The organism is Pseudomonas sp. 58 R 12 (assembly GCF_900005865.1).
GTDB lineage: Bacteria > Pseudomonadota > Gammaproteobacteria > Pseudomonadales > Pseudomonadaceae > Aquipseudomonas > Aquipseudomonas tritici.
Map to the genome: position 1 here is coordinate 565938 of NZ_CVTP01000016.1, position 57273 is coordinate 623210.

The following is a 57273-nucleotide window of genomic DNA, read 5'->3' on the forward strand; positions in this document are numbered from 1 at the left end:
ACTTCGTCGGTTTGCAGGTTCCAGTCCCACAGGCCAAGTTCACTGGCTTGCAGGGCCATGGCCAGGCGCGCTTCGCTTTTATTCAGGGCCAGGCTGGCGGCGTCCAGCTCCTGGCTACGTTGCGCCACGCGGTCCTGCAGGCCGATTTGCGCGTCACGCAGCTCCTGCTCGACCTGGCGGCGCTGTTCGACTTCGCGCACCAAGTCCTGATTGAGTTGTTCGCTGCGCTGCTGCGCCTGTTGCAGGTGCTCGATCAGCGCCTGGTTCTGAAAGCGTCGCAGCAGCCCGCGCTGGATCAGGCGATTGACCTGCCACGCCACCAGGCTCAAGGACGCCAGCAGGATCAGGCCCAGTACACCCCAACCGCGCTGCCGCGGGTCGCCGCTCCAGAACAGGTAGATGATCGCCGGCACCAGGCACGGCAAGGCGAATGACAAAAACGCCGGCAGGCTCACGGCATAGGCCACGCTGGCCGACAGCGTCGCGGCACCGATCAGGCCGAACACCCAGGCCTGCTGCATAAAGCTGTCCGCCGGCACCAGCGCGATGGCGGCGGTGGCCAGGGTCAGGCCGCTGACCGCCGAACCGAGCATGAACATGCGCCGCCATACCGGCTGGGCCTGGCGGCTGGGCATGGCTGAATCAAACGCCGCCACCTGGATCACGCGCATGGCCACCAGGGCCAGCAGCCAGACCAGCCAGATGCTGTCCAACAGGTATTGCTTGGGGTTCCAGAGCAGCCAGGCGCAGACCAGGCCATTGACCAACATCAACAGGGTCGGCAGCAGCGAGCCCTGATACAGCAGGCGTGTGCGCTCGACCGCCATCTCCGTGGCGTAGTGTTTGCGAAGAACCTGCGCAGGCGCCGCCGAGGGGCCAAACAGGTCGGTGCTGAGGGTCATAGGCAGTGTTCTTATAATGGTGAGCCCGAAACGTCGACGGAGCATACACAAGCAAACGCTTGGGCCAAACTGCTCTACGTCATAAAAACGGCACGGTCATGCGCCGCAAACTTCGGGGCCAGACGGCTTGAGCGAGGCGCTGCGCGGGCTGTGGCCATTGACCAACCGGTCATCACCCTGATTGTTTTCCGTCGACCACCCGGCATTGGTATTTGCCCCACTTCCCCGTGGGCCATAGAATGCGCCGATGCGCGATGATCTCTCTCTTTTGCTTAACTCCCTCAACGATGCCCAACGCCAGGCCGTAGCAGCCCCCGTTGGCCGTCAGTTGGTCCTGGCCGGTGCTGGCTCCGGTAAAACCCGAGTGCTGGTGCACCGTATCGCCTGGTTGATCCAGGTCGAGAACGCGTCCCCGCATTCCATCCTGTCGGTGACCTTCACCAACAAGGCCGCTGCCGAGATGCGCCACCGCATCGAGCAGTTGATGGGCATCAGCCCGGCCGGCATGTGGGTAGGCACCTTCCACGGCCTGGCGCACCGCCTGTTGCGCGCGCACTGGCAGGAAGCGGGCCTGGCCCAGACCTTCCAGATCCTCGACAGCGATGACCAGCAACGCTTGGTCAAACGGGTGATTCGCGAACTGGGCCTCGACGAACAGCGTTGGCCGGCGCGCCAGGCGCAATGGTTTATCAACGGCCAGAAAGACGAAGGCCTGCGCCCGCAACATATCCAGGCCAGCGGCGACTTGTTCCTGGCCACCATGCGCAGCATTTATGAAGCCTACGAGGCCGCCTGCGCGCGCGCCGGGGTCATCGACTTCTCCGAGCTGCTGCTGCGCGCCCTCGACCTGTGGCGCGACAACCCAGGCTTGCTGGCCCATTACCAGAAACGCTTCCGACACATTCTGGTGGACGAGTTCCAGGACACCAACGCCGTGCAGTACGCCTGGTTGCGCCTGCTGGCCAAAGGCGGCGACAGCCTGATGGTGGTGGGCGACGACGACCAGTCGATCTACGGCTGGCGTGGCGCGAAAATCGAAAACATCTACCAGTACTCCGAAGACTTCCCGGACGCGGTCACTATCCGCCTGGAGCAGAACTACCGCTCCACCGCCGGGATTCTCAAGGCCGCCAACGCCCTGATCGCCAACAATACCGGGCGGCTGGGCAAGGAGCTGTGGACCGACGGCGGCGAAGGCGAAGCGATCAACCTCTACGCCGCGTTCAACGAGCACGATGAAGCGCGCTATGTGGTGGAAACCATCGAAAGCGCGCTGAAAACTGGGCTGGCGCGCAGCGACATCGCGATTCTTTACCGTTCCAACGCCCAATCGCGGGTATTGGAAGAAGCCTTGCTGCGCGAGCGCATCCCGTACCGCATCTATGGCGGCCAGCGCTTCTTCGAGCGCGCCGAAATCAAGAACGCCATGGCCTACCTGCGTTTGCTGGAAGGCCGTGGCAACGATGCGGCGCTGGAGCGCGTCATCAATATCCCGGCGCGGGGCATCGGCGAGAAAACCGTCGAGGCGATTCGCGAGCACGCTCGCCATGCAGATGTGTCGATGTGGGAAGCCATGCGCTTGCTGATCGCCAATAAAGGCCTGACCGGCCGCGCGGCGGGCGCACTGGGCGTGTTCGTCGAGCTGATCGAGAACCTGTCGGCCAAATGCGCGGAAATGCCGCTGCACCTGATGACTCAGACCGTGATCGAACAGTCCGGCCTGATCGCCTACCACGAAGCGGAAAAAGGCGAGAAAGGCCAGGCCCGGGTAGAAAACCTTGAGGAACTGGTGAGCGCCGCGCGTGCGTTCGAAAACACCGAGGAAGACGAGGAGCTGACCCCGCTCGCCGCATTCCTCGGGCATGCGTCGCTGGAAGCCGGCGACACCCAGGCCGATGAGCATGAAGACAGCATCCAGCTGATGACCTTGCACAGCGCCAAGGGCCTGGAATTCCCGTATGTGTTCCTGGTCGGCATGGAAGAAGGCCTGTTCCCCCACAAGATGAGCCTGGAAGAGCCCGGCCGTCTTGAGGAAGAGCGTCGCCTGGCCTACGTCGGCATCACCCGCGCCATGCAGAACCTGGTGATGACCTACGCTGAAACCCGACGCCTGTATGGCAGCGAGACCTACAACAAGGTGTCACGCTTCGTACGTGAGGTGCCGAAGGGTCTGATTCAGGAAGTGCGCCTCTCCAACAGCGTCAGCCGCCCGTTCGGCGGAGGCCAGCAGCAAAGCGCCAGCAGCCTGTTCGCCGGCTCCGAAATTCCGGAAACCCAGTTCAGCCTTGGCCAGCAGGTCAGGCATTCGGTGTTCGGCGAAGGCGTGATCCTCAACTTCGAAGGCGCGGGTGCCCAGGCGCGGGTGCAGGTGAACTTCGCCGAAGGCAGCAAGTGGCTGATGATGGGTTACGCGAAGCTCGAAGCCATTTGAAACATTTGCCTACATGAAGGTGAGTGGCCCGCCCTTGTTTTTAACAAGCGCGGGCCAATATCTGTAATAAGTCCTACAGACTATTCTGAATCAGTCCTACGCAAAAGCCCGAAACATTATGTCGCTAGCCACTGTCACTACACCTGTGCAACATGGCGCGCGTGCAATCCACAAATGGGAATTCCCTTTATGAAACGTTTTCTTAGCATCGCCATGGCGTTGTGCATCGGCCTGACGATGAGCATCGACGCCAACGCCAAGCGCTTCGGTGGCGGCAAAAGTTCGGGGGCAGCACCGACTCACCAGACCAGCCAAATGGCTCCATCCGCCGGTGCCGGCGGTGCTGCGGCTACCGCAGGCGCAGCCGGTGCTGCGGGCGCTGCTGCCAAGGCTGGCGGTGCTTCGCGCTGGTTAGGCCCTCTGGCCGGTATCGCCGCCGGTGGCCTGCTCGCGTCCATGTTCATGGGCGGCGGCTTCGAGGGCATGCAGATTTTCGACATGTTGATCCTGGCGGTCATCGCCTTTGTGATCTTCCGCTTTATCGCCGCCCGTCGCCGCAAGCAGCAGGAGCACCTGGCTCCAGCCGGCGCGCCGATGCAGCGTGAAGTGTTCGAGCAAAAACCAGCCATGGGTTCGATCTTCGGTGGTTCGGCAGCACCTGCTGCAGCCCGCCCGGTGATCAACGCACCGGCCTGGTTCAACGAAGAACGTTTCGTCGAAGCGGCCCGCAGCCACTTCCAGTCCCTGCAGCAGCACTGGGACGCCAACGAAATGGACAAGATCGCCGAGTTCGTCACCCCGCAACTGCTGGAGTTCCTCAAGCGCGAACGTGCCGACCTGGGCGACGCTTTCCAGTCGACCTACATCGAAGACCTGCGCGTACAGCTGGACGGTGTGGATGATCGCGCCGACAAGACCATCGCCACCCTGACGTTCAGCGGTGTGTCGAAGACCTCGCGCTTCGACCAGGGTGAAGTGTTCAGCGAAAGCTGGAACATGGAACGCCCACAAGGCGACAACCAGCCATGGCTGGTCGCCGGTATCCGTCAGAACGGCTGATCCCTGCACGCTTGAGCACGCAGTCACAAAAAACCCCGGACCTGTCCGGGGTTTTCTATTTCACGGTTGCACTTATAGCGAGCTACTGTATAAAACGCCCCTATAAACCGCGCCATCTAGCAAGAGGATCCCGGCCGTGGAAGAAATCATCGAACAATTGCGTGAAGCCAACGAACCGGTCCCGGTTCCCCTTGAACTGCCTGATGAAGACCAATTGGTGGAAATCGAGGAACAACTGTTCATCGACATCCCGTTTGTCTTCCGTGAATTCCTGCTGACCGTCAGCGACGTGGTGTACGGCAGCCTGGAGCCGGTGACTGTCACCGACCCACAGTCCCACACCTACCTGCCGGACGTGGCGGCAAACGCCTGGGATGCCGGCGTTGATCGCAGCATGATCCCGATCTGCCAGGACGGTGACGACTATTACTGCGTCGAGGAAGACGGCACCGTGGTGCTGTGGTCCGGCGAAGAAGAGCTTGTTACCGAAGAAACCTGGGAATCGGTGTGGCACTGGGCGCGGGACGTCTGGCTGGAAAGCTGAGTCCACACCCAGGCCGGGTCAGTGCTCTGGCGTATCTTTGTGATTATCCAGCGTCTCCAGCAAAGCGACCTGCATCCGCGTATGCACGCGGATGAACCATCGCCAGAGCACGGCCGCCACCGCTGCCGTGACCACGGCGATCAGCACCAGCAACTTGTTGGTCGGCAGAATACTGGCCGACAAGGCTGCCAATAGCAGGAAAATCACCAGCAGCGAGAGGATTGGGATCAGCTCCGCAATCACCCGCCGCACGCGCTGGGTATGCCGCCCGGCCATTTCCGGCTTTACGCTCATCTCCGCCAGCAGCATCGACAGCGCCTTGAGCTTGCGGTACGCCGCGATCAGGAATGGCAGCGACAGCAACAATGCCCCGCCCCAGATCAACGCCTTCTGCCAGCTTGGATCACTGATCCAACCCTCCAGATACCCACCGATACGCGCCGCAAAAAAACTGCCGGTAAAGAAGATCGCCACCACCAGCGCGAGGTTCACCCCCACCTGCAGGATGATCTTGCGGATCATCGACGCCAGCATCGCGCCCTCGCCCTGTGGCTGAATGCTGCGCAGCCATTCGCCATACATGCCGAACACCCGGCTCATGCGCTTGGGCATGACCGCCGCGATCTTCAATGACAACGGGTCGGCACCGCGAATCAGGTACGGCGTGAGCAACGTGGTAATCGCCGAAACTGCCACCGCCACGGGATAGAGGAAGTCGCTGGTCACCTGCAACGTCATCCCCAGCGCCGCGATGATGAAGGAAAACTCGCCAATCTGTGACAGCCCCATCCCTACGCGCAGTGAGGTACGGCCGTCATTGCCGGCGATAAACGCCCCCAGGCCGCAAGACAACATCTTGCCCAGCACCACGGCGACGGTGATCACCGCAATCGGCCAGGCGTATTGCAGCAGGATCTGCGGGTCGATCATCAAGCCTATCGCCACAAAGAAGATGGCGCTGAACATGTCACGAACCGGCTCGATCAAGCGCTCGATCTTAACCAACTGACGGGATTCGGCCATGATCGCGCCGATCAGGAATGCGCCCAGCACCATGCTGTATTCCAGCTTGACCACCAGCAAGCAGAACCCGAAACACAGGCCCAGTACGGTGATCAACAGCATTTCATTGCTGTCGAACTTGGCCACGTAGGCCAGTAAACGCGGGACCAGCAAAATGCCGATAACCAACGCAACGATCATGAACAGCGAGAGCTTGCCGACGGTCGAAAACACCTCGCCGGAGCTGACCGTCCCGCTGACGGCGATGCTCGACAGCAAGGCGATGATGCCGATACCGAGGATGTCTTCCACGATCAGCACGCCAAAAATCAGCTGGGCGAAGCGCTGGTTTTTCATCTTCAGGTCATTGAGCGCCTTGACGATGATAGTGGTGGAGGAAATCGCCAGGATCGCGCCGAGGAACAGCGAATCCATGGTATTCCAGTCGAACCACTGGCCGATTTCGTAGCCGATCCAGATCATCAGGATGATCTCCAGGAAAGCCGCGATAAACGCCGTGGCGCCCACCTTGAACAGCTTGCGCAGGCTGAACTCCAGGCCCAGGCAGAACATCAGGAAGATCACCCCCAGCTCAGCGAGGGTCTTGATGGTGTCTTCGTCGTGGATCAGGCCGAACGGCGGGGTGTGGGGGCCGATAATGAAGCCGGCGACGATGTAGCCCAGCACCACCGGCTGTTTGAGGCGGTGAAACAGGATGGTGACAACCCCTGCCACCAGCATGATCACGGCCAAATCCTGAATAAAGCTGATGGCGTGCATGGCGAGGGGCTCCTTGAGGGTACTGGCGCTTTTCCCACTTCCGCACGCCGTTGAACGGTCGCAGAGAGCGGAAGGAAAAGTCGGCCTTAATCGTAAGAAATGCCCTGAGATGGACTTTTGAAGGTTAACACCGCGACTTCCGGCAGAAAGCCGGTGCAATATATGGAAACAGATCGGTAGAAGCGTGACGGCAAGCCGCCCACCGGCGTCCCGTTAGGGATGGCGCTGCAAAGATTCCAGCACCCGCAGAGGTGCCCCCCAACCAATGCCTACAACCCGTGAGTGTGCTATGGAACCCGGAAACGCCCAGCTGTCGATGACGGTATTGATGACCCCTGACATGGCCAACTTCTCAGGCAATGTCCACGGCGGTACCCTGCTCAAATACCTCGACGAAGTCGCCTACGCCTGTGCGAGCCGTTATGCCGGCCGCTATGTCGTCACGCTGTCGGTAGACCAGGTGATTTTCCGCGAGCCGATCCATGTCGGTGAACTGGTGACGTTCCTCGCGTCGGTCAACTACACCGGCAACACCTCGATGGAGGTGGGCATCAAGGTGGTAACCGAGAACATCCGCGAGCGCTCGGTGCGCCATACCAACAGCTGCTTCTTCACCATGGTGGCCGTGGACGACCAGCGCAAACCGGCCGCCGTACCGCCGCTGCAACCGCATAACAGCGAAGACAAGCGCCGGTTCGTGCAAGCCCAGCAGCGCCGCCAGATCCGCCAGGAGCTGGAAAAGCGCTACCAGGAAATCAAGGCAGACGCGCTGTAGGCATCAGTAGTGCCAGCACTTGTCGAAGTGCGCGCACACATCAAAGCGCTGATCCAACTGCCCCATGCGCGCCAGGTGATGGTTGAGCACTTCAATCATCACTGACTTGCGAGTGTTGGTGTAATAGGCCGTCATCACCTTGTCGTTCGCCGCCACAAGATCGCGCGTAGCGTTGTCCGTCGGGTTCAGCCATTGCTCCAACACGGCGTCCTCGGTGACGCTTAGTCGATAGCGAAAAACCTCTACATAGAGGCCCATCGTCCGCGCCTCTTGCGCCGCCGCCTCTTCATTCAGCAGTGTGAAATTCTGCCGATATTGAGTCCAGTAGGCTTCTGGCAACGTGAACGAGCCCATTGCCGCCTTACGCTTGGCAATCTGCGCTTCAAGCGACGTGGGTGTCGACGGCGGCTCGACGGGTGTGTCCGGGTTCATCATCTTGAACAACTGCACGTTGGTGTCGACGATGGTGTTGATCAGCGCAGCGCGCTTGGGCGTTTCCGGAATCTGCTTGGGGAACATCGGCGTGCTGCCGGCGCACGCTTGCAGCGGGGTTTCGATCATCGGCTGCGGAATGCGCTCGTCTTTACCGTTGAAGCGTTGCAGGCGTTGGAAGGTCGTGATGCAACTGCCCCCCGCCACGTCGAACGTCACTTCATATTCCTTGCCCGCTTCCGGTGTGAAGCTGATCGCCTTGGCACACACATAGCCGCCGCCATTGGTGTTGATGCGCATGAATAGCGGCTTGCCAGGCGCCAGCTTCACTTCCAGCAGGCCACGGGCTTTTTCCGGCGGCGGCACGATCATGCCAACCCGACGCTTGGTGTCGGTCATCAGGGAGTTGTTGAGCATGCCGGTGGTGCGGCCTGCGCAGTGCTGCGCGTCGAAGAAGTCGAGCGTGGAATTTTGGGTATTGGAGACGAATCGCAACTTGGCGGCATCGGGTTCGGTGGCGTCCGGGTAGCTACCGTTGATGCTGCAAGCGCTGAGCAGCGAAACCAGGCTTAGCGCGGAAAAAGCCCGTAGGAAATGCGACATGGTTCTTCCTTGAAAAGCACAGGGGACAAAGAGGCGCCTGATAGTACCGGACGCCCTTTGCCTGGCTCAATCAGGAATGTTCCTACAGGCCGATGGCGGTGGCTTCAAAACGCACCCGAGGATGGGCGATGCGATCCTGGGCGCGCACCAGCTCCAGCTCGTAACTGGCGCAAGCCTGGGTCTCCAGCAGCACTTCATGCACCGCTGCGGCGGTGAACTCAAAGGCGGCCAGCAGGCTATCGCCCAACAACACGCGCGCCAGGAACAGCCCCGAGGTCAAATCGCCAACGCCCACTGGCTGACGCGGAAACGCCAGCAGCGGTCGGCGCAGGTGCCAGCTGCCTTCGGCGGTCACCAGCAGCATCTCGAAACCATCCGGCAGCTTACCGGGGTAATCCAAATGCTTGACCAATACTGCCTTCGGCCCGCGCGCCAGCAACGCTTTGGCCATGGCCAGGCAATCGAACAACGATTGCGGCTTGCGCCCGGCAAAGCTGTCCAGCTCCAACTGGTTGGGGCACAGGAAGTCAGCCATGGCCGCGGCTTCGTCCAGCAGGAAATCGCTGACTTCCTGGGGCACGATGCAGCCTTTCTCCGGATGGCCCATCACCGGGTCGCACAAATACAGGGCTTTGGGGTTGAGGGCCTTGATGCGCGCCACGCCGGTGAGGATCGCCCGGCCCTGGTCCGCGCTGCCGAGGTAGCCGGACAGCACGGCGTCGCAGTTGCCCAGCTCGCCGATCGCGGCAATGCCTTCCACCAGCGCCGGAATCTGCTGCGGCGCCAACACTTCGCCCGCCCACTGGCCATACTGCGTATGGTTAGAGAACTGCACTGTGTTCAATGGCCAGACGTTCACCCCAACCCGCTGCATGGGGAACACGGCGGCGCTGTTTCCGGCGTGGCCAAAGACCACATGAGACTGGATCGCAAGCAGATGAGGTGTGCGTTTCATGCAGGGGATTCCGTCAAGCCGTTGAAATTCTGGGCGCGCAGTATGCGACTAAACACGGCCTATACGACAGACCGGCGACACAGTTAAGCTGCTCTCACTTTGTTGGAGTTCATCGCATGCTGACCCTGGGAAACATCTTCGTGTTGATGCTGCTGGCGACCGGCGCCGCCTGGGTGTGGCACAACCACGGCTTGCGCGAACGGGCGCTGGAGCGGGTCAAGCAGCATTGCGCCAAGCTCGACATCGAACTATTGGACGGCGCGGTGGCGCTCAAGCGCATCGGTTTTGTGAAGGATGCCAACGGTCGACGGCGCCTGGCACGTATCTACAATTTCGAATTCACCGTAACCGGGGAAACCCGCCATCCTGGGACGATTACCCAATTTGGTGCCCACAGTGCACAGATCGAACTGGCACCCTACCCGTTCGAGATCAAGACGCCGCTGCCCAGTGCCGAGGTGATCGAATTGAGCCAGTGGCGCCAAGACCACGGCACCAAGAACCGTCAGTGACGGCAGGCCGCCAATGCAGCCTGCAACGCGGCCAAGTCTTGTGGCTCGCTGAAAATCAACTCGATCCGCGAATCACGACGCCACTCACTGGGTTGCCAGGCGAGCGGGCTGTTATCCACAGCGTTGGCGGAAACCCAACCTTCTGTGCTGTGGATAACCAGCTTGGCGCGACGCCATTCAAGGTGTGTGAGCCATTGATACAGCCGCTGCGCATCGAATTGCTGGCTCGGGTGCCAGCGCCAGCCAACACTCCAGCCGCCCTCTTGGGCTTGGCTGAGGCAGATCGGTAACGTGGGATCGCTCCAGATGGCCGGGATTTGCGCGAGGCCTTTTTGCACTGCGAAGTTATCCACAGCGCGGCTCGCGTGTTCGTGCAGGCCTGGCAACTGCTCAAGAGGCAGCTGGGCCTGGCGCGTCCAGTAAAGCGGACATTCCGGTAACAATTGCTCAATCGCCTGGCGCTGTGCGGCGTCCAGCGCTTCATCCTTGTTCAATACCAGCAGTCCTGCATGGGCCAGCGCTTCCTGTTGCGCTGTCGGTAAGGGTTTGCCTGCCGCCAGGGCCTGCGCATCCAACACCATCACGCAAGGCTGAACGGCCAGCACCTCCTGCCACGGCGCTGCGCGCAGTTGCTTGAGCAATTGCGCCGGATGGCCCAGGCCCGACGGTTCGATAAACAGCCGATCAGGCTTGGCCTTGCGCAACAAGCGACCAAGTCCTACCTGAAACGGGGCTCCATTCACACAGCACAGACAGCCTCCGGCGACTTCGCCCAGGGCAATGCCGTCGTCATCCTGAGTGAGCAAGGCGGCGTCCAGGCCGATCTGCCCGAACTCATTGATCAGCACGGCCCAACGCTCGTGTGCCGGACGCTGGGCGAGCAGGTGCTTGATGAGGCTGGTCTTGCCGGCGCCCAGGGGCCCGGCAATCACGTGGGTAGGAATGTTCTGCAGCATGAGGGGCATCGTTCGGACCGTGTAGAGCGTTGATCCTACGCGGTTATGCGAGCCAATCCAGTGTCAGGATCAAGCGGCGTTCATCGGCTTTGAGGGCTGGCGAGCGGTGAATCAAACCGTGGCCTTCGTTGCCATGCCATTTGGTGCCCTTGAGCAGGGCGACTTCGCCGCAGTGGATCTGTTCGATACGCTCGCTGGGCTCCGCGTCCGGTTGGCTCAGCTGGCGACGCTCCATCACGCCTTCGCGCAACCACTGGCTGCCGATGCCGGCATAGGTGGTGATCAGCCGCACCGGCACATGATCGACGTGAAAACGCGGGCACATGGCCTTGTCCAACAGTCGCAGCCGCACACCAATGCGCTTGGCACCCAGTAAGCAGGCAAACGCGCTGACCAGCCACGATACATCGGCGACAAAGCCTTCATAGCCTTCAAGATCGCGGCAACTGGACGCCAAGCCCTGCAAGTTGGGCAGGGCGTCTTCGTTGTTGAGCTCGATGACCATGGAATCGGCCAGCGGCTCATTGAGCGCCACCAGCAAGGCGCCGAACTCAGCGATGTGCAGCGGCAATTGGCGCTGCCACAACGCTAGGTTCACGCCGTCTTCGAGAATGTCAGAGAGCGCCAGCGGCGTTTCACCAAAGACCTGGCGAATCACGGGCCGCAGGGGAGTCACCGGGGCCAGCATCAGGCGGCTGCCTCTTCATACCAAGGGCCAAAGGGATCGGCCAGCAGGCGCCAACCTTCGACGCCCAGGGCCATTTCTTCATCGTTGAGCAGGCAGGCGTCCAACTCGACGCGCATCAAGGCGAAATCAATGTTCTGCCCGATAAACACCAGTTCCTGGCGACAATCGCCGGTGCTCAGTTGCCAGTTACCCATGATCGCCGCGACGCTTTCTTCGTCCTGCGGCCACTGGCTTTTCGGCACAAAGCGCCACCAGCGGCCGGCAAAACCATGGCGCATCAAGCCGCCGGCCTGGGACCAACTGCCTGCATCCTGGTGCTTGCTGGCCAGCCAGAAAAAGCCCTTGGAGCGCAGCAGTTTGCCGTTAACCCAGGGTCGGTCGATAAAGTCGAAAAAACGCTGCGGATGAAAGGGGCGGCGGGCACGGTAGGCGGTGGACGCGATGCCGTACTCTTCGGTTTCCGGCACATGTTCACCGCGCAGTTCCTGCAACCAGCCGGGGGCTTGGGCGGCGCGTTCAAAGTCGAAACGCCCAGTGTTGAGGATCTTGTGCAAAGGCACTTCGCCCATGACCATCGGGATGATTTCCGCCTGGGCATTAAGACGCTCGAGGATCGCTATCAACTCTTCGCGTTCGCGGCTGCTGATCAGGTCGATCTTGCTGATGAGGATCACGTCGGCGAATTCGATCTGCTCGATCAGCAGGTCGGTGATGGAGCGTTCGTCTTCTTCACCGAGGGTTTCGCCGCGTGAGGCCAGGCTTTCGGCAGCCTGGTAGTCGAGCAGGAAGTTCATCCCGTCGACCACGGTAACCATGGTGTCCAGGCGCGCGATGTCGGTCAGGCTTTGTTCGTTTTCATCACGAAAAGTGAAGGTTTCGGCCACGGGCAACGGTTCGGAGATGCCGGTGGATTCGATTAGCAGGTAATCGAACCGACCTTCCTTGGCGAGTTTTCCGACTTCTTCCAGCAAATCTTCCCGCAAGGTGCAGCAGATGCAGCCGTTGCTCATTTCCACCAGCTTTTCTTCGGCGCGGTTGAGCGTGACGTCGCGCTGGACTTCGCTGCCGTCGATGTTGATTTCGCTCATGTCGTTGACGATCACCGCCACCCGCAGGTTCTCACGGTTGCGAAGGACGTAGTTGAGCAGCGTGCTTTTACCGGCGCCGAGAAAGCCGGACAACACAGTAACGGGGAGACGATTGGGCATCAGGACATTCTCATCAGGCCGCCCGGTCAAGCCAGGCTGTATTTTTATGTTATAGTATAACAATACAAATAAGCCAATCCTGTCTTGCTTGCCACGACGAAGGGCGCAATGCTTGAACACTTTCCCACCCGTGAGAAACCCGATGAAATACTTGGTGTGCGCCCGGTTATTGGTGGCGGCAGGAACTGCCTGCGCCCAAGCGCCGAGCCTGCTGGCCAACTGCACGCGCAGCGCCAACCTGCTGGCCTGCGTCGACCCATTGGGTAACGCCTACAGCGTAGCGACAGTCGGCAGCACCACGTACTTGCGCGGGTACGAGGTAATCGGCAAACGCTATTGGGCACAGACCAACAGCCGATACGGGCAACTGACGTTCTTTACCGGGTTGGCATCGGACGGTGAGGCATGGGTCGGCTACACGCGGCGCGTGGGCTGGACCACCCTCAACCGGTTTTCCAGTTCGGGCGGCGCCAGCGCCAAATTCACCTGCAGCCGCATGACCGGCTGTTAGACCTGACCGTTCTTCTGCTCCTGCACCCACGCCATGTAGCTGTTCATCGGTGGGTTCTTCTGGAAATACTTTTTCAGGCCTTCAAACAGACCATCCGCAACCGCCTGTTGATGGCGCGCGGTAACCAGGCGCGCGCTGTCCCTTGCATTGGAAATAAACCCGGTCTCTACCAGGATCGACGGCACGTCCGGTGACTTGAGCACCGCAAACCCAGCTTGTTCCACGCGCTTCTGATGCAGGCTGGTGATGCCTTCCAATCTGCCCAAAATCGAACTGCCCAGCTGCAAGCTGGAGGCGATGGTGGCGTTCATCGACATGTCCAGAATCACCCCGGCCAGCATCGGGTCCTTGTCCTTCAGATTGAGCAGACTGGTAGCCCCGAGCAAATCGGCGCCGTTCTCCCGTTGCGCCATGAATCGCGCCGTGGCTGAAGTGGCGCCGCCCTCGGACAAGGCATACACCGAAGCGCCCGATGCGGTGATGCGTGGCGCGGCATCCGCATGCACTGAGATGAACATATCGGCATTGTGCTTGTGGGCGATTTCCACGCGCTTGCGCAGCGGTACGAAGAAGTCGTCGTTGCGCACCAGCTTCACGTCAAAGCCCTTTTCGCGCTTCAAGCGTTTGGCCAACAACTGGGCAATGGACAGCACCACGTCTTTCTCGCGCTGGCCTTTGGAGCCGACGGCGCCTGGGTCCTTGCCACCGTGGCCGGGGTCGACCACCACGATGATGTCGCGCTTGGGGTGCGCCTTATCCACTAACGGCGCAGGTTCGGCGGCGATTTGTCGAGGCGCCTGGGTGGCGCTGGTCAGGTCCAGTACCAGGCGATGACCCTGGCCGTCCTGGGGCGGCAATAGAAAGCTGTTGAGCTGCATCGGCGCCGCCAGGTCCAGCACGATGCGCGTATCGCCTTTGCCGAAATGCCCGGAGCGGATTGAGGTGATCCCGCTGTTCTTCAACGCCAACTGAGTGAAATCACCACTGAGCCCGGCGCCGCTCAGGTCGATGATCAAACGCTCCGGTGCGCTCAGGGTAAACGTCTTGTATTGCACCGGGCCGCTGAGGTCGAACACCAGCCGCAGCTTGTCGTCCGAGCGCCACAAGCGGGCGTTGCGTATCTGCGTGGCGTGGGCCGCAAACGGCAGCGTGAAAAGAGGGCTGGCCAAGAGCAGGTTCAGGAGCTGACGTCTGTGCATACGGATACCGCAAATGAAGGAGCGTCCCTACTCGACATGACTGAAAAAAGGTTGGAGCAGAAAAATCATCGTCGACTCGATAGTTATAATATAACATGTCTTTTTATTTCCAACGATGGACCTGCTCATGAATGCGCTGACTCTGCCGGATATCGCCGCGCAGGCTTCACGCCAAGCCTTGCCACTCGATTGGGTGGGCATGTGCGGCATCGCGTTGCCGATCCTGATCAACGGCCAGAACCTGACGGCCACCGCCGACGCTGGCGTGAGCCTGGACGATGGCAACGCCCGTGGCATTCATATGTCACGCCTGTACCTGGCGCTGGAGATGCTCGACCAGCAGTCTCTTACGCCTGCACATCTGCGTAATGTACTGCAGCGTTTTCTCGACAGTCATGAAGGTTTATCTAAGAACGCCTACCTGCGTATCCACACCGATTTGCTGCTGAAACGCGCCGCCCTAGTCAGCCCCTTGGCTGGGTGGAAGCGCTACCCGATCAGCATCGAAGCGCGTCTCGAAAACCAGATGTTCCACGTGGAACTAAAAATTGACGTTACTTATTCCTCGACGTGCCCGTGCTCCGCTGCCCTCGCCAGGCAGTTGATTCAGCAGCAGTTTCTCGAAGATTTCGCCAACACTCCGTTGCGGCACGACGACGTGTTGACCTGGCTCGGCAGCGCCAACGGCATCGTCGCCACGCCCCACAGCCAGCGCAGCAATGCGCAATTGCATGTTCAGCTGCAAGGCGAGCAATTACCTATTACAGAGTTGATCGATAAGGTCGAAGCCGCCCTCGGCACCGCCGTACAAACCGCTGTAAAACGTGCGGACGAACAAGCCTTCGCCCTGGCCAATGGGCAGAACCTGATGTTCTGCGAAGACGCCGCCCGCCGCCTCAACCTCGCCTTGAAACGCTCGGATGCCGTCAAAGCCTTCCACCTGAAAGTGATCCACGCCGAAAGCCTGCACGCGCACGATGCCGTGGCTGAAAGCCGCTGGACGAGAAACCCTGCATGATCACCTGCACCGCTTTGCGCTGGGGCGCCCCCGGCCAACCACTGACACCCGCCATAAACCTCACCCTGGAAAAAGGCAGCCTGACCGGCATCATCGGAGCCAACGGCACCGGTAAAAGCAGCCTGCTCAAGGTTATCGCCGGCCTGCAAAAACCTCTGGCGGGCAAAGTCAGCGTGGACGTTCCACGCCGTGGCGGCCTGTCGTTCCTGCCCCAACAGCAACAGCTCGACCGCCAGTTCCCCATCAGCCTTCAAGAATTGGTCGCCGCCGGTTTCTGGGGCACTCAACTCTCCCCACAACAACGCAGCCAGCGCCTAGAGGCGGTATTGCAAGACTGGTGCCTCAGCGGCCTGGAGCACCGCCCGCTGATGGCCTTGTCCGGTGGCGAATTGCAGCGCGCCCTGCTCGCCCGTATGAGCCTGGCCGAAGCGCCCGTGTTGCTGCTCGACGAGCCTCACGCCGCCCTCGACGAAGAAGGCCAGGCACTGTGCTGGAAACACATCCACGCCTGGCACGCGCAAGGCCGCACGCTGATCGTCGTCTGCCATGACCTTGCATCCGTGCGCCAGCACACCCAGCAAGTGGTGCACATCAAAAGCACCGGCTGCGTGTTTGGTCCGAGCAAAGAGCTGATCCGCCCGAAGCCTCAGATGCAGGTGGCCTGATGCATTTCGCCGCCCACCTGTGGATGCCATTCGTTGATTTCGTGTTCATGCGTCGCGCCTTGATTGGCGGCCTGGTGCTCGCCTGCAGCACCGCACCGTTGGGCGTGTTTTTGATCCTGCGGCGCATGAGCCTGATCGGTGACGCCGTCGCCCACGGCATTCTGCCCGGCGCCGCGCTTGGGTTCTGGTTTGCCGGCCTCAGCCTGCCCGCCTTGACCATCGGTGGCCTCGGCGCGGGCCTTAGCATGGCTGGACTGTCCGCTTGGATCACCCGCCGCACCGGCCTGCGCGAAGACGCCAGCCTCGCCGCCCTCTACCCCATCTCGCTCGCCGCCGGCGTGCTGATCCTCGGCATCGCCGGCAAGCGCCTGGACCTGCTGCACCTGCTGTTCGGCTCCGCCTTGGCCGTGGACCAAACCACCCTCACTGGCATGCTCTGGGTCACAGGTTTCAGCGTGAGCGTCATGGCTGTGATCTACAAGCCGCTGCTGCTGGACACCCTCGACCCGCTGTTCCTGCAAACCGTCAGCCGCCTCGGCCCACTGGCCCACGGGCTGTTCCTGACCCTGGTGGTGCTGAACCTGGTGATCGGCTTCCAGGCCATCGGCGCCTTGATGGTGGTGGGCCTGATGATGTTGCCGGCCATCGCTTCACGTTTCTGGAGCCGGCGCTTGCCGGTGTTGATCGCAGTATCGGCAGTGCTGGGATGCGTGTCGGTGTGGCTGGGTTTGTTGCTGTCGTTCTACTACTCGTTGCCCAGCGGCCCGGCCATCGTGCTGGTGGCGGGTGCCGGGTATCTGCTGTCCGTGGTTTTCGGTCCGGTGCACGGCTTGCTGCGCCGCCCGCCTTTGCTGTCATCCCAATGAGGTGTTTCCCGATGCGCGCTCTATTCGTGCTGTTCAGTCTCGTCTTGTCGTTATCGACGGCTCAGGCCGCAGACAAGCTTCAGGTGGTTACCAGCTTCAGCATCCTCGATGACATCACTCACCAGATCGGTGGCGATCACATCCAGATCAGCAACATGGTCGGCCCCGACGCCGACGCCCATACCTATGAGCCAACGCCGGACGATGCTAAAGCGCTGCTCACGGCCAGAGTCATCATCAAGAACGGCCTCGGCTTCGAGCCTTGGCTGGACCGCCTGGTGACGAGCACCGAAACCAAAGCCACCGTAGTCACTGCCAGCAAAGGCGTGATCTCTCACACCATGGATGAAGACGGCGAAACCATTCCCGACCCACACGCCTGGCATAACCTGGCCAATGCCGAAATCTACGTGAACAACATCACCAAGGCGCTGATCGCTGCCGACCCCGCCAACAAGGCCGACTATCAGCGCAACAGCCAAACCTACCTAAAAGAAATCTACCGCCTGCTCGCCGAGGCCAAGACCAAGTTCGGCGCGCTGCCACCCGGTAACCGCCGCATCGTCACCTCACACGACGCCTTCGGTTACCTGGGCCAGGCTTACGGTATCGAGTTCCTCGCCCCCCAAGGCCTGTCCACCGAACGTGAGCCGTCCGCTGCCGAAGTGGCCGCGCTGATCACGCAGATCCGCAAAGACAACGTCAAAGCCGTGTTCATGGAAAACATCAAGGATTCGCGCCTGCTCAAGCAGATCGCTGATGAAAGCGGCGCGCAGATCGGCGGCACGTTGTACTCCGACGCCCTCGCCGCGGAAGGCCCGGCCAGCACCTTCACAGGACTGTTCGAATACAACCTCAACACCCTGTGCGCCGCGTTGGGCAAGCCATGATCCGCAAGAACCCGTCGGGCGATCTGCCCGTGATTGCCGAATCCGCCTATGTCGACAAGACCGCGATCATCTGCGGCAAAGTCATCATTGGCGAGAACGTCTTCGTCGGCCCCTACGCCGTGATCCGTGCCGACGAAGTCGACGCCAGCGGCGCCATGGACCCGATCACCATCGGTGCCAACTCCAACATCCAGGACGGCGTGGTCATCCATTCCAAGTCCGGCGCGGCGGTGACCATCGGAGAATTTACTTCCATCGCCCACCGTTCCATCGTCCACGGCCCGTGCAGCGTTGGCGACCGCGTGTTCATCGGTTTCAACAGCGTGCTGTTCAACTGCGCCGTGGGCGACGGCTGCGTGGTGCGCCATAACTCGGTGGTCGACGGGCGCGACTTGCCCGCCGCGTTCTACGTGCCCTCCACCACCCGCATCGGGCCCACCACCGACCTGTCGCAATTCCCGCCGGTGAGTGTCAGTGCCTCGGAGTTCTCCGAAGACGTGGCACGCACCAATGTCGATCTGGTGCGCGGCTACAAAGCCCTGCAAAACGAGTTCTGAACCATGAGCCGCCTGCTGATCCGCAACGCCCGCCTGGTGAATGAAGGGCAGGCATTCGACGCCGATGTCTTTGTTGCCAATGGTCGTATCGAGAAGATCGCCAGCAGCATCGAAGGCTGCAACGCGCCCGTGGCCATCGACGCCCAGGGCCAGTGGCTGCTGCCGGGCATGATTGATGACCAAGTGCATTTTCGCGACCCCGGGGCACCGGACAAAGGCAGCTTCTACAGCGAATCCCGCGCCGCGGTGGCCGGTGGCATCACCAGCTTCATGGACATGCCCAACACCAGCCCGGCTACCCTGAACCTTGATGCCCTGGCCGATAAAAAACGCCGCGCCGCCCTGCACTCGGTGGCCAACTATGGCTTTCACTTCGGCGTGAGCAACGACAACCTCGACACCGTCGCCGCGCTCGACCCGCGGGAGGTGGCCGGGGTCAAAGTGTTCATGGGCGCCTCGACCGGCAACATGTTGGTGGACGATCCACGCATCCTGGAACGTCTGTTCGCCGAAGTGCCGACCATTCTGTTGGCCCATTGCGAGCACACGCCGAGCATCCAGGCCAACGAGCTGCGCCTGCGCGAACGCTTCGGCGAGCACATCCCCGCCGTCGCGCACCCGCTGATCCGCGATGCCGAGGCGTGCTATCGCTCCTCATCTTTTGCGGTGGAATTGGCCAAGCGTCATGGCACCCGCCTGCACGTATTGCACCTGACCAGCGCCCGTGAGCTGGCGCTATTCGAAGACAAGCCACTGGCCGAAAAACGCATCACCGCCGAAGTCTGCCTGCATCATCTGCTGTTCGATGACCGCGACTATCACCGCCTCGGCCACCAGATCAAATGCAACCCGGCGATCAAGACCCGCGCCGACCGCGACGCCTTACGCCAAGCGTTGTTGAGTGATCGTCTGGATGTGATCGGCAGCGACCACGCACCGCATACCTGGGCGCAAAAACAGCTGGGATATCGCGAAGCGCCGTCAGGGCTGCCGTTGGTGCAGCACGCCTTGCCGGCATTACTGGAGTTGGTTGCGGACGGGCTGCTGCCCATCACCACCTTGGTAGCGAAGACCAGCCACCGGGTCGCCGACCTGTTTGCCATCCCGGACCGAGGTTATCTACGCGAAGGGTATTGGGCCGATCTGGTACTGATCAAACCAGAGCCCGAGGGAAAGCCCGTCAGCAGCCAGCCGATCCTGGCCCGCTGCGGCTGGACGCCCTTCGCTGAACGCAGCTTTCGCCACAGCGTCAGCACCACCCTGGTATCCGGCCACCTGGCCTGGCACAACGGCCAAGTGGTCGATAGCTGTCAGGGTTTACCCCTGCATTTTCTGCGTTAAGCGCGGGGCTTGACCGTACCGCAATCGGTACCCAGCCACTGGGCATGGCTGTCCAGGCTGCCCTTCTGCTGGATGCCAGTGGCATTGAAGGTGCCGTTGACGGTGGTGGTGAATTCCTTCTGACTCTGGAACGTCGCCACGCCCGTGCCCTGGGCTTTCGGGCAACTGAAGCGGAATTTCCACTGGTTGCCGGTCTTGTCGGTCACTTCCTGTTTGCAGCCCGATTGCGGGTCGGTCAGGGGGATCGAATCGGAGGCCACCTGTGCCGGTGTAAGGCACACCTGCACACCTTTACCGGCCATGGTGATGCCTTGTTTTTCGAGCATGGCGCGCTGTTCGGGGGTCATCTGTTGCTTGAGTTGACCGAGGATCAGCGACAAGTCCGGCAGGTCCTGGTTATCGACTTTCATATTGCTGGTGGTCAATTCCCACAAGCCCGGCGCCAGCATCTGCGCCTGCGCTGCCACGGGCAGCGACAAACCAACAACCATGGCCAAACCTAGCAGACGAGCATTCATCGGGTAACTCCTGGGCAATTGTGGGCGTTAGACGCCGCAAAAGCGCCAGTGTTGCACGGCAAATAAAATAGCGACATTCGTGACCAGACATGGTCTGTTAGGCATTGGATTGCCTGGAGTACCGTCGTCCATGGATTTCTTTGGCCCGCATCTGCTTGCCTACTTCATTGCCACGCTGCACTTTCTCGGGACCCTCGCCGCGATTCATGCGGTGCTGACCGTCAGGACCGCCCAAGGCTCGATCGCCTGGGCCTTGTCGCTGATGTTCATGCCTTACCTCACGCTGATCCCTTACCTGATCTTTGGTCGCAGCACGTTCGATGCTTACATCCAGGCGCGTCGCCAGGCCAACCAGGAAATGCACAAGGCAATCACCGCACTCAATTGGCGCCCGTGGGTCGAGGAGGCACTTGCTGCGCGTAACTCCAGCGCCTACGCCTCGCTGCGCGCCATGCCCAAGCTGGGCCGCATGCCGTGCCTGGCCAATAATGAGGTGCGTCTGCTGGTGAACGGCGACGCGACCTTCAGCGCGATTTTTGAAGCCATCCGAAACGCGAAAACCGCCGTGCTGTTCCAGTTTTTCATTATTCATGACGACGAACTGGGCCGCCAATTGCACACCTTGTTGAACAAAAAAGCCGCTCAGGGCATAGCCGTTTACGTGCTGTACGACCGTATCGGCAGCCACGCCCTGCCCCATCGCTATGTGCAATCACTGCGTGAAGCCGGCGTGCATATCAAAGCATTCGCCACGCGCAGCGGCTGGCTTAATCGCTTCCAGGTCAACTTCCGTAACCATCGCAAGATCGTGGTGGTGGACGGCATCACCGGGTTTGTGGGCGGGCATAACGTCGGCGATGAGTACTTGGGCAAAAAACCGCCGCTGGCGCCGTGGCGTGATACGCATGTGCAGGTCACCGGCCCGGTGGTGGCGTGCTTGCAGGAGTCATTTGCCGAAGACTGGTTCTGGGCCGCGCGAGAACTGCCGCCATTGATTCTGCCGGACGCCTACCCCGAGGACGGCGTGCTCTGCCAATTACTCGCCAGCGGCCCCGCCGATCCTTATGAAACCTGCTCACTGTTTTTCGTAGAAGCCATTCACGCAGCCACCCAACGCGTGTGGATCACCAGCCCGTACTTTGTGCCCGATGAGGCGGTATTCGCCGCCCTGCGCCTGGCGGTTCTGCGGGGTGTGGATGTGCGCCTGTTGCTGCCGTCACGGCCCGATCACCGCATCGTTTACGCCGCGTCCAGCCTTTATGCGGCCGAAGCCGTGCGCGCCGGGGTGCGCGTGTTCCGCTACACGCCAGGTTTTCTGCATCAGAAGGTGGTGCTGGTGGACAGCGAAATCAGCGCCATCGGCAGTGCCAACATGGACAACCGCTCGTTCCGGTTGAATTTCGAAGTGATGCTGCTGACGGTCGACGAAGCGTTCGCTAAACAAGTCGAGCACATGCTGCTGGACGACTTCGCCCTGGCCCATGAGGTCAGCCAGGAAGAAAGCCGCGAGACCCGACGCCTGCAACAGCTGGGTATGCGGGTGGCGCGGCTGATTTCGCCCATATTGTAGGCAGCACGGCCGATTTACGACTGATTTGTCGATAGCCGACCAGTGACATCTTCATTCGTGCAGCACCTGCTCTAGGCTCAAATCTGTCACTTCCGACAATTGGAGCTAATCATGGCACCCTCATTGATGGACCAACCCCAACGACCCACTCAGACGGCCATCTCGATAGAGGTAGATATCGGCGCCCCCACCTACATTATCTACCTGCGGTACGAGGTGCTTTACGACGCCAAACCCTTTGAGGACGCCGTCGTGTATCTCTACGACAACGGCGTCTACAAAATCATTTCCCCCGGTGAAAACCACTACGGTGTCTATGTCATCAAGGGAGAAATCAGTGGGGAACGATGGGAGATAACCTTCCTTTCCATCCCTCATCCAGACTGGGGTGGCAACGTGGCGCGGCATGACCTCACCTTCAACAGAACCAGCAAAGTATTCGGACAGCAGGCTTATCTGCAAGTTGATCCAGACATTCCCAAGCAGCACGGCAGGTTCCACGTGACGTCAAACAACGTCATCGACCCGCGCCCGCTCACCTGGGATAACATCCCTCACCCGAAACTCGATCAGCGATAAATATCCTCGCGCGTCCACGGCAGTTCATGGCTGCCATCTGCATGGGGCTTGGTTGCAAGGATTTGATGCAGATTTATCCAGCCCCGCGCAAACGCATACGCGCAACCAGCCAGGTACAACCGCCAAATGCGCAACGCTTGCTCCGGCACCATCCTCGCCGCCGCTTCCAAGTTGTCTTCCAGGCGCTCGCTCCAATGGTCCAGCGTGCGGGCGTAGTGCAGGCGCAGGCTCTCGACGTCGACCACTTCCAGCCCGACTTCACTGATTTCGGCGGTCATCATCGCCAGGTGCGGCAGCTCGCCGTTGGGGAACACATAACGCTCGATAAACTCCCCCGCGCCACGGCCCACAGGGCGACCGTCGGTGTGCTTGGCGGTAATGCCGTGGTTCATCACCAGGCCGCCTTCACGCACGGCGCCGTACAACGTCTTGCAATACTCCGCCAGATTGGCGTGGCCGACGTGTTCAAACATGCCCACGCTGACCACCTTGTCGAAACGACCGTCTTGCGGCAGGTCGCGGTAGTCGAGCAGTTGCAGGTCCACCTGATCTCCCAGGCCCTCGGCGTTCACCCGCTCGCGGGCCAGTGCCAACTGCTCTTTACTCAAGGTGATGCCAAACACCTTGACCCCGAACTCCCGCGCGGCAAAACGCGCCAAGCCGCCCCAGCCACAACCGACGTCCAGCAAGTACTCGCCGGCCTGCAACCGCAATTTGCGGCACAAGTGGCGGAATTTGTCTTGTTGGGCCTGATCGATGGATTCGCTGCCGGTTTCGAAATACCCGCAGGAGTACGCCATGTCCTGGTCCAGCCACAGCTGGTAGAACGCGTTGGACAAGTCGTAATGGTAGGAAATAGCGGCTGCGTCAGTGGCCTTATCGTGAATCGAGCGCACCGGACGGGTTTCATCGTCGTGCACCAGCGCGTGACTCAGTTCATCACACACCCGGATCACTTCGGCAATAGAGCCTTCCAGCTCCAGCTTGCCTTCGATAAAGGCTTCGCCCAGTAAGTTGAGCGTGGGATGGGTCAATTGGCTGACAACCGCGGGGTCCTTCACCACGATGGTCACACTGGGCTCGGGGCCCAAGTTGAATTCATGGCCATCCCAGAGTCGCAGACGCAGCGGTAGCTGAAGATTCTGTAAGGCCGGTGGAAGTTGCGCGAGCATGAGTAGTCCCCCCTTGTTTCAGACGTCTGGCTTGAGGGTAGACCATCCGAAGACAAAGTAGGAGGCTATCGATTTGATAGCGCTCGCCTATAAGGCCCGGCGCTCGAGCAAGCCGTCCTGAACCCATTGTTTAAGCCACGTGACGGCCTGCAACGGTGCACCCTCTGCGTAACTGACTGCCAACGCTGCGCACAGTTCGGCAAAGGTCCAGCCGGTGGTCGCCATTCCCGCCAGGGCACAGGCTTCTTCAGGTTCCAGGCTACGGTAATGGCAAACATTCTGATGGCGCCACACCAGGCAGATCTGTGCCGGGCTCAACGCCTGGCTGTCGGGAAAATCCGACTCGTCCTTGCTGGCGCGCCAGATCGCCACGCTATTGAAATGACACAGCACTTGTTGCACCGATGGCGCCAGGGTGACCTGCAACACTGGCCATTCTTCAGGTGGCAACAACGCCATATCGTTCAGCGTCAGCGCTTCGCCCTGCGGTGCATCAAAGGCCAGGGTAAACGCCCACTCCAACCGCGCCAGTTCCGCCAGCGGCGCACTTTGTGCCGCCACCAAATGCTCAAGGATAAACCCAGGGAAACGCTGACCCAGCCAGCGCAGGCTGTAATGGGCCGATGGGTAACGGCGCACATAGGCCTGGGTCAGCGAGGCGAATTCATCATCGCCCAACCAATAATGGATAGCGCGGAAGTCATGCCGCAAAACTTCCTGCAGCCGCGCGATATAGGCGTTGTGGTAAATCGCCAGGCCCGTGTCCACATCCAGCGTCGGCCCACCCAGCAAACTGGCGGCGAAGCCACTGCTGGCGGTCGGTGTTTCGGCTAACAGGTGCTGTTCGAAGGCCAGCTGCCAATCGGTCAGGCGCATAAATGCCTCCCGGCCAGGGCCTTAGCGCCCAACTCACGGGCCTTGCTTAATTCGGTGAGCAGCTCTTCAAAGGGTGGGAAATGGTCGTCGCGCTCCAGTAGCGTCGACACAGGCCCCAGGTGCTCAAGCGTCTGTTGATAAAGCGCCCACACCGGGTCACACACAGGATGGTCATGGGTGTCGACCACGTAGTCGCCGTAGTCCATATGCCCCGCCAGGTGCAGCTGGCGGATGCTCTCAGGTGGCAGGTTACGAATAAACGTCCAAGCGTCGAAGCCATGATTGCGCGAGCTGACATACACATTGTTGACGTCCAGCAACAACTGGCACCCCGACAAGTGAGCCAACGCGTTGAGGAACTCCCACTCGGTGAATTCGTCGGCCTTGGAGCGCACATAACTGGAGACATTTTCCAGCACCAGAGGGCGTTGCAACACGTCCTGTACTTGGCGCACGCGGGCAGCGACGTGGTAGAGGCTTTCTTCGGTGTAAGGCAGCGGCAGCAAGTCATGTAACTGGTGGGCGCTGCCGCGGCTCCAGCACAGGTGATCGGAAATCCATGCCGGCTGGATACGCTCGGCGAGCTGTTTGATTTGCTTCAGGTAATCGGTATCGAGGGCATGGGGCCCGCCGATGGACAAGGACACGCCGTGCATCACCAGGGGATAGCGCTCGGCTATCGCATCCAGGTAGTACAAGGCTTTACCGCCCTGGACCAGATAATTCTCGGAGATCACTTCAAACCAATCCACGGGCGGCGACTGTTCAAGAATCTGCGGGTAGTACTCACTGCGTAAACCCAGGCCGTAACCGAGGCTCGCAAGGGGGGTAGGCATAAGACACTCCTGGGAAAGTGTCCGCAGCGGACGGTAAACCGCTGCGGTAGCACTCGGCTGCGATTACTCGCCGACTTTGCCGCCAGCGGCGTCACAGGCAGCCTTGGTCATGGCCTTGAAACCATGACCCTTGCAGGAGCCCTGCCCTTTGCAGGCATTTTCAGCGGTCTTGCAGTCGTTCATGCCTTTGCAGGAAGTTACGCCGTAGCAATGAACAGTAGCGTCGGCGGCCTGTGCCTGGGTGGCGACACCGGCAAACATAGTGGCGGCAGCGAAAGCCAGGGCAGCACCGGAAACGGCATTTTTGATGTTCATTTTGTAGTCCTCAGGGATCAGTGTGGGTGTCGGTCTGAACGGATTGTTCAGTCTCGACACACCACTAGAGCGAGGTCCCCCATCGGCGTTACAGCGCCTTTCAACTATTTCTGAAGATTATTCTTCAAGCTTCAACAGGGGTTCCTGAAACCGCAACAAACGCCCGGCATTTCCAAGTACCAGCAACGTGCTGAGGTTATGCAGCACCGCCGCAATCATCGCGCCCGCCGCACCCAGCCAACCGAACGCCGCAAACACGACGATGGCCAAGGTCCAGCCCAAGCCGATGATCACATTGACCTGCAACGTCTGCCGGCACTGGCGACTTAAGCGCACACAAGTACCCAGGCGCCGCAGGTCGCTGCCGATCAGCACCACGTCAGCCGATGCCAGTGCAATATCCGCGCCGCCCGCGCCCATGGCCACGCCGACCACACCGGCCTTGAGCGCCAGGGAATCATTGATGCCGTCGCCCACCACCATCGGGCGAAAACCGCTGCCGATTTCCCCCAGCACGCGGTTGAGCTTGTCTTCCGGCAGGGCCTGGGCTTCGACGTCGCTGATGCCCACCTCCAGCGCGAGGCTGTCGGCCACGCTTTGGCGATCGCCCGTGAGCAGCAGTTGCCGACCGAGGCCGAGCTCGCGCAGCTCTTGCAGGGCTTGGCGTGCTTCCGGTTTGACACTGTCGGCCAGCAGCAGCCAGGCCAGAAATTGCCCGTTCAGCGCCAGCCCGGCGATCGGGCCATCGTGGTTCGGCACAGCCGTGGTGACAATGCCCAGTTGCTCGAATAACTCTGGCCGGCCCAAGGCCGCTTCGCCCTGCTGGGTTTGCGCCACGACGCCCAGCCCCTGGCGTTCGCGAATGTCCGTCAACACGTGCATCTGGTCCTGCGTCGCCAACCCCGCCAACGCCCGGCTGACCGGGTGGCTGCTGGCCGAGCCCAGGCTGGCAGCCAGGTTCAACACCACCTGCCGATCCGGCGCCGTGGTTTCGATGGATTGCAGACGCAAGGTGCCAAAGGTCAGGGTGCCGGTCTTGTCGACCACCAGTGAAGTCAGGTCCGCCAACTCCTCCAGAAACGCCGAGCTGCGAATCAGAATCCCGTGCCGCGCCGCCACCGCAATTCCGGCAATCGCCGTGGCCGGCGCCGACAGCACCAGCGCACATGGACATGCCGCCACCAGCACGGCGAGCATCGCCTGGGCGTCATTGGTCACAAACCAGGTCACCGCCGCCAGCAACAACACCAACACCATATAGCTGCCGGCATAGCGCTCCAGCAGCCGCGTAATCGGTGGCTTGGAACGCTCGGCGTTCTGCATCAGCGCGATGACTTTGCCTAAGGTGGATTCGTTACCGGTGCGGGTCACCTCAAGGCGCAGCAGGCCGTCGAGGTTGATCGCGCCGCCAAACACCAGCACCCCTGCGCTGGCTTCCAACGGTACCGACTCACCGGTAATCGGCGCCGTGTCCAGGCTCGCCTGGCCCGACAGCACCACGCCATCGGCGGGCACCCGATCACCCGCGCGCACCTCGACGACATCGCCAGTGTTCAGCGTGCCGTTATCCACTTCAACAATGCTGCCGTCAGCCTGCACCCGCCGCGCATGGCTGCGGGTCAGTTTGCCCAGGGCATGGATCGCTTCCTGTGAGCCGATTACGCTGCGTTCTTCCAGCACGTGGCCGAAAATCATGATGATCGGCAACAGCGCGGCGGTCAGCAGATCCCCCGTAGCCCAAGCACCGAGCATGGCCAGGGCGATCAGTTGGTCGGTGATGCCATGCAGGCTGGGGAACCGCAGGCTGTACCAGGCCGAACGCATCACCGGCACGGCCACCAGCAAGGACGCCACGCCCAGCAGCAATTGGCTCACACCGTTCTGGTCCGGTGCCAGCCAGCGCCATACCAGGCCCAGTATCAGCAAGCCCAAGGCCAACATGGCCAGGGTCAATTGCCGGGCGGCGCTGCGCTGTTCGGCGGAGGTCAGCATGGGCACGCTCATTGTTCGGCTCCCTGGATGATCAAGCGGGAGTCGTCTTTTGGATCGACCGTGGTCACGGAACCGGCCTGGCCGAGAATCTTCGGCAGACGTTCACGGTACAGGCGCAACAACAGGCCCGGGTCTTTCACCTGGGCCAGGCTGGCGACGGTTGCGGTTTGCGCCTGGGCATTGGCCAGGCGTTCGCTGGCCTGGGCGTGGGCAACTTGCACCAGGCGATCAGCTTGTTGGGTTGCATTTTGGGTGAGCTTTTCGGCTTCGGTGCGAGCGTTGGCCACGGCTTTATCGGCTTGTTGACTGGCAGTGAGGACGGCATTGAAGGCATTCACCGCCGGGCCCGGCAGGCTCGATTGCACATCGACGCGGGTCACTGCGATGCCCAATCCCAAGCCTGTGGAAGCCAGCTCCGTGAGGCGCTTATTGATGCCTTGCACCAGATCGCCGCGCAGCCGCTCACGGCGCTCGGCGGCGCCATTGTCGGTACCGATCAGTTCGGGGCGCGCCACCAAAATCGTGTCCAGGTCACGCGCGGCCGTCAGGGCCACGGCGCTGCGGGTCACCAGCCGATCCAAAGCCGGCAACACATGGTCGCCCTGCAACACAAAGGCGTAAGGTTCAGTGACTTTGTAGAACACCCGCACATCCAGCTGCACCACACCGGCATCGCCGGTCAGCAGGTAGCCGGAGCCGGCCAGCGCATCACTCAACGGCGTGGCGAAGCTGGCCACGCGGTCGGCCTGGATCGCCGCGTCGGAACGCAGCAGGTTCTCCACCCGACGTTCGATCACCCGGTCGGCGGCCGGCAACAGCACCACCTGCTCGAACGGCTGCGGCCACGCCAACAGCAACCCGGCATTCTGGATACGGTCGAGGGCGCCAAAGTGCAGCACCACGGCGCGGTTCTGCGGGTCGATCTGGCGCACATTGGAAAACGCCCAAGCCAACGCCGCCAACACGGTCACCGCGTACAACGCCAGGAAGGTCAGACGCCCGGCCTGGATCCATGGGCTGTCCGGACTGGCACGCTCGGTCATGGCTGAACGTCCTTCGGCCCGTCCACCAAGGCGCGGAACGGCGCGGCATCGGTGCGCAGGATGATCTTGGTGCCCGGCGTGACCACGGTGCCCAAGGTATCCAGCGAGCGCAGCAGGTTATACAGCTGGGGATTACCGGCGTACGCGCGGCCATAGATCTGCGCTGCTTCGACCCGCGACTGCGCTTCGATATCGGCGGCTTTCACCGTGGCGTCGGCCTGTACGATGCGTGCATCGCGCTCGGCAGCAGAACGGATCTGCGCCGCTTCGCGCTTGCCCACAGCGGTGCGTTCGGTGGCGATGGTTTCACGCTCGGCGCGCATGCGGTCGACGGTGGCGGTGAGGGTTACCGACGGCAAGGTCAGCCGCTCAATGCCGACTTGGGCCACGCGCACGCCATAGGTGGTGAGCAATTGTTGATCAATCTGCTGGCGCAACTGCGTTTCGAAATCGGCGATGCGCACCTGGCTGGCATCGGTGTTGATCAAGCTGGACAAATCGAAACTGGCCGCCGTGGTTTCCAGCGCCGATCCCACAAAGGTACGGATCTGTCGCGCCGCTTCATCCGGCTGGTTCTGCACGGCGCGCATAAAGCGCTGCACATTCTCGGCGTCACCCTGCACCTGCCACGCCACATAGGCCTGCACGATGATGCGCAGGCCATCCCGGGTGCCAACATCCTGCAAACCGCTGGAGGTGGTGCGCAGGCGCAAGTCCACCGGGATCGCCGCTTCGAACGGCGCCGGCCAGCGCCAGCCAAGGCCCGGCTCCAGCAGCACCCGCGATGGGTTGCCGAAACGGGTAATCACCGTGGCCTCGCCGGAGCGCACCTGCACCAGGCTGGCGGCCGCGACCGCAAACAGCACCAGCAACAGCGCCCAGGCCATGCGCCGCCATGGGAATGGGCCGGCGGCTTGCTCGTCACCGTGATGATGGTGGTGGTGATGGCCGTGATGATGATCGTGAGAATGAGCGCTCAACAGACAAACTCCTTATTGAACGGCTTTACGCGGCACCGAGGGATCGGCCGGCAAGGTAAAAGAACGCAGATCGATCGTCGGCGCGCCATCGGCGCCCAAGCGATGATCCAGAATTAACAGCTTGGCGTGAGCCAGGCCCTGGCTGAGTTGGCCCAAATACTGTTCCAGCACGAACGCCTGGCCGGCCGTGGCGTAGGCCTTTTGTTCGGCGATAAAACGCAGGTCGGCCGCTTGGGCGCCCGCATTCACTTCGCGTGCAGTGGCCTGGGCCTGGTCGCGCGCGGTGCTGGCCTGGAGCAAGGCCTGGTTGGTTTGTTCGCTGGCCGCGCCGCGTTCGCGAGAGATCAACGCTTGGGCGCCAATTTGTGCGGCTTGCACGCCGTGATAGGCGTTGGCGGCACCGGCCGGTGGGTGGATCGCCTCGACCACGGTGGCGAGGATTTCCACGCCGCTGTCGAGCTTTTGCAGGTCCGCCTGCACCGCGCGGCCGATCTCGTCGGCCAGGCTGGTGCGTTGTTCACCGAGCAGTTCATCGAGGGTGCGCGAGGCAAAGTCGTGCACCAGGATGCGGCTGGCGGTGCTGCGGATCAGGGTCGGCACATCCGCACTGTTATAGGTGGCGGCAAGCGCGGCCTGGTCGGTGAGGCCAATGCGGTAGACAAAACGCACATCCATATTGACGATCTGGAAGCTCTGTTTGTCGCCGCTGCTGCTGGCGATCACTTGGGATTTGTCATTCACATGGCTGGCATCCCACAAGCGGTTGGCGATCAGCGGCGGTGGGCCTTCGGCGGGGGCGAGTTCCGGGGCGGCGGCTTCACTGACGCTGGTGGCCAGCTCATGCACCACACCATTTTCAACGCTTATTACGCGGCCCAACGGCCATGGCAAACCCGCATGCAGGCCAGGGCCGAAGACCTGCACCGGTTTGCCGAAGCGCTCATAAATCCCACGCCCTTGCAGCGGCACTTCGTGCACGCCGGTCAGCCCCCAGCCTACCGCCAGCACCACCAACAGCACCGGCAGAAACGCGCGACGCATGTAGGTAAACGCCCAGATCTGGCGCAAATCGATACCGAATCGGTTGTGCAACTCGTGCTGCAACGCAAGCAAGGGTTGTGGCGGCCAGCGCAGCAGCCCCGCGATAAAACTTTGCGCCATCAGGCGGGGTTCGAGGCGTGGCTGACGCGGGCTAAACAGTGACAGCACTGCTCTTAAAAGAAACTCCAGCGAGACCAGCGCCGGCAGCAGGCCGATCAACACGGCCAACCTAAGGGGCCAGACGGAATTCGCCCCTGCGAACAGCAGGCAAATCGCACTGATCACCAGGCAAATAATCGCCACTCGGCTTAGCTGAGCCAGTTGCGCGGCTTCCGGCCACTGCGCAGCGGTTTCCTGGGCCAGACGACGTTCGAACACCAGCAGGCCAAATGCCAAGGCCAGCGCCAGCGCCGCACCGATGCTTGCCGATTGACCGACCGGCGCGGCGGGCAAGGCCAGGTTCCAGAATTCGATAACGCTGACCAGTGCCAGCAGCGACCAACCGCCAAGCCACAGCACCGGCGCGCCGATCTGCTTGCCAAAACGCTCTGCAAGGCGCGCGTACCGGCCGGTGTCTTCAACCGGTTCTTCAACCGCCGGCGCTTCCAACGCCTGGGCGCGCCAATCCGCCACCCACCATGCCGATTGCAAACCAGCCACCAGCAGCAGCAACGCCGACGCACCGTTGATCAACACCACCGGCCAAATCGACAGCGGCGCAAACAGCGCGACAAACAGCGCCAGCACCCAGCCGGCAACGGCCAGCACCGTCAGGCTGATACCGGCTTGGCGCAATCGACGGGCATGGAACAGCCCCTGTTGAAACCGCGGAAGGCCTTCCACCGAAGCGCCGTCAGCTTCCAGATCCATTTGCATCCACTTAGCGTCCGCATGTACACAATTCGTTACGATATAACACGACGCGTGAAATTTTTGTTCGAAAACCGGCAGTTTCAGTACACCCTAAATTCCTGTGGATGCGGGCTTGTGTGGAACATTGTTGTGTTCAAGATCGTGACTAAACCCCCATAAACACGCGCCATCACTGGTGCACGCCACGATTAATCGGCACACTCCAGAACAGTTTTTCGCGGGTCAACGGACAAGGAAGCGTCACCCCTTATGATTTCGATCTATCAGCTCAAGCCGCGCTTTCAAAACCTGCTGCGCCCGCTGGTGCAGCGCCTCTACGACAACGGCACCACCGCCAACCAGATCACCGTCCTGGCCGGCGTGATTTCGCTGCTGGTCGGCCTGTTGATCGCCAGCTTTGCCCAACACCTGTGGCTGTTTGCGCTGATCCCGCTGTGGATGATCCTGCGCATGGCCCTCAATGCCATCGACGGCATGCTCGCCCGCGAATTCGGCCAGCAGTCGCGCCTGGGCGCCTACCTCAATGAACTGTGCGACGTAATCGCCGACAGCGCGTTGATCCTGCCGTTTGCGTTGATCCCCGGCGTAAGCCTGGCGCCGGTGTTGCTGGTGGCTTTGCTCGCAGTGTTCAGCGAATACGCCGGAGTGCTTGGGCCGATGGTGGGCGCATCGCGCCGCTATGACGGGCCGATGGGCAAGAGTGATCGAGCGTTTGTATTGGGCGTACTGGCCACCGGCGTGGCGCTGGGCTGGCTGGGCGCGGGTTGGGTCGATGCAGTGATGTGGCTGGTCGCTGCCCTGCTCGCCTACACCCTGGTCAACCGCGTGCGCCAAGGTCTTAAAGAAACGACATCCCCTTCTGCATAAGGATTTTGCGATGCGCGAACAGCAAGAGCACACCTTCAGTACCCACGATGGCGTCGAACTTTTCTACCGGCACTGGCCCGCTACCGCTGCGTTTGGCGAGGAGCCGCGCAAGGCGATCGTGCTGTTCCATCGCGGCCACGAGCATTCGGGGCGCATCGCCCATCTGGTGGATGAACTGGACCTGCCGCAATTCGACTTTTTCGCCTGGGATGCCCGTGGCCACGGCCAATCGCCCGGCGAGCGCGGTGACAGCCCGAGCTTCGCCACCAGCGCCCGCGATGTGCAGACGTTCTGCGATCACATCGGCGCCACCTATGGCATCGAAGAAGAAAACTTCGCCGTCATCGCCCAAAGCGTCGGCGCGGTGATTGCCGCGACCTGGGTGCACGATTACGCACCGAAGATCCGCGCCCTGGTACTTGCGTCCCCGGCGTTCAAGGTCAAGCTCTACGTGCCATTCGCCCGGCCGGGCCTGGCGCTGATGCGCAAGTTTCGTGGCAACTTTTTCGTCAACAGTTACGTCAAGGCCAAGTTCCTCAGCCATGACCCGGAACGCGTGGCGTCCTACGACAGTGACCCGCTGATCACCAAGGCCATTTCGGTGAATGTGCTGCTCGGCCTGTACGAAGCGGCCGACCGTGTTGTAGCCGATGCCCAGGCGATCCAGGTGCCGACCCAATTGCTGATCTCGGGCTCCGACTTTGTGGTGCACCGCAAACCCCAGCAGCAATTTTTCGATCGTCTCGGCAGCCTGAAAAAAGAGCTGCATATCCTTCCCGGTTTTTTCCACGACACGCTCGGCGAACGCGACCGCGCTACCGCCGTGAGCAGCGCCAAGCGCTTTATCCTGCAGAACTTCGAACACCCGCTGGACCGCGCCTCGTTACTCGACGCCGACAAAATCGGCGCCACCTGCGCCGAATCTGAATCCCTTGCAGCGCCTCTGCCGCGCAACTCCTTGCGCGATTTGTACTGGCGCATGACCCGCGCCAGCATGGGCCTGGGCAAAAACCTGTCGGATGGGGTGAAACTGGGTTTCGACACGGGCTTCGACTCCGGCAGCACCCTGGACTACGTGTACCGCAACACGCCCACCGGCAAGGGCGGGCTGGGGCGCATGATCGATTCCAACTACCTCAACTCCATCGGCTGGCGTGGCATTCGCCAGCGCAAGCTGAACGTCGAGGAACTGCTGCGCCTGGCCATGGCCAAGTTACGCGCGGATGATCGCGAAGTGCGCATCGTGGATATCGCCGCCGGTCATGGTCGCTACATCCTGGAAGCCCTGCAGGGCGTTTCGCCGCTGCCGGAATCGATCCTGCTGCGCGACTACAGCGACATCAACGTGCGCGACGGTGGCGCCTTGATTCGCGAGAAGGGCCTGGGGGATATCGCGCAGTTCGTCAAAGGCGATGCATTTGATCGCCTCGACCTGGCCGCGCTGGACCCCAAGCCGACGCTGGCAGTGGTGTCTGGGCTGTATGAGTTGTTTGCCGATAACGGCATGGTCGGCGGTTCGCTGGCCGGCCTGGCAGAAGCGATGGAGCCCGGCGGTTACCTGGTGTACACCGGCCAACCGTGGCACCCGCAGCTGGAACTGATCGCGCGTGCGCTGACCAGCCACCGCCAGGGCCAGGCCTGGGTGATGCGCCGCCGCAGCCAGGCGGAAATGGATCAGTTGGTCGAGGCTGCGGGCTTTCGCAAGATCACCCAGCGTGTGGATGAGTGGGGCATCTTTACCGTGTCCCTGGCACAGAAGATCTAAGCATGCGCGAACCCGGTTTATTGAAACCCGCAGTGTTGTGGCTGCTGCTGTTGGCGCCGCTGTTCTTCAGCACCTACGGCTTTGCCACCTGGGTCACCAGCCAGCGCAGCGACGTCGGCACGCTGGTGTTCGGCTGGGAAACCCATATGCCGTTTTGGGCTTGGACCATCGTGCCCTACTGGACCATTGACCTGCTGTATGGGTTCTCACTCCTGCTGCCCAATACCCGCCACGAGTTGAAACAACATGCGTTGCGGCTGCTGAGTGCGCAGGTGATTGCCGTGAGCTGCTTTCTGATCTGGCCGCTGCGCTTTACCTTCGAGCGGCCGGAACTGGATGGCGTATTCGGCTGGCTATTTGCGGTGCTGGCCGGGTTCGACAAACCGTTCAACCAGGCACCTTCGCTGCATATCGCGCTGCTGGTAATCCTGTGGGTCATGTTCCAGCGCCACACCCACGGGTTCTGGCGGTGGGTGGTGCATGGTTGGTTCGCGTTGATCGGTATTTCGGTACTGACCACTTATCAACATCACTTTATTGACTTACCCACAGGCGCCCTCGCGGGGTGGATTTGCGTGTGGTTGTGGCCGGTTGAACACCCGAGCCCATTGTTGAGTGCCCGGCTGACGCGCGACCCCAAGCGCTGGCGGTTGGGCGTGCGTTACGGCGTGGGCGGGTTGCTGTTGGCGATTCTTGCCTTTGTACTGGGCGGTGGCTGGCTGTGGATACTCTGGCCGGCGGTTTCTCTCGCGTTGATCAAAACCAATTATTTAGTACTCGGTGCTTCCGGCTTTCAGAAACGCGCAGATGGCCAATTAACCCCCGCCGCGCGCTGGCTATACGCGCCCTACCTGGCAGCTGCCTGGATCAACTCACGCCTGTGGACACGCAAACATCCACAACCCGATTTGATTGTGGATAACGTCTGGCTTGGGCGCATTCCTACGACAAGTGAGCAGGCGCCCTTCATGGCCATCGTCGATCTCTGCGCCGAATTGCCGATTAATCCACAGGGGCGCGCCTATCAGTCCATTCCCGTGCTGGACCTTATCGCACCGACACCCGACGAATGCCGACAAGCCGCACACGCCATCGAACGCTTGCGCGCCAGCGGCCCATTGCTGGTGTGCTGCGCGCTTGGCTATTCGCGCAGCGCCACCGCCGTCGCCGCCTGGCTGTTGCATACCCGACGTGCCGCGACGGTAGAGGATGCGCTGACTATCATTCGTACAGCGCGGGCCGAAGTGGTCCTGCACCCTGCTCACCGAGAAGCGCTGGAGGATTTGTCCCATGCCCGCTGATATGGAACTCCAGGTCGTCGCCAGCCTGCTGCGTCGCGGCCGTTCGCTGGATCAGTTATCCACAGGCCTGACGCTGGTCGGCGTATTATTCGGCTTGGCTCAACTGTTGATGGCGAGTATTTCGCCGATTTGCCTGCTGCTGAGCCTGTGGATGATTATCCTCGGGCTGCTGCAAAAGTACTGGGCGCTGCGTGTGGCGTTTGACGCTGACCTCTTCGCCCTGCTGGCGCGCGACATCGAGCGCACCGCCGACCTCGACCAGGCCCTGCAAAACCTCAGCCTGCAGTCGCCCAAACGCGCTGGCCGGCCCTGGACCGAGCGCCGTCGCGGCGCGCTCAAACTGCTGCGCAAACAAGCCTGGCTGCTCGGTGCGCAAGCGCTGCTGACCCTGGCCGTGATCCTCGCCAGCCCTTGGCTGCCTTTCGCCGGATAAGGAATCCCCATGTTCGAACCCGTGGTCGCCACGCTGATTACCTCCATGGCCCGCACCGTCACTGGCGCCCGCAGCCTGTGGCTCGGTTGCGCGCCGGTGCCGGTGCAACGCATCTATTTCGCCAACCACAGCAGCCACGGCGACTTTGTGCTGCTGTGGGCCTCGTTACCGCAAAACCTGCGCAAATTCACGCGCCCGGTAGCTGGCAGCGATTACTGGAATAAAAGCGCCTTGCGCCGCTACATCATCAACCGCGTGTTCAACGGCGTGCTGATCGACCGCGAACGCAAAGACCCTGTGGATAACCCATTGCAGCCCATGCTCAATGCCCTGGAAGGCGGCGACTCGCTGATCATTTTCCCCGAAGGCACGCGCAATCTTGAGGATGGCCTGTTGCCGTTCAAAAGCGGCCTGTACCACCTGGCAAAAAGTTACCCACAGGCCGAACTGGTTCCTGTGTGGATCGCCAACCTGAACCGTGTAATGCCCAAAGGTCGCGTATTGCCGCTGCCATTGTTGTGCACCACCAGCTTCGGCGCGCCGCTGCAATTGGAAGAAGGTGAAGACAAAGTCGCCTTCCTCGCCCGTACTCGCGATGCTCTGCTCGCCCTTGCCCCGGAGCATTCCTGAGATGGATAGCCAAACCCTGATGTTGTTCGGCGGCATCGGCGCGATCCTGGTGCTCGCCTCGCTGATCGGCCTGATCCTCAAACTGCGTACCCGTGGCAACCCGAACGCGGTGATCGACAACCTCAACGCGCGCATCAACGCCTGGTGGGTGATGGTGGTGGTCATCGGTGTCGCCTTTTGGCTCGGCACCGGCGCGGTGATCCTGCTGTTCTACGCCGTGTCGTTCTACGCCCTGCGCGAATTCCTCACGCTCACGCCCACCCGCCGCAGCGACTACCCAGCACTGGTCGCCGCGTTCTACCTGGCGTTGCCCCTGCAATACCTGCTGATTTATTCGGACTGGTACGGGTTGTTCTCGATCTTCATCCCGGTGTATGTGTTCCTGCTGTTGCCGATCCTCGCCTCGCTGGGCGGCGACAGCACGCACTTCCTTGAGCGCGCGTCGAAGGTGCAATGGGGCCTGATGATCGCGGTGTTCTGCGTATCCTTCGTGCCCGCCTTGCTCACCCTCGACATCCCCGGCTACGAAGGCCGCAACCTCTTGTTGATTGCCTACCTGGTGATCGTGGTGCAACTGTCCGACGTGCTGCAGTACGTGTGCGGCAAGCTGTTCGGCAAACACAAGATCGCGCCTAACTTGTCACCGTCGAAAACGGTGGAAGGGTTTGTCGGCGGCATCCTCTTGTCATCCCTGATCGGCGCGGCACTGTGGTGGACCACACCGTTCAATCCGTGGCAGTCGTTCCTGATTGCGTTGTTGATCAACTTGCTGGGGTTTGCCGGCGGCATTGTCATGTCGGCGATCAAGCGCGACCGGGGCGTGAAGGACTGGGGGCATATGATCGAAGGGCACGGCGGGATGCTGGATCGGCTGGATTCGGTGTGTTTTGCGGCGCCGATTTTCTTTCATCTTGTGCGCTACTGGTGGACCTGACAACAGACCCCAAGGCCGAGGCGGATCAAAAATGTGGGAGCTGGCTTGCCTGCGATAGCGGAGTGTCAGACACCATCACTTTTTGCTCCGCCGACGCAATCGCAGGCAAGCCAGCTCCCACATTCGTTTTGCGGTGAGTTCAGTTTCAGTGTCAACCCGGCAAATGCCCCAGCGGCAAAGCCCCTGGGGTTTTCACGGTCTGGATCGCGAAGTTGCTGCGGATATCTCTCACGCCCGGCAGCTTCAGCAGGCTGCCAGTGACAAACCGCTCATACCCGCGCAAATCCGGCACCACCACCTGCAGCAAAAAGTCCGATTCCCCCGAGACCAGAAACGCTGAGATCACTTCCGGCAATGCCATCACCGCCTCGCGGAAGGCATTGGCTTCGGTGTCGTTATGCCGCTCAACTTTCACGCCCACGAACACCATCATCCCCAACCCCACCTCATCGCGGTCGAGGGTGGCCTGATAGCCGCGAATCACCCCGGCTTCTTCCAGCAACCGCACGCGTCGCAGGCAAGGTGAGGCGGACAGGCCGATCTCGTCGGCCAGTTGCACATTGCTCAAGCGGCCATCGCGTTGCAGGGCCTCTAGAATCTTGCGGTCGAACGCATCGAATTTCAGATTTGGCATAAGTGAATGGCCGGCATTGTTATCAGTGGCAGATAGTGCCAAGACTAGACGCTTTTCCGGCTGACTACGCAAGCACCTGCGTCACCCTTCGGACCTAGAATTGGCCGGCACACAAGGGGAGTGGAACATGGCGGAACTCTGGTTATTTCTGGTGGCCCTGTCGGTGGCGTATCTGTTGCCCGGGCCGGACATGATCCTGTTGCTGCAAACCGGCGCGCGCCAGGGCAAGGCCTTGGCGCTGACCACGGCGATTGGCCTGGGGCTGGCCCGCGCGTGCCATGTGGCGTTGGCGGGCATGGGGCTGGCGACGTTGTTCAAGGTCGCGCCGTGGACCTTCGACGTGGTGCGCCTGGGTGGCGCGGCCTATCTGTTGTGGCTGGGTGTGCAGTGCCTGCGGGCGAACATGCTGCCGGCCCTCGACACTGCTAATACTCCGTCAACGGTGCATGCCTGGCGCGCAGCGTTTCAGCGCGGTTTGCTGACCAATCTGTTGAACCCAAAGGCCCTGCTGTTCTGCTCGGTACTGCTGCCGCAGTTCATCAATCCGCATGCCGGCCCGGTGGCTGGGCAATTTGCGTGGCTGGGGGTCATCCTGGTGGCAGTCGGTTTCGCTTTCGACTGCTGCTACGCCCTGGCCGGTGCGCGCCTCGGCCAATGGCTGGCACGCAGCCGCTCGGCGCAGCGGATGCAGCAATGGTTATTCGGCAGTCTTTTGATCGGTTTTGCGGTGCGTCTCACCTTTGTGCAACACGCCTGAGCACGTCGGCGTATCGCGTCATCTTTTGTATCAAAGACGCGTGTAAGATACGCCGCACTTAGCCAGGGATGCTCACCATGTTCGATTCGTTCAAAGCGATCAGCCGCCGTATTGTCGGCGCGTTATTGACAGTGGTGGGGGCCGTCTTTGGCCAATGGCATCCGCCGCTTTGGCTGCGCGCTACCGGCCGTGGGTTGGCGAACCTGGGCAGCAAAGCCCACGCTTATCCGCGCCAGACCGGTGCCGGCGTGTTAGGCCTCATCCTGCTGGCCGCCGCCGGGTTCTACGGCTGGCATTGGTATTCCAACCTGCCGCAGCCGCACACCGCGAGCTATTCGCTGCACAAACCGAACCTCACCGACTACACCCAGCAGCCGCCGGTTGTGGATAACTTGCAGGTGCGTTTCGGCGAATCCGTGGCCCCGTTGGCGGCCATCGGCAAACCGGTCACCGATGGCATTACCCTCAACCCTGCGGTTGCGGGCACCTGGCGTTGGTCCGACGACCGTACCCTGCAGTTCGTACCTGAGAAAGACTGGCCCATCGACGCCCATTACACCCTGGACCTGGCCAAGAAAAACCTGCTGGCCGACGGCGTGTTACTGGACCAGTACAGCACGCAGTTTTCCACCCAACCGTTCCGCGCCACCCTGGCGCAAAACGAGCTGTACCAGGACCCGTCCAACCCGACGCTGAAACAGCTGGTGGCCACCTTCCATTTTTCCCACCCTGTGGATGAAGACAACCTACGCAAACGCGTAACGGTGACCCTTGGCAAAGGCCTGGCCTACCGCGACGCCCAGTTGCCCAACCGCCCGGAAATCACCTTCGACGAGAAAAAGCTCAACGCCTACGTACGCTCCGCCGCCCTCGCCACGCCCCTGGAAAGCACGCCGGTCAGCGCCAAGCTCGACGAAGGCATCAAGGCCCGCGACGGCGGCAACGCCAGCAGCGCACCGCTGGTGGCGGAGGTCACCGTACCCGGTCGTTATCGCCTGACCTTTACCGGGGCCGAAGTGAGTTTTGTCGACAACGAACGTGGCGAACCGGAACCCGTGCTGATGTTCAGCAGCTCCAGCGCCGTCGCCGACGACACCATCGCCGGTAAGGTTCAGGCCTGGCTGTTGCCGGAAAAAGCCCAGGACGACACGCGCCCCTACAACAGCAACGAGATTGACGACGCCCTGCTCGCCCGCAGCACCAAGGTCAACCTGACCCACGTGCCCAGCGTCGAGCCGCTGAACACCCTGCACGCCTTCAAATTCAAGGCCCCGGCCGGTCGCGCGGTGTACGTACGAGTGCCCGCCAACCTGGAAGCCATCGGTGGCTACCTGGCAAAAAATCCTACGGCGTCGCTGATCAGCATGCCGGCGTACCCACGTACCTTGCAGTTCTTGTCTGACGGCGCCTTGCTCAGCCTCAATGGCGAAAAACGCCTGGGTTTCATGGCCCGTGGCGTGCCCGGCGCCCATGTGGAAATCGCCCGCCTATTGCCCAACCAGCTGCAACACCTGGTGGACCAGAGCAGCGGCAGCTTTGCGCGGCCGAACTTTGGCAATGAGTACTTCGATCGCATGGTCGAGCGTCAGTCTTTGGATATTCCTCTGTCATCCAATGACCCGGCAAAAACCGTCTACGACAATGTGGACCTCAGCCACTACCTCACCGCCAATGGCGGACGTCGCGGTATTTTTGTCCTCAAGCTCAGCCCGCAGGATGACCCCGCCGAGCGTACGTTCGAGTACGAGCACAACAGCACCAGCGACCTGCGTTTTATCGTAGTGACCGACCTCGGCATCATCGCCAAGCGCTCCAGCGATGGCAGCCACGATGTGTATGTGCAGTCCATCGGCAACGGCTCGCCGGTGTCCGACGCCCAAGTCGATATCATCGGTCGCAACGGGTTGCCGGTCGCCAGCGGCCATACCGACGGCGAAGGCCACGCGCATTTCGCCAAGCTGGATGAACTGCGTCGTGAGAAAACGCCACTGATGTATGTGGTCACGCGCGGTAATGACCAGTCGTTCCTGCCGATTGCCCGCCAGTCCCAGCAACTGGATTTGTCGCGCTTCGACGTAGGTGGTTTGGAAGAAGACGGTGCGATTGATCGCCTCAGCGCCTACCTGTTTACCGACCGTGGCCTGTACCGGCCCGGCGAAACCGCGCACCTGGGCATGATCGTGCGCAGCGGCAACTGGAAAGGCGCGCTGCAAGGCCTGCCGGTGGAGCTGCAAATCACCGACCCGCGTGGCCTGGAAGTCATCCGCCAGCCGTTGAAGCTGTCCGCCAGCGGCTTTGAAACCTTTGATTTCCCCAGCAGCGAAGTGGCCCCTGCCGGGGAGTACACCGCTACTTTGCAACTGATTGGCCAGAAGCAGACCCGCACCGACCTGGGCAGCGTGAGCTTCAAGGTCCGCGACTTCGAGCCGGACCGCATGAAGGTCAGCCTGAGCCTGCACGACACGCCTGTGCAGGGCTGGATTCCACCGGACCAAGTGGTGGCCAAAGTCACCGCTATGCACCTGTTCGGCGCCCCGGCGTCCGGCCGCCGCGTCACCGCGAAAATGTCCCTGAGCCCAACGCTCGCGGCGTTTGATCGCTACCCCGATTACCGTTTCCGCCTCAACGACTCCCTGGAAGAGGCCAGCACCGAAGACCTGGCTGAAACCACCGTCGACGACAACGGCCAGGCCGTGCTCGACCTCAACCTGCAACGCTTCGCCAACAGCACCTATCGCCTGCAGGTGATGACCCAGGTGTTCGAAGCCGAAGGCGGACGCAATGTGGCGGCGCAGAGTGCCTTGCTGGTGTCATCCGCGCCCTACCTGGTCGGTGTGAAAAGTCAGGATTCGCTGTCGTACGTCGCCAAAGACGCGCCGCGCCAGGTGCAATGGCTGGCTGTCGCGCCAGACCTTACGCCGCTGGCGGTGGACGGCCTGACCAGCGAAGTGGTCGAACACCGTTATGTGTCGGTGCTGGTGAAACAGTCCAACGGCACCTACAAGTACGAGTCGCGCATCAAGAACATCAGCCAGCCGGCGCAGCCACTGGTGATGACCGCGCAAGGCGCTAAGCAGACCCTGAACACCGCAACCCCGGGCGATTTCACTCTGCAACTCAAAGACGCCAACGGCAACCTGCTCAACCAGATCGACTACAGCGTGGCCGGGCGTGGCAACACTTCGCGCTCACTGGAACGCAACGCCGAGCTGCAACTGCGCCTGGATAAACGCAGCTACGCCACCGGTGATGAGATCGCCATCAGCATCCGTGCGCCCTACACCGGCGCCGGCTTGATCACCATCGAGCGCGACAAGGTCTACACCCAGCAGTGGTTCAAGGCCGACAGCACCAACAGCGTGCAACATATCCGTGTGCCGGCAGGGCTTGAGGGCAATGCCTACGTCAACGTGCAGTTTGTGCGCGATATGGGTTCGGCCGAGGTGTACATGAGCCCGCTGTCCTATGGTGTGGTGCCGTTCAGCATCAACCTGGATGCGCGACGCATGGCGCTGAAGGTTGAAGGCCCGGCGAAAATCGAGCCGGGGCAGATGCTGGATATCAAGGTCACCGCCGACCGCCCGGGCCGCGCAGTGGTGTACGCGGTAGATGAAGGCATCCTGCAAGTGGCGCGCTACCAGACGCCGGACCCGCTGGGCTTCTTCTTCCAGAAGCGTGCGCTGGAGGTAGGCACCAGTCAGATCCTTGACCTGATCCTGCCGGAATTCAGCCGCCTGCTGAGTGGGGCGGCGCCCGGTGGCGATACGGAAGGCGCCCTGGCCAATCACCTCAACCCATTCAAGCGTAAACATCAGCCGCCCGTGGCGTGGTGGTCTGGGTTGGTAGACCTGCCAGCCGGCGAAACCCTGCTGCATTACCAGGTGCCGGACAGCTTCAACGGCAAGCTGCACCTGTTTGCGGTGGCAGTGGACAGCGACAGCGTCGGTGTCAGCGAAGCCAATACCGAGGTGCGCGGGCCGATCGTGATCACGCCAAACGTACCGGCCTTTGTGGCGCCGGGGGATGTGTTCAACGTCAGCGCCGGGGTGTTCAGCAACCTCGATGCAGCGGCGGACGTGAAGTTTGAACTTCAGACCAGCGATGGCCTGAAGGTACAGGGCGACAAGGGCAGCACGTTGTCACTGCAACCGCGCAAGGAAGGCACGGCCGAGTTCAAGATCAAGGTGGGTGAAATCCTCGGTTCGGCTGACCTGCGCTTTGTCGCCGTATTGCCCAACGGCAAGCGTATCCAGGTGGCGGAAACTACCTCGATCCGCCCGCTGAGCGAACATCGCGTGGCACTGAGCCTGGGCCGTTTCGACAGCGCCAGCAAAGAACTCAAACCTACTCGCGAACTGTTCAGCCAGCTGCGTGACGTGCAACTGGGCGTGGCTGCCTCGCCGCTGGTATGGGCCAATGGCCTCAAGCATTACCTGGATGACTACGGCTATGCCTGCACCGAGCAATGGGTGTCCAAGGCCATGCCGGCGTTGATCTGGGGCGGTAACGCACCGGAAGCCGAACAAGCCTTCAGCAGTGCCGTGCGCATGCTGCGCCAACGCCAGAACCAGGCCGGTGGCTTCGGTTTGTGGGCAGCCAACCCGGACGTGGCGCCGTACGCCAGCCTGTACGCCACCGACTTCCTGATCGAAGCCAAGGAGCGCGGGTTGCCGGTACCGGAAGATCTGCTGGTGCGCTCGAACGCGTATCTGACAGACCTGGCCAACGGTCCTAGCGAAGGCCTGTCGGAATTGCGCAACCGCGCCTACGCCAGTTACCTGCTGAGCCGTCAGGGGATTCTGGTAAGTGGTGCATTGAGCGATATCCGCGAGCGCTACGAGAGCTACTTCAAGGACACCTGGCAGAACGACCTGGGCGCCGCTTACCTGGCTGCCAGCTACAAATTGCTCAAGCAGGATCGCCAGGCCGATGCACTGTTCCGCAAAATCCCATGGCGTTCGCTTGTGGATAAGTGGGACAGCGACGGTTTGTATTACGACCCGCTGGTGCATGATGCCGAACACCTGCACCTGCTGGCGCGCCACTTCCCCGAGCTGATGGACGATGTGCCCACGGCCTTGCTGGATAAACTCGGCAAGCGCCTCAATGAGCAGCGTTACAACTCGCTGTCGGCGGCGCTGTTGCTGCGCGCCCTGGACAACTATGGCCAGCGCGCGCAAAGCGACATGACCCTCAAGGCCACCGCCTGGCTGGGTGACAAGCAGCAGCAATTGCTGGAGATGGCCGGTCAGCCACCGCGCGCCGCCGTGCCAGGCACCACGCAAAAGCTGGTGATGGAAAAATCCGATGGCCCGGCCGCGTTCTACATGCTCAGCGAAGCCGGTTTCGACAAGGGCGCCAAGCTCAAGCCGATCAACAATGGCCTGGAAATCATCCACGAATACCTCGACCTCAAGGGCGAGCCGGTGAGCAAGGTGGCGGTAGGTGATGAGTTCCTGGTGCGCCTGCGTCTGCGTGCTACAGACCGTGATCAGGTGCAGCAAGTGGCCGTGGTCGACTTGCTGCCGGGTGGCGTAGAGCCTGTGTATAACTTGCCGCCGGAGCCGGAAGCCGCCAGCAGTGAGGAAGGTGAAGGCGAAGCGTCCGAATACGTGGAAGAAGACAGCCAGGAAGCGGACGCATGGCAAGCGCCCATCGGCGAAACCGAGCTGAGCACCTGGCAGCCGGACTATGTGGACGTGCGTGATGATCGAGTGGTGTTGTACGGCACTGCGCTGCGCGATGTAGGCACTTTCGTCTACCGTGTGCGCGCCACCAACGCCGGCACCTTCAATACGCCACCGGCCTACGCCGAAGGCATGTACGAAACCACCCTGCAAGGGCGAGGCAAAGTAGGCCAGCTTGAAATTACCAAGCCTTAAGCGCCTGACGCCGCTGCTGGCAGCGGCGGTTCTACTGGCGGGGTTGCGGCTGTGGCCCCATGCCCCGCTGGAACAGGCCGTGACCTCGTCACGGGTGGTATTGGCCGACGACGGCTCGCTGCTGCGCATGACGTTGGCGGATGACGGGCAATACCGTCTGTGGCTGCCGCTGGAGCGCATGTCGCCGTCATTGGTCGAGGCCTTGCTGCTCAAGGAAGACCGTAATTTCTACTGGCACCCGGGGATCAATCCCCCGGCGTTGCTGCGCGCAGCCCTGGCCACCTACAGCGGTGGCCAACGCCAGGGCGGGTCGACCTTGAGCATGCAACTGGCGCGGCGCTTGTGGGATCTGAACACCCGCCAAGTGCCAGGCAAGTTGCAGCAGATGGCGTTGGCGCTATGGCTGGAAGCACGCTACAGCAAGCACGATATTCTTGAGGCCTACCTGAACCTGGCGCCCATGGGCGGCAATATCGAGGGCGCCGAAGCGGCCAGCCGTATCTACTTTGGTAAGTCGGCGGCGCAGTTGTCGTTGTCCGAAGCGCTGGCGTTGGCGGTGATCCCGCAGCAACCGGGGCGACGTGCGCGCTTCGGGCCGTCATTGCAAAACGCGCGGCTGCGCTTGATGGCTGACTGGCGCGAGACTTATCCACAGGACCCGCGTAACGACAGTTTGTTGGACCTGCCTCTGGAGGCGCGCAACCGCCAGCAGATTCCTTTCCTGGCGCCGCACCTGAGCGAGCAATTGCTGGCATCCCAGCCCGGCAACGAGTTGAACAGCACCCTCAACTTGCCCTTGCAACAGTTACTCGAACGCCTGATCACCGGGTTTATCGCCGAGCGGCGCAGCACCGGTGTGGAAAACGCTACGGCCATCCTGATCGACAGCCGCGACCAGAGCGTCAAGGCGCTGGTAGGGTCGGCGGATTACTTATCCACAAGCCTCCACGGTCAAGTGAATGGAGTGCTGTCGCGACGCTCGCCGGGGTCGACGCTTAAGCCGTTTTTGTACGGCCTGGCGCTGGACCAGGGGGTGATCCACCCGATGAGTATCCTCAAGGATCTGCCAAGTAATTTCGGCTACTTTCAGCCGGAAAATTTCGACGGCAGTTTTGTCGGGCCGCTGACAGCCCGGGATGCGTTGATCCGTAGTCGAAATATCCCGGCGGTGTGGCTGGCCAGCCAGGTTAAGTCGCCGTCCTTATATGGATTGCTGCAGCGCGCCGGTATCAAAGGCCTGCGCGACGAAAGCCACTACGGTCTGGCGTTGGCCCTCGGCGGCGGTGAGATGACCCCGGAAGAACTGGCGCGGCTGTATGTGATGCTGGCCGGTGACGGGCACTTGCGGCCCTTGCGCTATTTGCAGGAACAGCCCCAGACCACCGGCGCCCAACTGCTAACGCCCCAAGCCGCCTTCATGGTGCGCGACATGCTGCGTCGCAACCCACGCCCGGATGGCTTGCCTGGCCGCCACTGGCGCACCGCCTGGAAAACCGGCACCTCTTGGGGGTTCCATGATGCATGGAGCGCAGGCCTGGTCGGGCCGTACGTGCTGGTGGTGTGGGTGGGCAACTTTGATGGCCGGCCAAACCCGGCGTTTATCGGCGCCAAGACGGCTGCGCCGCTGTTTTTCCGCATCGCCGACGCCCTGCCCCTGGCCCTGCCGAATGTGGTGATCAAACCCGACAAGCCACCCGCCGGACTGGTGCGCATCGACATCTGCGCCGCCTCCGGCGAGTTGCCCAACCGCTGGTGCCCGCAAACCCGCAAGACTTGGTATATCCCCGGCGTCTCGCCGATTCGCGTGTCCAACCTGCACCGCCCGGTGCTGATCGACACCCGCACCGGTAAAGCCGCCTGCCCGCCGTTCGAGGCGCAATACACCCGCGAAGAAGTCTTCGAGTTCTGGCCCAGCGACGTGCAACGCCTATACCGCGCCGCCGGCCTGCCGCGGCGCACGCCGCCCAACGTGATGAAAAACTGCCAACCCAACCGCATCAGCGACCAGAGCGAAGCGCCGCAAATTCGTTCGCCGCTGACTCAGGTGAGCTATCAGCTGCGCCTGTCCCAACCGCAGGAAAGCATCCCGCTGAATGCCAATGCGGCCAGCGATGCGGCGACGTTGTACTGGTTCGCTGATCAAACCTTGATCGGCCAAGGGCCGCCGCAAACCACACTGAATTGGCGGCCGGGCAAGTCGGGGGAGTATCGGTTGCGAGTCAGTGATGATCAGGGGCGCAGTGCGAGCCGGGGGTTGCGGGTGGAGTTTGTGCCTTAGGAGTGGTTGTCGCACTCAGCAAGTTCAACGTAGCTTGACTCCCCGCCTCCCGTCGCACCCGATAACCACCCCCAGACGAAGCTCAGCGTGGTACGCCCGGCCTGGTCGACGTCGACCGTGCCACGAGACCAACCGGCCAGTAGTGCGCCTTCTGTCGTCACGCACTGATAAAGCAACTCGATGGTATCAGGGCCGGTTACACGCCCGACCTGCTGGCCCAGACGAATCCTTGCGCCTTGGTAAGTGCTCGAGATGGCATCGCCATCGACAAGGTAATGAAACACCGTGCCCGTACCTGAGAGACCTTGGGTATTGTTTGCGACCGCAAACCGGCGATTGTTCAAACGTGCGTGAATCTGGGAAGAGGGTTGCATCGAGGTCGCATCCTTTCGCTGGAACCTGGAGACCCCAAGGGCCTCCAGGCGCGTGCCGTATTACTCCACCGTCACCGACTTCGCCAGGTTGCGCGGCTGGTCAACGTCAGTGCCCTTGAGCACGGCGACGTAGTAAGACAGCAGTTGCAGCGGGATGGTGTAGAGAATCGGCGACAGGGTGTCGTTGATGTGCGGCATGTTGATGACGTGGGTGCCTTCACCATTGGTCATGCCGGCTTTCTCGTCGGCGAACACCACCAGTTGGCCGCCACGGGCGCGGACTTCCTGCAGGTTGGACTTGAGCTTTTCCAGCAGTTCGTTGTTTGGCGCGACCGTGACGACTGGCATGTCGTCATCCACCAGGGCCAATGGACCGTGCTTGAGCTCGCCGGCCGGGTAGGCTTCGGCGTGGATGTACGAGATTTCCTTGAGTTTGAGCGAGCCTTCCATTGCCACCGGGTATTGCGCGCCACGGCCGAGGAACAGGGTGTGGTTTTTGTCGGCGAACAGCTCGGCGACTTTTTCCACGATGCTGTCCATGGCCAGGGCCTCACCCAGGCGGGTTGGCAGGCGGCGCAGTTCTTCGACCAGGGTGGCTTCAACACCTGCGGCGAGGGTGCCACGTACTTGGCCCAGGGACAGGGTGAGCAGCAACAGGCCGACCAGCTGGGTGGTGAAGGCTTTGGTGGAGGCCACGCCGATTTCGCGACCGGCCTGGGTCAGCAGGGTCAGGTCGGATTCGCGCACCAGGGAGCTGATGCTGACGTTGCAGATCGCCAGGCTGGCGAGGAAGCCCAGCTCCTTGGCGTTACGCAAGGCGGCCAAGGTGTCGGCGGTTTCGCCGGACTGCGAGATGGTCACGAACAGGGTGTCAGGCTGGACCACCACTTTGCGGTAGCGGAACTCGCTGGCCACTTCGACCTGGCATGGAATGCCGGCCAGTTCTTCCAGCCAATAACGGGCAACCATGCCGGCGTGGTAGCTGGTGCCGCAAGCCACGATCTGCACATTGCGCACTTTGGCGAACAACTCGGCGGCTTGTGGGCCAAAGGCGTTGACCAGCACTTGCTTGTCGCCCAGGCGACCCTCCAGCGTGCGTTGCACCACGGCCGGTTGCTCGTGGATTTCCTTGAGCATGAAGTGGCGGTATTCGCCTTTGTCGGCGGCTTCGGCGCCGTCGCGGTATTGCACCGCTTCACGCTCGACAGACTGACCGTTAACGTCCCAGATCTGCACGCTTTCACGGCGGATGTCAGCGATATCGCCTTCTTCCAGGTACATGAAGCGGTCGGTGACCTGGCGTAGGGCCAACTGGTCGGAAGCCAGGAAGTTCTCACCCAAGCCCAGGCCGATCACCAACGGGCTGCCACTGCGGGCGGCAACCACGCGATCGGGCTGGCTGGCGCTGACCACGGCCAGGCCGTAGGCGCCGTGCAGTTCTTTTACGGTGGCTTTGAGGGCGACAGTCAGGTCGCCCAGGTCTTTGAGCTTGTGATTCAGCAGGTGGGCGATGACTTCGGTGTCGGTGTCCGAAGTGAATACGTAGCCCAGCCCCTTGAGTTGCTCACGCAGCACTTCGTGGTTTTCGATGATGCCGTTGTGCACCACCGCCAGGTCGCCGGAAAAGTGTGGGTGGGCGTTGCGTTCGCACGGCGCACCGTGGGTAGCCCAACGGGTGTGGGCGATGCCCAGACGGCCAACCAACGGCTCACCGGCCAGGGCTTGCTCCAGTTCACTGACTTTACCCGGGCGACGCATGCGCTCAAGCTTGCCGGCGTTGGAGAAGACGGCCACACCGGCGCTGTCGTAGCCACGGTATTCCAGGCGCTTGAGGCCTTCGAGCAGGATGGGAGTGATGTTGCGTTCAGCGACTGCGCCTACGATGCCACACATGGTGTTTCTCCTAGATGATTGCCGCACATATCAGCGTAATGCCGCGGGCTTGAATCTGGTCGCGGGCCTCAAGCGGCAGGCGATCATCGGTGATAAGGGTATGGACGCTGCTCCAGGGCAGTTCCAGGTTGGGAATCTTGCGGCCGATCTTGTCGGATTCGACCATCACCACCACTTCACGGGCGACCTCTGCCATGACGCGGCTCAGGCCCAGCAGTTCGTTGAAGGTGGTGGTACCGCGCTGCAGATCGATGCCGTCGGCGCCGATAAACAGTTGATCAAAGTCATAGGAACGCAGCACTTGCTCGGCGACCTGGCCCTGGAACGAGTCCGAATGCGGGTCCCAGGTGCCGCCGGTCATCAACAGCACCGGCTCGTGCTCCAGCTCGCTCAAGGCGCAGGCCACGTGCAGGGAGTTGGTCATCACCACCAGGCCGGGCTGGTGGCCCAGTTCGGGGATCATCGCGGCGGTGGTGCTGCCGCTGTCGATGATGATGCGCGCGTGTTCGCGCAGGCGCGTCACGGCGGCACGGGCGATGGCGCGCTTGTAGATCGAGATGGGTTGGGCGGCGTCGCCGACCAGTTCCTGGGGCATTGTAATTGCGCCACCGTAACGGCGTAACAGCAGGCCGTTGCTTTCGAGGGCAGCCAAGTCCTTGCGGATGGTCACTTCCGACGTTTCGAAACGCTTGGCCAATTCGTCCACGCTGACTTCGCCCTGTTCATTGAGCAAGGTCAGGATGTTGTGGCGTCGTTGGGGGGTATTTCGTTTCGACATGGTGATGGTAAGTTTCGTTTCGAAAGATAACGAAGGCAATCAAAACCTATTGGCGAAACATCGTCAAGTGGGGCGTGCTAAATTTTTAGGTGCACACCCCAAAATAAATGTGGGAGCTGGCTTGCCTGCGATAGCGGAGTGTCAGGCAACATAAATGTTGAATGCCAGACCGCTATCGCAGGCAAGCCAGCTCCCACAGGAGGCAGCGTTCAGCCAGACAGATTGTGGATAACTCAGGTCTTTTTGAATTTGACCGGGCGTTTCCAGCCATCAATGTTGCGTTGGCGGGCACGGGCGACAGCCAGTTGGGACTTATCCACATCCTGGTTGATGGTTGAGCCCGCTGCCGTATTCGAGCCATCACCAATGGTGACGGGTGCAATCAGGGAGTTGTTGGAGCCGATGAATACGTCCTCGCCAATCGTCGTCTGATACTTGTTAGCGCCATCGTAATTGCAGGTGATTGCGCCTGCACCAATGTTGCTGCGAGCACCGATTACCGCATCGCCCAAGTAGGCCAGGTGGCCGGCCTTGGCATCGTCGCCCATTTTCGCGTTTTTCAACTCGACGAAATTACCCACATGCGCCCTGGCCCCCATCACTGTGCCCGGACGTAACCGCGCAAACGGCCCAGCATCGCTGCCCTCGCCCATCACGGCGCCGTCGATATGGCTGTTGGCCTTGACCACCGCGCCTTTGCGCAGGGTGCTGTCCTTGATCACGCAGTTCGGGCCAATCACCACGTCGTCTTCGATGATCACGCGGCCTTCGAGGATCACGTTGATGTCGATCAGCACGTCGCGGCCGACAGTGACTTCGCCACGCACATCGAAGCGCGCCGGGTCGCGCAGGGTCACGCCCTGGGCCATCAAGCGGCGGCCTTCGCGCAGCTGGTAGTGACGTTCAAGCTCTGCAAGCTGCTTGCGGTCGTTGGCGCCCTGCACTTCCATCGGGTCGTGTGGCTGTTCGGTCGCGACCAGCAGGCCATCGCTCACGGCCATCTCGATGACGTCGGTGAGGTAGTACTCGCCCTGGGCGTTGTTGTTAGACAGACGGCTCATCCAGTCGGCGAGCTTATTGGCAGGGACCGCCAGAATCCCGGTGTTGCCTTCGGTAATGGCGCGCTGAGTTTCGCTGGCATCCTTGTGCTCAACGATGGCCGCGACCTTGCCGTCGGCTTTGCGCACAATGCGCCCGTAACCGGTAGGGTCATCCAGTTCAACGGTCAGCAGGCCCATCTGGCCAGACACGACATGCTTGAGCAGGCGTTGCAGGGTTTCCACTTCAATCAGCGGTACGTCGCCGTACAGGATCAGCACGGTGTCGGCAGTGATGAAGGGCACGGCTTGTGCGGTGGCATGGCCGGTGCCGAGTTGTTTGTCCTGCAAAACGAAATTCAGGTCATCCGCGGCCAGGCGCTCACGGACCACATCGGCACCGTGGCCAATCACCACGTGGATGCGCTGCGGGTCGAGTTGCCGGGCGCTGTGGATAACATGACCAAGCATGGAGTTGCCGGCCACCGGGTGCAGCACCTTGGGTAGGGCCGAACGCATACGGGTGCCCTGGCCTGCGGCGAGAATGACGATTTCAAGAGACATGAGTGGCTACCAATCCTGGGCGGTCCGACTTCAGACCAGAGAAGTGTTTTGCAAAAAAAGAAAAAGGGTAGCCGAGGCTACCCTTTTTAATCAATCGCGCATAAAGCATGACGGCATGGCCGCTTACTTCTTGCGGATCTGCTGGAGCGTGCGCAGCTGAGCTGCAGCCTCGGCCAGACGTACAGCAGCAGCGCTGTAGTCGAAGTCGGCACCCTTTTCGTTCAGGGCCTTCTCGGCAGCCTTGACGGCTTCCTGAGCGGAGGCTTCATCCAGGTCGCCAGCACGTTGCACGGTGTCGGCAAGTACCTTGACCATGTTCGGCTGAACCTCGAGGAAACCACCGGAGATGTAAAACACCTCACGTTCCCCGCCTTGCTTGGTCAGCGTGATCGGACCTGGTTTCAAGCTTGTGATCAGCGGGGCATGACCCATGGCGATACCAAGATCACCCAGGTCGCCGTGCGCTGTAACAAACTCGACCAGACCGGAGAAAATTTCCCCTTCCGCGCTGACGATATCGCAATGGACTGTCATAGCCATCTGATTGCCTCAACCTGATGAGCGCCCGTTACCGGGCGCCTGGATTACAGTTTCTTGGCTTTCTCGATCGCTTCTTCGATGCCGCCGACCATGTAGAACGCTTGTTCTGGCAGGTGGTCGTAGTCACCGTTGAGGATGCCTTTGAAGCCAGCAATGGTGTCTTTCAGGGAAACGTATTTACCCGAAGCACCGGTGAAGACTTCAGCCACGAAGAACGGCTGCGACAAGAAGCGCTGGATCTTACGAGCACGGTTTACCAACTGCTTGTCGGCTTCCGACAGCTCGTCCATACCCAGGATCGCAATGATGTCCTTCAGTTCTTTGTAACGCTGCAGCACGTACTGAACGCCGCGAGCGGTGTCGTAGTGCTCCTGGCCGATCACGTTCGGGTCCAGCTGGCGCGAAGTCGAGTCGAGTGGATCGACCGCTGGGTAGATACCCAGGGAAGCGATGTCACGGGACAGAACGACGGTGGCGTCCAAGTGGGCGAAGGTGGTCGCAGGCGACGGGTCGGTCAAGTCATCCGCAGGTACGTATACCGCTTGGATCGAAGTGATCGAACCTTCCTTGGTCGAAGTGATACGTTCTTGCAGAACGCCCATCTCTTCAGCCAGGGTCGGCTGGTAGCCTACTGCGGAAGGCATACGGCCCAGCAGTGCGGATACTTCAGTACCGGCCAAGGTGTAACGGTAGATGTTGTCGACGAACAGCAGAACGTCGTTACCTTCGTCACGGAACTTCTCGGCCATGGTCAGGCCAGTCAGTGCTACGCGCAGACGGTTACCCGGCGGCTCGTTCATCTGACCGTAAACCAGTGCCACTTTGTCCAGAACGTTGGAGTCCTTCATCTCGTGGTAGAAGTCGTTACCCTCACGGGTACGCTCACCCACACCGGCGAACACGGAATAACCGCTGTGCTCGATGGCGATGTTACGGATCAGTTCCATCATGTTTACGGTCTTGCCTACACCGGCACCACCGAACAGACCGACTTTACCGCCTTTGGCGAACGGGCAAACCAGGTCGATAACCTTGATGCCGGTTTCCAGCAGGTCGTTGCCGCCAGCTTGTTCGGCGAACGAAGGTGCTGGACGGTGAATGCCCCAACGCTCTTCGGTGTCGATCGGGCCAGCTTCGTCAATCGGGTTGCCCAGTACGTCCATGATCCGGCCCAGGGTCGCTTTACCGACCGGTACGGAGATGGCTGCGCCAGAGTCGATTACGTCCAGACCGCGCTTCAAGCCTTCGGTGGAACCCATCGCAATGGTACGAACTACGCCGTCGCCCAGCTGCTGCTGAACTTCCAGAGTAGTGTCCGCGCCTTGTACTTTCAGCGCGTTGTAGATGCTCGGTACGCTGTCGCGTGGAAATTCCACGTCGATAACGGCGCCGATGATTTGAACGATACGTCCGCTACTCATAGCTGGATCCTCTGAATATTTGAACCGTTAAACCGCGGCAGCGCCGCCGACGATTTCCGAGATCTCTTGGGTGATCGCAGCCTGACGCGCCTTGTTGTAGATCAGCTGCAAATCGCTGATCAGATCACCGGCGTTATCGGTAGCGTTTTTCATCGCGATCATCCGCGCTGCTTGTTCAGCTGCGTTGTTCTCGACCACCGCCTGGTACACCTGCGACTCCACGTAGCGCACCATCAAGCCGTCAAGCAGCTCTTTGGCGTCTGGTTCGTAGAGGTAGTCCCAGTGGTGCTTGAGTTCCTGATCCGGAGTCGCCACCAGTGGAATCAATTGCTCCACGGTTGGCTGCTGGGTCATGGTGTTGATGAACTTGTTGGATACCACGGAGAGGCGGTCAATCCGGCCTTCCAGGTATGCATCCAGCATCACCTTCACACTGCCGATCAAATCATTGATCGACGGCTCTTCACCCAGGTGGCTGATAGCTGCAACGACGTTACCGCCGAAGTTGCGGAAAAAGGCCGCACCCTTGCTACCAACAACACACAGATCGATCTCGACGCCGTTTTCGCGGTTTACCGCCATGTCCTTGACCAGGGCCTTGAACAGGTTGGTATTCAGACCACCGCACAAACCACGGTCACTGCTCACAACCACATAACCGACGCGCTTGACTTCACGCTCGATCATGAATGGGTGGCGGTATTCCGGGTTGGCGTTGGCCAAATGCCCAATTACCTGGCGGATACGCTCCGCATAAGGACGGCTAGCAGCCATGCGCATTTGTGCCTTGCGCATTTTGCTGACCGCCACTTTTTCCATGGCGCTGGTAATCTTTTGCGTGCTTTTGATGCTCGCAATCTTACTGCGAATCTCTTTTGCGCCTGCCATGTAACACCTATCAGGTTAGCAAGCGGGAGCCTTGCGGCTCCCGCTGCGGCTTACCAGGTTTGGGTGGCCTTGAACTTCTCGATACCGGCTTTCATGCCAGCGTCGATATCGTCATTGAAGTCACCCTTCACGTTGATCTTCGCCATCAATTCGGCGTGATCGCGGTTGAAGTAAGCAATCAGCGCTTGTTCAAAGCTGCCAACCTTGGCGATTTCAACGTCGGTCAGGAACCCACGCTCAGCGGCATACAGCGACAACGCCATGTCAGCGATCGACATTGGGGCGTATTGCTTCTGCTTCATCAGCTCGGTAACGCGCTGACCATGCTCAAGTTGCTTACGGGTCGCTTCGTCCAGGTCAGAAGCAAACTGGGCGAATGCCGCCAATTCACGGTACTGAGCCAGAGCGGTACGGATACCACCGGAGAGCTTCTTGATGATCTTGGTCTGAGCGGCACCACCCACACGGGATACCGAAACACCGGCGTTCACTGCTGGGCGGATGCCCGAGTTGAACATGGCCGATTCCAGGAAGATCTGACCGTCAGTGATGGAAATCACGTTGGTCGGAACGAACGCAGAAACGTCGCCAGCCTGGGTTTCGATGATCGGCAGTGCGGTCAGGGAACCGGTTTTGCCGGTCACTGCGCCGTTGGTGAACTTCTCTACGTATTCTTCCGAAACGCGGGATGCGCGCTCCAGCAGACGGGAGTGGAGATAGAACACGTCGCCTGGGTAAGCTTCACGGCCTGGTGGACGGCGCAGCAGCAGGGAAATCTGGCGGTAAGCCACTGCTTGCTTGGACAGATCGTCATAAACGATCAGCGCGTCTTCACCGCGGTCGCGGAAGAATTCACCCATGGTGCAACCGGAGTACGGTGCCAGGAATTGCAGCGCAGGAGATTCCGAAGCACTGGCAGCCACGATGATCGTGTTGGCCAGGGCGCCGTTTTCTTCCAGCTTGCGAACCACGTTGGCGATGGTCGATTGCTTCTGACCGATCGCTACGTAGACGCAGAAAATGCCGCTGTTCTTCTGGTTGATGATCGCGTCGATGGCCAGAGCGGTTTTACCGATCTGACGGTCACCGATGATCAGCTCACGCTGGCCACGGCCGACAGGGATCATGGCATCGACAGCCTTGTAGCCAGTCTGTACAGGCTGGTCTACCGACTTACGCCAGATCACGCCTGGAGCAACTTTCTCGACCGCGTCGGTCTCGGTGTTGCCCAGTGGACCTTTACCGTCAACAGGGTTACCCAGTGCGTCGACTACGCGACCCAGCAGTTCCTTACCAACCGGAACCTCCAGGATGCGGCCAGTGCACTTGGCGCTCATGCCTTCAGCCAGACTGGTGTAAGCGCCCAATACAACGGCACCTACGGAGTCTTGCTCCAGGTTGAGGGCCATACCGAAGACGCCGCCCGGAAACTCGATCATCTCGCCGTACATTACGTCGGCCAGACCGTGAATCCGCACGATACCGTCAGATACGCTGACGACAGTGCCTTCGTTACGGGCTTGGGAGGTCACATCGAGCTTGTCGATGCGGCCCTTGATAATTTCACTTATTTCGGAAGGATTGAGTTGCTGCATTGCTCTGCTGCCCCTTCAAACTCAAGATTTCAATGCTTCGGCAAGATTCGCGAGTTTGCCGCGAATCGAACCATCGATAACCAGGTCGCCGGCGCGAATGATGACACCACCAATCAGGGTGGCATCCTCCGCAACTTGCAGGCGCACTTCCCGGTCGAGTCGTGCACTGAGAACCTTGGCGAGTTTGTCTTGCTGTTCTTGGTTCAATGCGAAAGCACTGGTGACTTCAACGTCTACCGACTTCTCTTGCTCGGCCTTGTACAGGTCGAACAGAGCGGCAATCTCCGGCAAAAGCAGGAGACGGTCGTTTTCGGCAACGACGTGCAAGAAGTTCTGCACTTTCACATCAAACTTGTCGCCGCACACGTCAATAAACGTGGCGGCCTTGTCTGCGCTCGTCAGTCGCGGGGCCTTGAGCACGCGCTGCATGGTGTCGTCTTGCGACACTGCTGCAGCCAGGCCGAGCATGGCTGACCAAGAGGCCAGCTGCTGGTGGGCCTGGGCGTGCTCGAAGGCTGCCTTAGCGTAAGGTCGGGCCAACGTGGTCAATTCTGCCATGATCGCCCTCGCTTAAATTTCAGCAGCCAGTTTGTTAACCAGCTCCGCGTGCGCGTTTTGATCGATTGTGGCGCCCAGGATCTTCTCAGCACCGCCGACGGCCAGAGCACCCAGTTGGGCACGCAGGGCATCTTTGACACCGTTCAGTTCCTGCTCGATCTCGGCCTGAGCCTGAACCTTCACACGGTCAGCGTCGATACGGGCTTTTTCAACAGCCTCTTCAACAATCTGGTTACCGCGTTTCTTGGCTTGCTCAATGATCTCGGCTGCTTGGGCTTTCGCTTCGCGCAGTTGCTGACCCGCTTTATCTTGGGCCAACTCCAGGTCGCGAGCTGCTCGGGCTGCAGCGTCCAGTCCATCCGCGATCTTCTTCTGACGCTCGTGCAGAGCTGCGATGACCGGAGGCCATACGAACTTCATGCAGAAAACGACAAAAATCAAGAACGCTAAGGACT

General features: G+C 61.0%; 51 protein-coding genes (2 of these 51 running past the window's edge). 23 read left to right on the top strand and 28 right to left on the bottom strand.

Annotated features, from left to right (window positions below):
* Nucleotides 1–902 carry the 5' portion of an EAL domain-containing protein gene (locus BFP95_RS11945; RefSeq protein ID WP_065880316.1) on the bottom strand. It extends 1975 nt beyond the left edge of the window, so the window shows 902 of its 2877 coding nt (coding positions 1–902); it begins with the start codon at nt 900–902; its stop codon lies off the left edge, out of view.
* Between the two features lie 247 nt (nt 903–1149).
* On the opposite strand from BFP95_RS11945, the gene uvrD reads away from it, so the two are divergent.
* The 3 genes from uvrD to BFP95_RS11960 all read left to right on the top strand — a co-directional run bounded on the left by uvrD (nt 1150) and on the right by BFP95_RS11960 (nt 4936).
* Nucleotides 1150–3333, top strand: coding sequence for a DNA helicase II (gene uvrD / locus BFP95_RS11950; RefSeq protein ID WP_065875538.1), 2184 nt, complete (start codon nt 1150–1152; stop codon nt 3331–3333).
* Between the two features lie 189 nt (nt 3334–3522).
* Nucleotides 3523–4392: a Tim44 domain-containing protein gene (locus BFP95_RS11955; RefSeq protein WP_049710861.1), complete on the top strand. Its 870-nt coding sequence runs from the start codon at nt 3523–3525 to the stop codon at nt 4390–4392.
* 136 nt (nt 4393–4528) lie between these two features.
* Nucleotides 4529–4936 (top strand): SMI1/KNR4 family protein, encoded by a 408-nt coding sequence (locus BFP95_RS11960; protein ID WP_017739032.1) that lies wholly within the window; start codon nt 4529–4531, stop codon nt 4934–4936.
* An 18-nt stretch (nt 4937–4954) separates the two neighbouring features.
* On the opposite strand, the gene BFP95_RS11965 is transcribed toward BFP95_RS11960, so the two are convergent.
* A complete protein-coding gene (locus BFP95_RS11965; protein WP_049710860.1) occupies nt 4955–6718 on the bottom strand; it encodes a cation:proton antiporter in 1764 nt (587 codons plus the stop codon).
* 289 nt (nt 6719–7007) lie between these two features.
* On the opposite strand from BFP95_RS11965, the gene BFP95_RS11970 reads away from it, so the two are divergent.
* Nucleotides 7008–7493 (top strand): acyl-CoA thioesterase, encoded by a 486-nt coding sequence (locus BFP95_RS11970; protein WP_003177014.1) that lies wholly within the window; start codon nt 7008–7010, stop codon nt 7491–7493.
* A gap of 3 nt (nt 7494–7496) precedes the next feature.
* Here BFP95_RS11970 and BFP95_RS11975 read toward each other — a convergent pair whose 3' ends face one another.
* Both BFP95_RS11975 and pdxY read right to left on the bottom strand, forming a co-directional pair.
* Nucleotides 7497–8528, bottom strand: a complete 1032-nt coding sequence (locus tag BFP95_RS11975; RefSeq protein ID WP_065880318.1) for a hypothetical protein — start codon at nt 8526–8528, stop codon at nt 7497–7499.
* An 82-nt stretch (nt 8529–8610) separates the two neighbouring features.
* Nucleotides 8611–9483: a pyridoxal kinase PdxY gene (gene pdxY, locus BFP95_RS11980; protein ID WP_049710858.1), complete on the bottom strand. Its 873-nt coding sequence runs from the start codon at nt 9481–9483 to the stop codon at nt 8611–8613.
* Nucleotides 9484–9599: 116 nt separating this feature from the next.
* Between pdxY and BFP95_RS11985 the strand changes: the two genes are divergently transcribed.
* A complete protein-coding gene (locus tag BFP95_RS11985; RefSeq protein WP_015886608.1) occupies nt 9600–9995 on the top strand; it encodes a DUF3301 domain-containing protein in 396 nt (131 codons plus the stop codon).
* Here BFP95_RS11985 and BFP95_RS11990 read toward each other — a convergent pair.
* From BFP95_RS11990 to zigA, 3 genes are read right to left on the bottom strand one after another with little or no spacing between them, the layout of a single operon-like run.
* Nucleotides 9989–10951, bottom strand: coding sequence for a CobW family GTP-binding protein (locus BFP95_RS11990; protein ID WP_065910134.1), 963 nt, complete (start codon nt 10949–10951; stop codon nt 9989–9991). The two genes, BFP95_RS11985 and BFP95_RS11990, sit on opposite strands and share 7 nt — an antisense overlap.
* Before the next feature lie 43 nt (nt 10952–10994).
* The gene (locus tag BFP95_RS11995) at nt 10995–11639 is read right to left on the bottom strand and encodes a DUF1826 domain-containing protein (RefSeq protein ID WP_065875542.1); all 645 of its coding nucleotides are present in this window, start codon (nt 11637–11639) and stop codon (nt 10995–10997) included.
* Nucleotides 11639–12847, bottom strand: coding sequence for a zinc metallochaperone GTPase ZigA (zigA, locus tag BFP95_RS12000; RefSeq protein WP_065875543.1), 1209 nt, complete (start codon nt 12845–12847; stop codon nt 11639–11641). The genes BFP95_RS11995 and zigA overlap by 1 nt, the downstream gene beginning before the upstream one ends.
* Nucleotides 12848–12989: 142 nt before the next feature.
* On the opposite strand from zigA, the gene BFP95_RS12005 reads away from it, so the two are divergent.
* Entirely contained in the window at nt 12990–13358 is a 369-nt protein-coding gene (locus tag BFP95_RS12005; RefSeq protein ID WP_065910136.1) for a glutamine synthetase, read from the top strand.
* Here BFP95_RS12005 and BFP95_RS12010 read toward each other — a convergent pair.
* A complete protein-coding gene (locus BFP95_RS12010) occupies nt 13355–14557 on the bottom strand; it encodes an N-acetylmuramoyl-L-alanine amidase (protein ID WP_065910138.1) in 1203 nt (400 codons plus the stop codon). The genes BFP95_RS12005 and BFP95_RS12010 overlap by 4 nt on opposite strands.
* A gap of 127 nt (nt 14558–14684) precedes the next feature.
* On the opposite strand from BFP95_RS12010, the gene folE2 reads away from it, so the two are divergent.
* The 6 genes from folE2 to BFP95_RS12040 are packed head-to-tail and all read left to right on the top strand — an operon-like array spanning nt 14685 to nt 19894.
* Nucleotides 14685–15575: a GTP cyclohydrolase FolE2 gene (folE2, locus tag BFP95_RS12015; protein ID WP_065910140.1), complete on the top strand. Its 891-nt coding sequence runs from the start codon at nt 14685–14687 to the stop codon at nt 15573–15575.
* A complete protein-coding gene (locus tag BFP95_RS12020) occupies nt 15572–16240 on the top strand; it encodes a metal ABC transporter ATP-binding protein (protein WP_065910142.1) in 669 nt (222 codons plus the stop codon). Before folE2 ends, BFP95_RS12020 begins: the two co-directional genes overlap by 4 nt.
* Nucleotides 16240–17106, top strand: a complete 867-nt coding sequence (locus BFP95_RS12025; RefSeq protein ID WP_065875548.1) for a metal ABC transporter permease — start codon at nt 16240–16242, stop codon at nt 17104–17106. The genes BFP95_RS12020 and BFP95_RS12025 overlap by 1 nt, the downstream gene beginning before the upstream one ends.
* A gap of 11 nt (nt 17107–17117) precedes the next feature.
* A complete protein-coding gene (locus BFP95_RS12030) occupies nt 17118–17996 on the top strand; it encodes a metal ABC transporter substrate-binding protein (RefSeq protein WP_065875549.1) in 879 nt (292 codons plus the stop codon).
* On the top strand, nt 17993–18553 hold the full coding sequence (locus BFP95_RS12035; RefSeq protein ID WP_049710848.1) for a gamma carbonic anhydrase family protein: 561 nt from the start codon (nt 17993–17995) through the stop codon (nt 18551–18553). Before BFP95_RS12030 ends, BFP95_RS12035 begins: the two co-directional genes overlap by 4 nt.
* Before the next feature lie 3 nt (nt 18554–18556).
* On the top strand, nt 18557–19894 hold the full coding sequence (locus BFP95_RS12040) for a dihydroorotase (RefSeq protein WP_065875550.1): 1338 nt from the start codon (nt 18557–18559) through the stop codon (nt 19892–19894).
* Here the strand turns inward: BFP95_RS12040 and BFP95_RS12045 are convergent.
* Nucleotides 19891–20412, bottom strand: a complete 522-nt coding sequence (locus BFP95_RS12045; protein ID WP_065875551.1) for a DUF3617 domain-containing protein — start codon at nt 20410–20412, stop codon at nt 19891–19893. The genes BFP95_RS12040 and BFP95_RS12045 overlap by 4 nt on opposite strands.
* Nucleotides 20413–20542: 130 nt before the next feature.
* Here BFP95_RS12045 and cls point away from each other — a divergent pair, with 130 nt between their 5' ends.
* Nucleotides 20543–21982, top strand: a complete 1440-nt coding sequence (cls, locus tag BFP95_RS12050; RefSeq protein WP_065891296.1) for a cardiolipin synthase — start codon at nt 20543–20545, stop codon at nt 21980–21982.
* Between the two features lie 111 nt (nt 21983–22093).
* Nucleotides 22094–22561, top strand: coding sequence for a hypothetical protein (locus BFP95_RS12055; protein WP_225930662.1), 468 nt, complete (start codon nt 22094–22096; stop codon nt 22559–22561).
* Here the strand turns inward: BFP95_RS12055 and cfaB are convergent.
* The 8 genes from cfaB to hflK (BFP95_RS12095) all read right to left on the bottom strand — a co-directional run bounded on the left by cfaB (nt 22552) and on the right by hflK (BFP95_RS12095) (nt 31692).
* Entirely contained in the window at nt 22552–23733 is a 1182-nt protein-coding gene (gene cfaB, locus BFP95_RS12060; RefSeq protein ID WP_065891295.1) for a C17 cyclopropane fatty acid synthase CfaB, read from the bottom strand. The two genes, BFP95_RS12055 and cfaB, sit on opposite strands and share 10 nt — an antisense overlap.
* Nucleotides 23734–23820: 87 nt before the next feature.
* A complete protein-coding gene (locus BFP95_RS12065) occupies nt 23821–24609 on the bottom strand; it encodes an HvfC/BufC N-terminal domain-containing protein (RefSeq protein WP_065891294.1) in 789 nt (262 codons plus the stop codon).
* Nucleotides 24600–25445: an MNIO family bufferin maturase gene (locus BFP95_RS12070; RefSeq protein ID WP_065875555.1), complete on the bottom strand. Its 846-nt coding sequence runs from the start codon at nt 25443–25445 to the stop codon at nt 24600–24602. Before BFP95_RS12070 ends, BFP95_RS12065 begins: the two co-directional genes overlap by 10 nt.
* Nucleotides 25446–25508: 63 nt before the next feature.
* Nucleotides 25509–25760, bottom strand: a complete 252-nt coding sequence (locus BFP95_RS12075; protein ID WP_065875556.1) for a BufA2 family periplasmic bufferin-type metallophore — start codon at nt 25758–25760, stop codon at nt 25509–25511.
* A 117-nt stretch (nt 25761–25877) separates the two neighbouring features.
* Entirely contained in the window at nt 25878–27764 is a 1887-nt protein-coding gene (locus BFP95_RS12080) for a cation-translocating P-type ATPase (protein ID WP_065880323.1), read from the bottom strand.
* Complete coding sequence (gene hflK / locus BFP95_RS12085; protein WP_065880324.1) at nt 27761–28795, bottom strand: protease modulator HflK; 1035 nt, start codon at nt 28793–28795, stop codon at nt 27761–27763. The genes BFP95_RS12080 and hflK (BFP95_RS12085) overlap by 4 nt, the downstream gene beginning before the upstream one ends.
* Entirely contained in the window at nt 28792–29778 is a 987-nt protein-coding gene (hflC, locus tag BFP95_RS12090) for a protease modulator HflC (protein WP_175405976.1), read from the bottom strand. The genes hflK (BFP95_RS12085) and hflC overlap by 4 nt, the downstream gene beginning before the upstream one ends.
* A 9-nt stretch (nt 29779–29787) precedes the next feature.
* Nucleotides 29788–31692 (bottom strand): protease modulator HflK, encoded by a 1905-nt coding sequence (gene hflK / locus BFP95_RS12095; protein ID WP_065875560.1) that lies wholly within the window; start codon nt 31690–31692, stop codon nt 29788–29790.
* A 246-nt stretch (nt 31693–31938) separates the two neighbouring features.
* Here hflK (BFP95_RS12095) and BFP95_RS12100 point away from each other — a divergent pair, with 246 nt between their 5' ends.
* From BFP95_RS12100 to BFP95_RS12125, 6 genes are read left to right on the top strand one after another with little or no spacing between them, the layout of a single operon-like run.
* The gene (locus tag BFP95_RS12100) at nt 31939–32556 is read left to right on the top strand and encodes a CDP-alcohol phosphatidyltransferase family protein (RefSeq protein WP_065875561.1); all 618 of its coding nucleotides are present in this window, start codon (nt 31939–31941) and stop codon (nt 32554–32556) included.
* 10 nt (nt 32557–32566) lie between these two features.
* Nucleotides 32567–34321, top strand: a complete 1755-nt coding sequence (locus BFP95_RS12105; RefSeq protein WP_065910144.1) for a bifunctional alpha/beta hydrolase/class I SAM-dependent methyltransferase — start codon at nt 32567–32569, stop codon at nt 34319–34321.
* Between the two features lie 2 nt (nt 34322–34323).
* On the top strand, nt 34324–35622 hold the full coding sequence (locus tag BFP95_RS12110; protein WP_065875563.1) for a phosphatase PAP2/dual specificity phosphatase family protein: 1299 nt from the start codon (nt 34324–34326) through the stop codon (nt 35620–35622).
* Nucleotides 35612–36055, top strand: a complete 444-nt coding sequence (locus BFP95_RS12115; RefSeq protein ID WP_065875564.1) for a hypothetical protein — start codon at nt 35612–35614, stop codon at nt 36053–36055. Before BFP95_RS12110 ends, BFP95_RS12115 begins: the two co-directional genes overlap by 11 nt.
* A 9-nt stretch (nt 36056–36064) precedes the next feature.
* The gene (locus BFP95_RS12120) at nt 36065–36685 is read left to right on the top strand and encodes a lysophospholipid acyltransferase family protein (protein ID WP_065875565.1); all 621 of its coding nucleotides are present in this window, start codon (nt 36065–36067) and stop codon (nt 36683–36685) included.
* Nucleotide 36686: 1 nt separating this feature from the next.
* Nucleotides 36687–37619, top strand: a complete 933-nt coding sequence (locus BFP95_RS12125; protein ID WP_065910146.1) for a phosphatidate cytidylyltransferase — start codon at nt 36687–36689, stop codon at nt 37617–37619.
* Nucleotides 37620–37770: 151 nt separating this feature from the next.
* Here the strand turns inward: BFP95_RS12125 and BFP95_RS12130 are convergent, their stop codons facing one another.
* Complete coding sequence (locus tag BFP95_RS12130) at nt 37771–38244, bottom strand: Lrp/AsnC family transcriptional regulator (protein ID WP_065875668.1); 474 nt, start codon at nt 38242–38244, stop codon at nt 37771–37773.
* Nucleotides 38245–38380: 136 nt separating this feature from the next.
* On the opposite strand from BFP95_RS12130, the gene BFP95_RS12135 reads away from it, so the two are divergent.
* The 3 genes from BFP95_RS12135 to pbpC all read left to right on the top strand — a co-directional run bounded on the left by BFP95_RS12135 (nt 38381) and on the right by pbpC (nt 47170).
* Complete coding sequence (locus tag BFP95_RS12135; protein ID WP_065875567.1) at nt 38381–39010, top strand: LysE family translocator; 630 nt, start codon at nt 38381–38383, stop codon at nt 39008–39010.
* Between the two features lie 77 nt (nt 39011–39087).
* Nucleotides 39088–44892: an MG2 domain-containing protein gene (locus BFP95_RS12140; RefSeq protein WP_065910148.1), complete on the top strand. Its 5805-nt coding sequence runs from the start codon at nt 39088–39090 to the stop codon at nt 44890–44892.
* Nucleotides 44873–47170: a penicillin-binding protein 1C gene (gene pbpC / locus BFP95_RS12145; RefSeq protein WP_065910152.1), complete on the top strand. Its 2298-nt coding sequence runs from the start codon at nt 44873–44875 to the stop codon at nt 47168–47170. Before BFP95_RS12140 ends, pbpC begins: the two co-directional genes overlap by 20 nt.
* Here the strand turns inward: pbpC and BFP95_RS12150 are convergent.
* The 10 genes from BFP95_RS12150 to BFP95_RS12195 all read right to left on the bottom strand — a co-directional run.
* The gene (locus tag BFP95_RS12150) at nt 47167–47544 is read right to left on the bottom strand and encodes a hypothetical protein (RefSeq protein ID WP_065875569.1); all 378 of its coding nucleotides are present in this window, start codon (nt 47542–47544) and stop codon (nt 47167–47169) included. The two genes, pbpC and BFP95_RS12150, sit on opposite strands and share 4 nt — an antisense overlap.
* A 60-nt stretch (nt 47545–47604) precedes the next feature.
* On the bottom strand, nt 47605–49437 hold the full coding sequence (gene glmS, locus BFP95_RS12155) for a glutamine--fructose-6-phosphate transaminase (isomerizing) (protein WP_065891284.1): 1833 nt from the start codon (nt 49435–49437) through the stop codon (nt 47605–47607).
* Nucleotides 49438–49447: 10 nt separating this feature from the next.
* Nucleotides 49448–50215 carry a DeoR/GlpR family DNA-binding transcription regulator gene (locus BFP95_RS12160; RefSeq protein WP_065910154.1) on the bottom strand — a complete coding sequence of 256 codons (768 nt, stop codon included), beginning with the start codon at nt 50213–50215 and terminating at the stop codon, nt 49448–49450.
* Between the two features lie 233 nt (nt 50216–50448).
* Nucleotides 50449–51816: a bifunctional UDP-N-acetylglucosamine diphosphorylase/glucosamine-1-phosphate N-acetyltransferase GlmU gene (gene glmU / locus BFP95_RS12165; protein ID WP_065910156.1), complete on the bottom strand. Its 1368-nt coding sequence runs from the start codon at nt 51814–51816 to the stop codon at nt 50449–50451.
* Nucleotides 51817–51939: 123 nt separating this feature from the next.
* Entirely contained in the window at nt 51940–52356 is a 417-nt protein-coding gene (locus tag BFP95_RS12170; protein ID WP_003195825.1) for a F0F1 ATP synthase subunit epsilon, read from the bottom strand.
* 44 nt (nt 52357–52400) lie between these two features.
* Nucleotides 52401–53777, bottom strand: coding sequence for a F0F1 ATP synthase subunit beta (gene atpD, locus BFP95_RS12175; RefSeq protein WP_057725772.1), 1377 nt, complete (start codon nt 53775–53777; stop codon nt 52401–52403).
* Between the two features lie 27 nt (nt 53778–53804).
* Nucleotides 53805–54665 (bottom strand): F0F1 ATP synthase subunit gamma, encoded by an 861-nt coding sequence (atpG, locus tag BFP95_RS12180; RefSeq protein ID WP_028618578.1) that lies wholly within the window; start codon nt 54663–54665, stop codon nt 53805–53807.
* Between the two features lie 50 nt (nt 54666–54715).
* Nucleotides 54716–56260, bottom strand: a complete 1545-nt coding sequence (gene atpA / locus BFP95_RS12185; protein ID WP_053127456.1) for a F0F1 ATP synthase subunit alpha — start codon at nt 56258–56260, stop codon at nt 54716–54718.
* 21 nt (nt 56261–56281) lie between these two features.
* Entirely contained in the window at nt 56282–56818 is a 537-nt protein-coding gene (locus BFP95_RS12190) for a F0F1 ATP synthase subunit delta (protein ID WP_049710821.1), read from the bottom strand.
* 12 nt (nt 56819–56830) lie between these two features.
* Nucleotides 56831–57273, bottom strand: partial view of a F0F1 ATP synthase subunit B gene (locus BFP95_RS12195; protein ID WP_008439543.1) — the 3' portion only. It continues 28 nt past the right edge of the window; 443 of the gene's 471 nt are visible here — the last part of the coding sequence; its start codon lies beyond the right edge, outside the window — the gene reads right to left on this strand; the stop codon is at nt 56831–56833.

What these genes read in the sequence shown, in the direction of transcription:
- uvrD (WP_065875538.1), top strand. Translation starts at nt 1,150, where the DNA reads ATGCGCGATGATCTCTCTCTTTTGCTTAACTCCCTCAACGATGCCCAA.
- BFP95_RS11955 (WP_049710861.1), top strand. Translation starts at nt 3,523, where the DNA reads ATGAAACGTTTTCTTAGCATCGCCATGGCGTTGTGCATCGGCCTGACG.
- BFP95_RS11965 (WP_049710860.1), bottom strand. Translation starts at nt 6,718, where the DNA reads ATGCACGCCATCAGCTTTATTCAGGATTTGGCCGTGATCATGCTGGTG.
- BFP95_RS11970 (WP_003177014.1), top strand. Translation starts at nt 7,008, where the DNA reads ATGGAACCCGGAAACGCCCAGCTGTCGATGACGGTATTGATGACCCCT.
- BFP95_RS11975 (WP_065880318.1), bottom strand. Translation starts at nt 8,528, where the DNA reads ATGTCGCATTTCCTACGGGCTTTTTCCGCGCTAAGCCTGGTTTCGCTG.
- pdxY (WP_049710858.1), bottom strand. Translation starts at nt 9,483, where the DNA reads ATGAAACGCACACCTCATCTGCTTGCGATCCAGTCTCATGTGGTCTTT.
- BFP95_RS11985 (WP_015886608.1), top strand. Translation starts at nt 9,600, where the DNA reads ATGCTGACCCTGGGAAACATCTTCGTGTTGATGCTGCTGGCGACCGGC.
- BFP95_RS11990 (WP_065910134.1), bottom strand. Translation starts at nt 10,951, where the DNA reads ATGCTGCAGAACATTCCTACCCACGTGATTGCCGGGCCCCTGGGCGCC.
- BFP95_RS11995 (WP_065875542.1), bottom strand. Translation starts at nt 11,639, where the DNA reads ATGCTGGCCCCGGTGACTCCCCTGCGGCCCGTGATTCGCCAGGTCTTT.
- zigA (WP_065875543.1), bottom strand. Translation starts at nt 12,847, where the DNA reads ATGCCCAATCGTCTCCCCGTTACTGTGTTGTCCGGCTTTCTCGGCGCC.
- BFP95_RS12005 (WP_065910136.1), top strand. Translation starts at nt 12,990, where the DNA reads ATGAAATACTTGGTGTGCGCCCGGTTATTGGTGGCGGCAGGAACTGCC.
- BFP95_RS12010 (WP_065910138.1), bottom strand. Translation starts at nt 14,557, where the DNA reads ATGCACAGACGTCAGCTCCTGAACCTGCTCTTGGCCAGCCCTCTTTTC.
- folE2 (WP_065910140.1), top strand. Translation starts at nt 14,685, where the DNA reads ATGAATGCGCTGACTCTGCCGGATATCGCCGCGCAGGCTTCACGCCAA.
- BFP95_RS12020 (WP_065910142.1), top strand. Translation starts at nt 15,572, where the DNA reads ATGATCACCTGCACCGCTTTGCGCTGGGGCGCCCCCGGCCAACCACTG.
- BFP95_RS12025 (WP_065875548.1), top strand. Translation starts at nt 16,240, where the DNA reads ATGCATTTCGCCGCCCACCTGTGGATGCCATTCGTTGATTTCGTGTTC.
- BFP95_RS12030 (WP_065875549.1), top strand. Translation starts at nt 17,118, where the DNA reads ATGCGCGCTCTATTCGTGCTGTTCAGTCTCGTCTTGTCGTTATCGACG.
- BFP95_RS12035 (WP_049710848.1), top strand. Translation starts at nt 17,993, where the DNA reads ATGATCCGCAAGAACCCGTCGGGCGATCTGCCCGTGATTGCCGAATCC.
- BFP95_RS12040 (WP_065875550.1), top strand. Translation starts at nt 18,557, where the DNA reads ATGAGCCGCCTGCTGATCCGCAACGCCCGCCTGGTGAATGAAGGGCAG.
- BFP95_RS12045 (WP_065875551.1), bottom strand. Translation starts at nt 20,412, where the DNA reads ATGAATGCTCGTCTGCTAGGTTTGGCCATGGTTGTTGGTTTGTCGCTG.
- cls (WP_065891296.1), top strand. Translation starts at nt 20,543, where the DNA reads ATGGATTTCTTTGGCCCGCATCTGCTTGCCTACTTCATTGCCACGCTG.
- BFP95_RS12055 (WP_225930662.1), top strand. Translation starts at nt 22,094, where the DNA reads ATGGCACCCTCATTGATGGACCAACCCCAACGACCCACTCAGACGGCC.
- cfaB (WP_065891295.1), bottom strand. Translation starts at nt 23,733, where the DNA reads ATGCTCGCGCAACTTCCACCGGCCTTACAGAATCTTCAGCTACCGCTG.
- BFP95_RS12065 (WP_065891294.1), bottom strand. Translation starts at nt 24,609, where the DNA reads ATGCGCCTGACCGATTGGCAGCTGGCCTTCGAACAGCACCTGTTAGCC.
- BFP95_RS12070 (WP_065875555.1), bottom strand. Translation starts at nt 25,445, where the DNA reads ATGCCTACCCCCCTTGCGAGCCTCGGTTACGGCCTGGGTTTACGCAGT.
- BFP95_RS12075 (WP_065875556.1), bottom strand. Translation starts at nt 25,760, where the DNA reads ATGAACATCAAAAATGCCGTTTCCGGTGCTGCCCTGGCTTTCGCTGCC.
- BFP95_RS12080 (WP_065880323.1), bottom strand. Translation starts at nt 27,764, where the DNA reads ATGAGCGTGCCCATGCTGACCTCCGCCGAACAGCGCAGCGCCGCCCGG.
- hflK (WP_065880324.1), bottom strand. Translation starts at nt 28,795, where the DNA reads ATGACCGAGCGTGCCAGTCCGGACAGCCCATGGATCCAGGCCGGGCGT.
- hflK (WP_065875560.1), bottom strand. Translation starts at nt 31,692, where the DNA reads ATGCAAATGGATCTGGAAGCTGACGGCGCTTCGGTGGAAGGCCTTCCG.
- BFP95_RS12100 (WP_065875561.1), top strand. Translation starts at nt 31,939, where the DNA reads ATGATTTCGATCTATCAGCTCAAGCCGCGCTTTCAAAACCTGCTGCGC.
- BFP95_RS12105 (WP_065910144.1), top strand. Translation starts at nt 32,567, where the DNA reads ATGCGCGAACAGCAAGAGCACACCTTCAGTACCCACGATGGCGTCGAA.
- BFP95_RS12110 (WP_065875563.1), top strand. Translation starts at nt 34,324, where the DNA reads ATGCGCGAACCCGGTTTATTGAAACCCGCAGTGTTGTGGCTGCTGCTG.
- BFP95_RS12115 (WP_065875564.1), top strand. Translation starts at nt 35,612, where the DNA reads ATGCCCGCTGATATGGAACTCCAGGTCGTCGCCAGCCTGCTGCGTCGC.
- BFP95_RS12120 (WP_065875565.1), top strand. Translation starts at nt 36,065, where the DNA reads ATGTTCGAACCCGTGGTCGCCACGCTGATTACCTCCATGGCCCGCACC.
- BFP95_RS12125 (WP_065910146.1), top strand. Translation starts at nt 36,687, where the DNA reads ATGGATAGCCAAACCCTGATGTTGTTCGGCGGCATCGGCGCGATCCTG.
- BFP95_RS12135 (WP_065875567.1), top strand. Translation starts at nt 38,381, where the DNA reads ATGGCGGAACTCTGGTTATTTCTGGTGGCCCTGTCGGTGGCGTATCTG.
- BFP95_RS12140 (WP_065910148.1), top strand. Translation starts at nt 39,088, where the DNA reads ATGTTCGATTCGTTCAAAGCGATCAGCCGCCGTATTGTCGGCGCGTTA.
- BFP95_RS12150 (WP_065875569.1), bottom strand. Translation starts at nt 47,544, where the DNA reads ATGCAACCCTCTTCCCAGATTCACGCACGTTTGAACAATCGCCGGTTT.
- glmS (WP_065891284.1), bottom strand. Translation starts at nt 49,437, where the DNA reads ATGTGTGGCATCGTAGGCGCAGTCGCTGAACGCAACATCACTCCCATC.
- BFP95_RS12160 (WP_065910154.1), bottom strand. Translation starts at nt 50,215, where the DNA reads ATGTCGAAACGAAATACCCCCCAACGACGCCACAACATCCTGACCTTG.
- glmU (WP_065910156.1), bottom strand. Translation starts at nt 51,816, where the DNA reads ATGTCTCTTGAAATCGTCATTCTCGCCGCAGGCCAGGGCACCCGTATG.
- BFP95_RS12170 (WP_003195825.1), bottom strand. Translation starts at nt 52,356, where the DNA reads ATGGCTATGACAGTCCATTGCGATATCGTCAGCGCGGAAGGGGAAATT.
- atpD (WP_057725772.1), bottom strand. Translation starts at nt 53,777, where the DNA reads ATGAGTAGCGGACGTATCGTTCAAATCATCGGCGCCGTTATCGACGTG.
- atpG (WP_028618578.1), bottom strand. Translation starts at nt 54,665, where the DNA reads ATGGCAGGCGCAAAAGAGATTCGCAGTAAGATTGCGAGCATCAAAAGC.
- atpA (WP_053127456.1), bottom strand. Translation starts at nt 56,260, where the DNA reads ATGCAGCAACTCAATCCTTCCGAAATAAGTGAAATTATCAAGGGCCGC.
- BFP95_RS12190 (WP_049710821.1), bottom strand. Translation starts at nt 56,818, where the DNA reads ATGGCAGAATTGACCACGTTGGCCCGACCTTACGCTAAGGCAGCCTTC.